The 44,753-nt window shown below is 69.8% G+C and carries 40 protein-coding genes, 1 tRNA gene and 1 pseudogene; 6 read left to right on the forward strand and 36 right to left on the reverse strand.

The annotated features are described in order from the left end of the window. Window positions 1–57: 57 nt before the first annotated feature. The 7 genes from G6048_RS21350 to clpS all read right to left on the reverse strand — a co-directional run bounded on the left by G6048_RS21350 (window position 58) and on the right by clpS (window position 4,874). Window positions 58–1,008, reverse strand: a complete 951-nt coding sequence (locus G6048_RS21350; RefSeq protein ID WP_165341181.1) for a PLP-dependent cysteine synthase family protein — start codon at window positions 1,006–1,008, stop codon at window positions 58–60. A gap of 17 nt (window positions 1,009–1,025) precedes the next feature. Beyond that, window positions 1,026–1,304 carry a MoaD/ThiS family protein gene (locus G6048_RS21355; RefSeq protein WP_165341182.1) on the reverse strand — a complete coding sequence of 93 codons (279 nt, stop codon included), beginning with the start codon at window positions 1,302–1,304 and terminating at the stop codon, window positions 1,026–1,028. 117 nt (window positions 1,305–1,421) lie between these two features. After that, window positions 1,422–1,517, reverse strand: a complete 96-nt coding sequence (locus tag G6048_RS51445) for a putative leader peptide (RefSeq protein WP_004000920.1) — start codon at window positions 1,515–1,517, stop codon at window positions 1,422–1,424. A 79-nt stretch (window positions 1,518–1,596) separates the two neighbouring features. After that, window positions 1,597–2,019, reverse strand: a complete 423-nt coding sequence (locus G6048_RS21360; RefSeq protein WP_165341183.1) for a Mov34/MPN/PAD-1 family protein — start codon at window positions 2,017–2,019, stop codon at window positions 1,597–1,599. Between the two features lie 113 nt (window positions 2,020–2,132). After that, a complete protein-coding gene (locus G6048_RS21365) occupies window positions 2,133–3,668 on the reverse strand; it encodes an alanine/glycine:cation symporter family protein (RefSeq protein ID WP_165341184.1) in 1,536 nt (511 codons plus the stop codon). Between the two features lie 270 nt (window positions 3,669–3,938). Then, window positions 3,939–4,544: a DUF2017 domain-containing protein gene (locus tag G6048_RS21370; protein WP_165341185.1), complete on the reverse strand. Its 606-nt coding sequence runs from the start codon at window positions 4,542–4,544 to the stop codon at window positions 3,939–3,941. A gap of 12 nt (window positions 4,545–4,556) precedes the next feature. After that, the gene (gene clpS / locus G6048_RS21375) at window positions 4,557–4,874 is read right to left on the reverse strand and encodes an ATP-dependent Clp protease adapter ClpS (protein WP_165341186.1); all 318 of its coding nucleotides are present in this window, start codon (window positions 4,872–4,874) and stop codon (window positions 4,557–4,559) included. 122 nt (window positions 4,875–4,996) lie between these two features. Between clpS and G6048_RS21380 the strand changes: the two genes are divergently transcribed. Then, window positions 4,997–6,325: a nicotinate phosphoribosyltransferase gene (locus G6048_RS21380; RefSeq protein WP_165341187.1), complete on the forward strand. Its 1,329-nt coding sequence runs from the start codon at window positions 4,997–4,999 to the stop codon at window positions 6,323–6,325. A 187-nt stretch (window positions 6,326–6,512) separates the two neighbouring features. After that, the gene (locus G6048_RS21385; protein ID WP_165341188.1) at window positions 6,513–7,097 is read left to right on the forward strand and encodes a nicotinamidase; all 585 of its coding nucleotides are present in this window, start codon (window positions 6,513–6,515) and stop codon (window positions 7,095–7,097) included. 67 nt (window positions 7,098–7,164) lie between these two features. On the opposite strand, the pseudogene G6048_RS21390 reads toward G6048_RS21385, so the two are convergent. Then, a pseudogene (locus tag G6048_RS21390) lies at window positions 7,165–7,500 on the reverse strand (hypothetical protein); the annotation flags it as partial. A gap of 493 nt (window positions 7,501–7,993) precedes the next feature. Between G6048_RS21390 and G6048_RS21395 the strand changes: the two are divergent. Next, window positions 7,994–8,251, forward strand: a complete 258-nt coding sequence (locus G6048_RS21395) for a hypothetical protein (RefSeq protein WP_165341189.1) — start codon at window positions 7,994–7,996, stop codon at window positions 8,249–8,251. A gap of 33 nt (window positions 8,252–8,284) precedes the next feature. On the opposite strand, the gene G6048_RS21400 is transcribed toward G6048_RS21395, so the two are convergent. From G6048_RS21400 to hppD, 4 genes are all read right to left on the reverse strand, one after another. After that, window positions 8,285–8,929, reverse strand: coding sequence for an RDD family protein (locus G6048_RS21400; protein ID WP_165341190.1), 645 nt, complete (start codon window positions 8,927–8,929; stop codon window positions 8,285–8,287). Between the two features lie 145 nt (window positions 8,930–9,074). Continuing rightward, window positions 9,075–10,685 carry an RDD family protein gene (locus tag G6048_RS21405; protein ID WP_165341191.1) on the reverse strand — a complete coding sequence of 537 codons (1,611 nt, stop codon included), beginning with the start codon at window positions 10,683–10,685 and terminating at the stop codon, window positions 9,075–9,077. A 171-nt stretch (window positions 10,686–10,856) separates the two neighbouring features. After that, complete coding sequence (locus tag G6048_RS21410; RefSeq protein WP_165341192.1) at window positions 10,857–12,263, reverse strand: FAD-binding oxidoreductase; 1,407 nt, start codon at window positions 12,261–12,263, stop codon at window positions 10,857–10,859. Between the two features lie 60 nt (window positions 12,264–12,323). Further along, window positions 12,324–13,469: a 4-hydroxyphenylpyruvate dioxygenase gene (gene hppD, locus G6048_RS21415; RefSeq protein WP_165341193.1), complete on the reverse strand. Its 1,146-nt coding sequence runs from the start codon at window positions 13,467–13,469 to the stop codon at window positions 12,324–12,326. A 123-nt stretch (window positions 13,470–13,592) separates the two neighbouring features. Between hppD and G6048_RS21420 the strand changes: the two genes are divergently transcribed. Then, window positions 13,593–14,066 carry an Lrp/AsnC family transcriptional regulator gene (locus G6048_RS21420; protein ID WP_165341194.1) on the forward strand — a complete coding sequence of 158 codons (474 nt, stop codon included), beginning with the start codon at window positions 13,593–13,595 and terminating at the stop codon, window positions 14,064–14,066. Between the two features lie 30 nt (window positions 14,067–14,096). Here G6048_RS21420 and G6048_RS21425 read toward each other — a convergent pair whose 3' ends face one another. The 6 genes from G6048_RS21425 to G6048_RS21450 form a co-directional block, all read right to left on the reverse strand. Further along, window positions 14,097–14,888 carry a S16 family serine protease gene (locus G6048_RS21425; protein WP_165341195.1) on the reverse strand — a complete coding sequence of 264 codons (792 nt, stop codon included), beginning with the start codon at window positions 14,886–14,888 and terminating at the stop codon, window positions 14,097–14,099. Between the two features lie 63 nt (window positions 14,889–14,951). Next, entirely contained in the window at window positions 14,952–15,599 is a 648-nt protein-coding gene (locus G6048_RS21430) for an IclR family transcriptional regulator (RefSeq protein ID WP_165341196.1), read from the reverse strand. Window positions 15,600–15,980: 381 nt separating this feature from the next. Further along, a complete protein-coding gene (locus G6048_RS21435; protein WP_165341197.1) occupies window positions 15,981–17,777 on the reverse strand; it encodes a DEAD/DEAH box helicase in 1,797 nt (598 codons plus the stop codon). A gap of 116 nt (window positions 17,778–17,893) precedes the next feature. Then, window positions 17,894–18,280, reverse strand: coding sequence for a type II toxin-antitoxin system death-on-curing family toxin (locus G6048_RS21440; RefSeq protein ID WP_165341198.1), 387 nt, complete (start codon window positions 18,278–18,280; stop codon window positions 17,894–17,896). Then, the gene (locus G6048_RS21445; protein WP_165341199.1) at window positions 18,277–18,477 is read right to left on the reverse strand and encodes a hypothetical protein; all 201 of its coding nucleotides are present in this window, start codon (window positions 18,475–18,477) and stop codon (window positions 18,277–18,279) included. The genes G6048_RS21440 and G6048_RS21445 overlap by 4 nt, the downstream gene beginning before the upstream one ends. A 22-nt stretch (window positions 18,478–18,499) precedes the next feature. Continuing rightward, the gene (locus tag G6048_RS21450; RefSeq protein WP_165341200.1) at window positions 18,500–20,008 is read right to left on the reverse strand and encodes an MFS transporter; all 1,509 of its coding nucleotides are present in this window, start codon (window positions 20,006–20,008) and stop codon (window positions 18,500–18,502) included. A gap of 227 nt (window positions 20,009–20,235) precedes the next feature. Here G6048_RS21450 and G6048_RS21455 point away from each other — a divergent pair. Beyond that, window positions 20,236–20,310 (forward strand) — tRNA-Cys (locus G6048_RS21455). Between the two features lie 6 nt (window positions 20,311–20,316). Here G6048_RS21455 and G6048_RS21460 read toward each other — a convergent pair. The 10 genes from G6048_RS21460 to G6048_RS21505 all read right to left on the reverse strand — a co-directional run bounded on the left by G6048_RS21460 (window position 20,317) and on the right by G6048_RS21505 (window position 32,448). Next, on the reverse strand, window positions 20,317–20,976 hold the full coding sequence (locus G6048_RS21460; protein ID WP_328826580.1) for an SUKH-4 family immunity protein: 660 nt from the start codon (window positions 20,974–20,976) through the stop codon (window positions 20,317–20,319). Window positions 20,977–21,178: 202 nt separating this feature from the next. After that, entirely contained in the window at window positions 21,179–23,491 is a 2,313-nt protein-coding gene (locus tag G6048_RS21465) for a xanthine dehydrogenase family protein molybdopterin-binding subunit (RefSeq protein WP_165341202.1), read from the reverse strand. Then, window positions 23,488–25,086, reverse strand: a complete 1,599-nt coding sequence (locus G6048_RS21470; RefSeq protein WP_165341203.1) for a 2Fe-2S iron-sulfur cluster-binding protein — start codon at window positions 25,084–25,086, stop codon at window positions 23,488–23,490. Before G6048_RS21470 ends, G6048_RS21465 begins: the two co-directional genes overlap by 4 nt. Then, on the reverse strand, window positions 25,083–25,976 hold the full coding sequence (locus tag G6048_RS21475; RefSeq protein ID WP_165341204.1) for an FAD binding domain-containing protein: 894 nt from the start codon (window positions 25,974–25,976) through the stop codon (window positions 25,083–25,085). The genes G6048_RS21470 and G6048_RS21475 overlap by 4 nt, the downstream gene beginning before the upstream one ends. Before the next feature lie 277 nt (window positions 25,977–26,253). Continuing rightward, window positions 26,254–28,029, reverse strand: a complete 1,776-nt coding sequence (locus tag G6048_RS21480) for a beta-N-acetylhexosaminidase (protein WP_165341205.1) — start codon at window positions 28,027–28,029, stop codon at window positions 26,254–26,256. A 1-nt stretch (window position 28,030) separates the two neighbouring features. Beyond that, entirely contained in the window at window positions 28,031–28,897 is an 867-nt protein-coding gene (locus G6048_RS21485) for a carbohydrate ABC transporter permease (protein WP_408056151.1), read from the reverse strand. Next, window positions 28,894–29,871, reverse strand: a complete 978-nt coding sequence (locus G6048_RS21490) for a carbohydrate ABC transporter permease (RefSeq protein ID WP_165341214.1) — start codon at window positions 29,869–29,871, stop codon at window positions 28,894–28,896. Before G6048_RS21490 ends, G6048_RS21485 begins: the two co-directional genes overlap by 4 nt. Window positions 29,872–29,957: 86 nt before the next feature. Next, window positions 29,958–31,298 carry an extracellular solute-binding protein gene (locus tag G6048_RS21495; RefSeq protein WP_165341207.1) on the reverse strand — a complete coding sequence of 447 codons (1,341 nt, stop codon included), beginning with the start codon at window positions 31,296–31,298 and terminating at the stop codon, window positions 29,958–29,960. Window positions 31,299–31,552: 254 nt separating this feature from the next. After that, window positions 31,553–31,846 (reverse strand): DUF3039 domain-containing protein, encoded by a 294-nt coding sequence (locus tag G6048_RS21500; protein WP_165263639.1) that lies wholly within the window; start codon window positions 31,844–31,846, stop codon window positions 31,553–31,555. Window positions 31,847–31,875: 29 nt separating this feature from the next. Continuing rightward, complete coding sequence (locus G6048_RS21505) at window positions 31,876–32,448, reverse strand: YqgE/AlgH family protein (protein WP_165341208.1); 573 nt, start codon at window positions 32,446–32,448, stop codon at window positions 31,876–31,878. 292 nt (window positions 32,449–32,740) lie between these two features. On the opposite strand from G6048_RS21505, the gene murA reads away from it, so the two are divergent. After that, window positions 32,741–34,087: a UDP-N-acetylglucosamine 1-carboxyvinyltransferase gene (gene murA, locus G6048_RS21510; RefSeq protein ID WP_165341209.1), complete on the forward strand. Its 1,347-nt coding sequence runs from the start codon at window positions 32,741–32,743 to the stop codon at window positions 34,085–34,087. Between the two features lie 96 nt (window positions 34,088–34,183). On the opposite strand, the gene G6048_RS21515 is transcribed toward murA, so the two are convergent. The 8 genes from G6048_RS21515 to G6048_RS21550 all read right to left on the reverse strand — a co-directional run bounded on the left by G6048_RS21515 (window position 34,184) and on the right by G6048_RS21550 (window position 44,589). Beyond that, the gene (locus tag G6048_RS21515) at window positions 34,184–34,465 is read right to left on the reverse strand and encodes an HU family DNA-binding protein (protein ID WP_054220032.1); all 282 of its coding nucleotides are present in this window, start codon (window positions 34,463–34,465) and stop codon (window positions 34,184–34,186) included. 396 nt (window positions 34,466–34,861) lie between these two features. Further along, window positions 34,862–36,295, reverse strand: coding sequence for an NAD-dependent malic enzyme (locus G6048_RS21520; RefSeq protein WP_165341210.1), 1,434 nt, complete (start codon window positions 36,293–36,295; stop codon window positions 34,862–34,864). 421 nt (window positions 36,296–36,716) lie between these two features. After that, window positions 36,717–39,245 (reverse strand): HelD family protein, encoded by a 2,529-nt coding sequence (locus tag G6048_RS21525; RefSeq protein WP_328826586.1) that lies wholly within the window; start codon window positions 39,243–39,245, stop codon window positions 36,717–36,719. Window positions 39,246–39,337: 92 nt separating this feature from the next. Next, window positions 39,338–40,117, reverse strand: coding sequence for an anti-sigma factor family protein (locus tag G6048_RS21530; RefSeq protein ID WP_235990134.1), 780 nt, complete (start codon window positions 40,115–40,117; stop codon window positions 39,338–39,340). Between the two features lie 38 nt (window positions 40,118–40,155). Then, a complete protein-coding gene (locus G6048_RS21535) occupies window positions 40,156–40,677 on the reverse strand; it encodes a sigma-70 family RNA polymerase sigma factor (protein WP_037675339.1) in 522 nt (173 codons plus the stop codon). A gap of 436 nt (window positions 40,678–41,113) precedes the next feature. After that, window positions 41,114–41,746, reverse strand: a complete 633-nt coding sequence (locus tag G6048_RS21540; RefSeq protein ID WP_165341216.1) for a CGNR zinc finger domain-containing protein — start codon at window positions 41,744–41,746, stop codon at window positions 41,114–41,116. Between the two features lie 165 nt (window positions 41,747–41,911). Next, window positions 41,912–43,072, reverse strand: a complete 1,161-nt coding sequence (locus tag G6048_RS21545; RefSeq protein WP_206341889.1) for a uroporphyrinogen-III synthase — start codon at window positions 43,070–43,072, stop codon at window positions 41,912–41,914. Window positions 43,073–43,206: 134 nt separating this feature from the next. Beyond that, window positions 43,207–44,589 carry a nitrate/nitrite transporter gene (locus G6048_RS21550; RefSeq protein WP_165341213.1) on the reverse strand — a complete coding sequence of 461 codons (1,383 nt, stop codon included), beginning with the start codon at window positions 44,587–44,589 and terminating at the stop codon, window positions 43,207–43,209. Window positions 44,590–44,753: the final 164 nt, after the last annotated feature.

The following is a 44,753-nucleotide window of genomic DNA, read 5'->3' on the forward strand; positions in this document are numbered from 1 at the left end:
GGGCGAACTCACCTGCGGCGTCACTGGTTCGGGGGCGAAACAACCCCCACCCACCCCCTACGCCCAAAGCTGTCCCTGCAGCCTCTCGATGGCCTCCTCCGTCGTCGTCGCCGTGTAGACGCCCGTCGACAGGTACTTCCAGCCGCCGTCGGCGACGACGAAGGCGATGTCGGCGGTCTCGCCGGCCTTCAGCGCCTTCTTGCCGACGCCGATCGCGGCGTGCAGCGCGGCCCCCGTGGAGACGCCCGCGAAGATCCCCTCCTGCTGCAGCAGCTCCCGCGTGCGCGTCACGGCGTCGGCGGAGCCGACCGAGAAGCGCGTGGTCAGGACGGAGGCGTCGTACAGCTCGGGGACGAAGCCTTCGTCGAGGTTTCGGAGGCCGTAGACGAGGTCGTCGTAGCGTGGCTCGGCTGCGACGATCTTGACGTCCGGCTTGTGTTCGCGGAGGTAGCGGCCGACGCCCATCAGGGTGCCCGTCGTGCCGAGGCCCGCGACGAAGTGGGTGACCGAGGGGAGGTCGGCGAGGATCTCGGGGCCGGTCGTGGCGTAGTGGGCGCCGGCGTTGTCGGGGTTGCCGTACTGGTAGAGCATCACCCAGTCGGGGTGCTCGGCCGACAGCTCCTTGGCCACGCGTACGGCGGTGTTGGAGCCCCCGGCCGCGGGGGACGGGATGATCTCGGCGCCCCACATGGCGAGCAGGTCCCGGCGCTCCTGCGAGGTGTTCTCGGGCATGACGCACACGATGCGGTAGCCCTTGAGTTTGGCGGCCATGGCCAGGGAGATGCCGGTGTTGCCGCTCGTCGGTTCGAGGATCGTGCAGCCGGGCGTGAGGCGGCCGTCCTTCTCCGCCTGCTCGATCATGTGCAGGGCGGGACGGTCCTTGACGGAACCCGTCGGGTTGCGGTCCTCCAGCTTCGCCCAGATGCGGACGTCGGCGGACGGCGAGAGCCGCGGCAGGCGCACCAGAGGGGTGTTGCCCACCGCGGCCAGCGGGGAGTCGTAGCGCATCAGGGATCAGAGCCCGGTCAGACCATGCCGCCGGCTACCGCCGGCAGAATCGTCACGTTGTCGCCGTCGGTCAGTTTGGTGTTGATGCCGTCGAGGAAGCGGACGTCCTCGTCGTTGAGGTAGACGTTGACGAAGCGGCGCAGTTCGCCGGCGTCCACGATGCGAGCCTGGATGCCCGAGTGGCGGGTCTCGAGGTCGGCGAACAGATCGGCGAGGGTGTCACCGGTGCCCTCCACCGCCTTCTGACCGTCGGTGTACTGGCGGAGGATGGTGGGGATGCGGACCTCGATGGCCATGGTTGCGGGCTCCTGTCGGAAGAAGTCAGGTCGGTGGGCGCGCGACAGCGCGGACGAGCAGGGTGGTACGCGATAAACCGCGCCGCGGCTCTCAAGGCCGTACGGCGGCAGGCGGCATCAACAGATGGCGCTGGCGAGCCTGCACAGGTCGACGTGCAGCCGCGCCACGAGCAGCATGCCCGGCGTCTTGTCGCTCACGTCGTGGGAAACCATGGGCTCATCGTATCGATTCCCGGTCCGGGTCCTGGAATGTGATCTCACATCGTGGATGATTTTTGCCCGCATCGCGGGATCAATAGGCGTCCACGACCTTGACCTCCTCCTCCGTCACCTCGCCCTCGACGATCCGGTACGAGCGGAACTGGAAGTCGCCGAGTCCGTCGGTGTCGGCGGTGGACACGAGCACGTAGTGGGCGCCGGGCTCGTTGGCGTACGAGATGTCGGTGCGGGACGGGTATGCCTCGGTGGCCGTGTGGGAGTGGTAGATGACGACGGGCTCTTCGTCGCGGTCGTCCATCTCGCGGTACAGCTTGAGGAGATCGCCGGAGTCGAACTCGTAGAACGTGGGCGACATGGCCGCGTTCAGCATGGGGATGAAGCGCTCGGGGCGGTCCGAGCCCGCCGGGCCCGCGATGACGCCGCAGGCCTCGTCGGGGTGGTCCTTGCGGGCGTGGGCGACGATCTGGTCGACGAGGGCCTGGGTGATGGTGAGCATGCTCGTCAGGATAAGCAGAGGGGCCGCCTCGTACCGAGTGGTGGTACGGGGCGGCCCACATGCTGAGCTCTATGGCCGCTGAGCTGCGGCGCGGCTCGGATCAGTCGAGCGAATCAGTCGAGCGACTTCGCGGGCTCAGCTTCCTCGGCCACGTCCGGCAGGCCCGCCTTGCGGCGCTTGACGAACTCCAGGAAGGAGTTGAGCTCGCGCTTGACGACGGGGGCGAGCAGGTAGAGGCCGATGATGTTGAACACCGACAGCGTGAAGAGCGCCGAGTCGGCCAGGCTGATCAGCGTGTCGAGGGAGAGCAGGGAGCCCGCCACGACGAACAGGCTCCACAGGGCCTTGAAGATGGTCTCGCTGGCCTTGCTCTTGCCGAAGAGGTACGACCACGCCTTGAGGCCGTAGTAGCCCCAGGTCAGGATCGTGGAGAAGGCGAAGAGCAGCACCGCGACGGTCAGCACGTCCGGGAACCAGGGCAGTACGGTCGCGAAGGCGTCGGAGGTGATGGTGACGCCGCCGACGCTGTCGGGGTTCTCGCGGGCCTCGGCCCAGCTGGGCGGGTTGGCGATGGCGATGGTCAGCGCGGTCATGGTGCAGATGATGACCGTGTCGATGAACGGCTCCAGCAGGGCGACCAGGCCCTCGCTCGCGGGGTGCTTGGTCTTGACCGCGGAGTGGGCGATCGGGGCGGAACCCAGACCGGCCTCGTTGGAGAAGGCGGCGCGCTGGAAGCCGACGATCAGGGCGCCGATCACACCGCCGGTGACGCCGTCGGCCTGGAACGCGCCGTCGATGATGCCCTGGATCGCGTCGGGCACCGCGCTGATGTTGCCCACGATGACGACAATGCAGGCCACGATGTACAGGCCCGCCATCGCCGGGACGAGCCTGCTGGTGACCGAGGCGATGGAGCGGATGCCGCCGAGCAGTACCAGGCCGACCAGCGAGGCGACCACCAGGCCGAAGAGGACGGCACCGGCGGAGGAGGCCATGAAGCCGTCCTCGCCGCCGAAGCTCGAGGCGACCTGCGCGTAGCTCTGGTTGGTCTGGAAGAGGTTGCCGCCGAACAGGCCGAAGAAGAGGATCATGATGGAGGCCAGGACGGCGAGCACCTTGCCGAACTTGGCGCCACCGCTGCCGAAGCGCTCGGCGAACCCCTTGGGCAGGTAGTGCATCGGACCGCCGGAGACGGTGCCGTCCTCGTGCTCCTCGCGGTACTTCACACCGAGGGTGACCTCGACGAACTTGGTGGCCATGCCGAGCAGGCCACACAGGATCATCCAGAAGGTGGCGCCGGGGCCGCCGATGGAGACGGCGACGGCGACACCGGCGATGTTGCCGAGGCCGACGGTGCCGGAGACGGCGGCGGTCAGCGCCTGGAAGTGGTTGACCTCACCGGCCGAGCCCTCCTCGTCGTACTTGCCGCGCACGACGTCGAAGGCGAGCTTGAACTTGCGTACCTGGATCAGCCCGAACCAGGTGGTGAAGATCAGGCCCGCGATCACGAGCCAGGCGACGATGAGCGGAAGCTCGGTGTCGCCGACGGGCACCGCGTAGAAGACGAAGTCGCCGACATGCTCGGCGACGGGTTCGAAGAAGTCGCTGACGGCGTCGTCGATGGAATTGGTGACGGACTCGAGTGACATGAGGTCTACCTCGGCAGAGCGGGGACGTGCTGGCGTGGCGCAGCAGTTGGGGGGACAGATAAGCAGCAGTGGGGGGTCAGGTAAAGGGACGGTGCGCGCAGGGCAAAGGCCGACCCACATTGGAGTGGGGAAGTCGTATCACGTTCCCCACCAGGCCCTGAGTGACTGAAGTCACACAAAAGCGCCCCTGGGGCACAAACTCCCAGGGGCGGTAACGCGATCGTTATCCGGATTTGAGCGTCTTCTGAGCGAACACAGAATCCCCGCACCTCAAGGCATGAGCGTTTCCACGAGCGTCTCCTGGAGGCCGCCCAGCCACAGATACGCCATCACCATCGGCTTGCGCGGGTCGTCGTCCGGCAGCCGGTAGAGGAGGTCGGTGTCCTCCTCGTCGACGACGTCGAGCCGGGAGCCGATCGCGAGCCGCAGGTCGTTGAGGGCGCCCAGCCACTGCTGGGACTCCTCCGTCGACAGCTTGAGCACGGCCCCGCCCTCGCCGGCCGAGGCGAGCGCGTCCAGGGAGCGGATCATGGCAAGGGCGTTGTCCCGCTTGCCCGCGCGCAGGTCGTTCTCGGTGAAGCGGCGGAACTCGGCGGAGTACTGGCGCTGTTCCTCGGCCTGCTCGGGCGAGGTGGCCTCGACGTCGGGCCCGCTGTAGGCGTCGGGGAAGAGGCGTTGCAGTACCGGGTCGGCGGGCGGCTCGCTGGGGCCCTCCGAGAACAGCTCGGCGAGCGGGTCCTCGGGGGCGTCCTCCGCGGGTCCGGGACCGATGAGCTCCAGGAGCTGAACCGCCAGGGAGCGGATGATGGAGATCTCGACCTCGTCGAGGGCGACGGCCGCGCCGCCGCCGGGGAGCGGTTCGAATTGTCCTGGCATGGAGTGAGTTCGCTACTTCCGGTCCTGCTGGAGGGTGGCCCACAGGCCGTAACCGTGCATGGCCTGCACGTCGCGCTCCATCTCCTCACGGCTCCCGCTGGAGACGACGGCACGGCCCTTGTGGTGGACGTCGAGCATGAGCTTGGTGGCCTTGTCCTTCGAGTAACCGAAGTACGACTGGAAAACGTACGTCACATAGCTCATGAGGTTGACCGGGTCGTTGTGGACGATGGTGACCCAGGGAACATCCGGCTCGGGTACGGCGAAGACCTCCTCCGCCGACTCGGTCTTTTCGATCTCTAGAGGTGCGGGAGCCGTCACATGGCCCATGCTGCCACCAGAGGGGGGTACGCGGCCAAATGGGCTCCACGGGAACGCCGTACGGAAGGCGCCGTGAACCTCACATCCCAGAAATCGTCAGAGTGACGAGATTGGCGGTATTATCTGTCGTCATGAACACTGCGGAGCTTGGGCTACCGGTGGACGTCCCATCGACAGCGCTCTTCACGGATCACTACGAGCTGACCATGCTGCAGGGCGCCCTCCAGGGCGGCACTGCCGAGCGTCGTTCGGTCTTCGAGGTCTTCACGCGGCGGCTGCCGGAGGGGCGGCGCTACGGGGTCGTCGCGGGCACCGGGCGGGTCCTTGACGCGGTCGAGAACTTCCGGTTCGACGCGGATGTCCTCGGCTTCCTGCGCGAGCGCCGCGTCGTGGACGAGCCGACGCTCGAGTGGCTGTCCTCGTACCGCTTCAGTGGCGATGTGTGGGGCTATCCCGAGGGCGAGGTCTACTTCCCCGGCTCGCCGATCCTGCGCGTGGAGGGCACGTTCGCGGAATGCGTGCTCCTGGAGACGGTGATCCTGTCGATCCTCAACCACGACTCGGCGATCGCCGCCGCCGCCTCCCGGATGGCCTCGGCGGCGGGCGAGCGGCCGCTGATCGAGATGGGCGCCCGGCGCACCCATGAGCTGGCCGCCGTTGCGGCCTCCCGCGCGGCGTACGTCGGCGGCTTCACGACCACCTCGGACCTGGCCGCCGGCTTCCGCTACGACATCCCCACCGTCGGCACCAGCGCCCACGCCTTCACGCTGCTGCACGACACCGAGCGGGACGCCTTCCAGGCCCAGGTGCACTCGCTGGGCCGGGGCACGACGCTGCTGGTGGACACGTACGACGTCGCCGAAGCCGTACGGACGGCCGTCGAGATCGCCGGGCCCGAGCTGGGCGCCGTGCGCATCGACTCCGGTGACCTGCTGCTCGTGGCGCACCGGGTGCGGCAGCAGCTCGACGAACTGGGCGCCGTCGACACGAAGATCACCGTGACCTCGGACCTGGACGAGTACGCGATCGCCTCGCTGGCCGCGGCGCCCGTGGACGCGTACGGAGTGGGCACCCAGTTGGTGACGGGATCCGGCCATCCGACGTGTTCGATGGTCTACAAGCTGGTCGCCCGTGCCGAGTCGGCGGATCCGCAGGCCCCGCTCGTGCCGGTGGCGAAGAAGTCGACGGGCGGCAAGACGTCCATCGGCGGCCGGAAGTGGGCCGCGCGGCGGCTGGACGAGGAGGGCGTCGCCGAGGCCGAGGTGATCGGCACGGGGGCCGTCCCAACCGAACTCAACGACCGTCAGCTCCTTGTCGAGCTGATAAAGGGCGGCGAGGTCGTCGCCCGCGAGCCTCTGGACGTCGTACGCGACCGGCATGCCGCGGCCCGCGCCAACCTGCCGCTGTCCGCGACCCAGCTGTCCCGGGGGGAAGCGGTGATCCCGACCGAATACGTCTGAGTACGCCCGCGTACGCCCGATGCGTGCGCCCGGGTACACCCGTTTACGTCCGCCGGGAGCGAAGCCGAGGACCGCGGGTACCCGGGAAACAGCTCCGGACAGGCTTGCCCCGAAGGGGCATGAATGAGCGGGGAGCGGGCAATGCAACCGCAACACCCGCGCCCCTCAAGGGGGAAGGACACCGACCATGCGCCGCGCCTTGATCGTCATCGACGTGCAGAACGACTTCTGCGAGGGAGGCAGCCTCGCCGTGCCCGGAGGGTCGGACGTGGCCGCCGCGATCACGGAGCTCATCGGGCAGGCGCCCGCCGGCTACCGCCATGTCGTGGCCACCCGCGACCACCACATAGCCCCCGGCGACCACTTCTCCGAGAACCCCGACTACGAGCACTCCTGGCCCCGGCACTGCGTGGCGGGCACGGAGGGCGTGGGCTTCCACCCGAACTTCGCGCCGGCGGTCGCCTCCGGCGCGATCGACGCGGTCTTCGACAAGGGCGCGTACGCCGCGGCGTACAGCGGCTTCGAGGGCGCCGACGAGAACGGCGTCACGCTGGCGGACTGGCTGCGTGCCCGCCAGATCACCGAGGTCGACGTGGTCGGCATCGCCACCGACCACTGCGTCCGCGCCACCGCTGTGGACGCGGCCCGCGAGGGCTTCCGTGCGAACGTGCTGCTCGACCTCACGGCCGGGGTGGCCGAGGAGACCACCGAACGGGCCCTGGAGGAGCTGCGCGAGGCGGGTGTGGAGCTCACCGGGAAGCCCATCGTCTAGCGGGTTCGGCGGGCTTGGCGGGCTTGGCGGGTTTGGCGGCCTTGGGAACAGCGGGCCTGGAAGCCTGGGCGCTAGGAGCCGTACGCCGCTTCAGGGCCCGGATCGGGCGCCACAGCTCCGTGGCGGTGGCGGTGGTGTCGCCGCCGGGGGGCGTGCGCCATATGAGGCCGTCGGGGTGGTGCAGGACCGCGGTGATCTCGTCGGGGGTCGGCGGCTCGGCGTTGCCGCGCAGATAGACCGCCCGCATGCCGAGGTTGCGTACCCGCGTCAGCGCGCGGGCCCGGTTCTGCGCGTGCACGAGAATGCGTACGCAGCCGGTGCCGCCCATGGCGGAGGGGGTGGGCAGGTTGAGCGCCACCACCACACTGCCGTTCGGCAGCTTGCAGAAACCTCCTACGGCCACATCACACCCCCGTGAGAAACAGTGTCAATAAGAGAGCCACAGCAGGCACCTAAACACGATCGGCCGCGACCCGCCAGAGGGTCCCGGACGATCATGCGCTGACCTGCCGGAACGTCGTTTATTTCGACTTGGTCAAGGCCTTTGCCGTGATCACCGAGACGTCACGGGGCCCCTTCGCGAGCGTGATTTTGATGCCGGTGTCAGTTAGCTGCCACGGAGCGCCACGTCGCTGGTTTACCGCTCAACCGGCGCGCCGGACCGTCCAGTTGGTGGACGCCATGACTCCGTGCGCCCCCTGTGCACCGGCACCGTGGGTTAGGTCACGCTTACCGCTCGTTCCACAAGGGCAGACAGCCGAATAGAGTCGGCTGGCGGCGCGCTGAGAACTCGGCGGATTGCCAAGCCGACACCCATGTCGGCACCCCTGACTCGTATCCGCAACCTCCCCCTTGGCGAGAGGCACGGGGGGAGACCCCCGACCCGAGGAATGCTCATGCCTCGTCCGACCGCCGCACAGCTCGCCTACGGCTCCTGCACCGTGATCTTCTCCACCCTCGCCATGCTGCTGCTGTCACAGACGAGTTCGGGCCCGGGAATCGCGGTGATCGCGCTCTCCGCCCTCGCCCTCGGCCTTCTCGTGGCCATGACGGTGCCCGTTCCGAAGAAACCGGCCGCACCGGTCGCCGCGCCCGTCGCCGCCCGGGAGCGTGTCGCCGAATCCGTTCCGGTGGCCAGCGGCAGCGAACGCTGACCGCGCCGCTCGGCTCGCACCGAACCGCCCGGCTCAGCCGGTGCTGACCACCACGGTCTTCGCCGGCTTGTCGTGCAGGCCCTGTTTGTAGGGCTTGTCGAAGAAGCTCCAGCCACCGGTGATCGCGGTCCAGACGCACGCGCAGCAGAACGCGAACGGCAGCCACAGGACCAGTGCGCGGGTCAGCGAGTTCTGCCAGGAGGGCGTCGAGCCGTCGTTGAGGTTCGCCACCCGCATGCGGAACAGCTTCTTGCCGAGGGTCTGCCCGTCCCTGGCGGTGAGGACGGTGTCGTACGCGACGTAGAGCACCGCGGCGATCACGGACTGGCCGAGGGACTCGCTGTACTGGACGGTCCCGTTGTCCGTGCCGTAGTCGGTGGCGCCGAACGCCCATGCCAGCAGCCACGACACGGCGCCCACCAGGATCATGTCGAGGATCCGCGCCAGTACGCGCTTGGGGCTGTCGCCGAGGGGCGGCATCCCGGCGAGGGGCTCGTTGCCGTACGGGCCGCCGCCGTAAGGGTCGCCCGCGTACGGCGGGGGTGTGGTGGCCCCGCCCTCCGAGCCCTCAGGTCCCTCTGACGGGGTGCCGTACGGAGAGCCGCCGCCCTCGCCCGGTGGCGGCTGACGCTTCTTGAACGGATCGTCTTCCGGTGGAGGCGGCGGCTCGGTCGTCATACCTCGAGTCGACCGCGAACCCTCCGGCGGCGCAATGGGCGGGGAGCCGTCCGGGGTAGCTGCGTCCCGGGGGCGGTCGGCAGGTGGTACGTGGGTCGGCTCGTGGGTCTACCTGCGGCTCAGCCGGACACCTCAGCCCATTGCGTCAGCCCGCTACGAACGTGTGCGCCGCCTTGTCGTGCCAGCACTGTCGCCACGGGCGGTCGAACAGGCCCCACAGGACACCCAGGACGCCGATGCCGAGGAGTCCGGGGACGCTGTAGACGAGCCAGCGGCGCAGGGCCGCGCCGAACGACGGGGGCTCGCCGCCCTCGATGTCGCGCACCTGGAGACCGCACAGCTTCTTGCCGAGCGTACGGCCCCACTTGGCGGTGGGCAGCGCCTCGTACAGGACACCGAAGAGCAGCAGGACGGCGAGGACGATGCCGAGGTACAGGCCCGTGGTGCCGTCCAGCAGCCAGACCGTGACGGTCTCGCCGGACAGCTTGGCGGCGTCGATCTTGTCATTGACGTGGTCGAGGGCCCTGAGGCCCAACGGCACGGCAGCCGCGCCCGTGACGGCGCCCAGGACGAGCGAGTCCACGAGCCGGGCGGCCAGCCGCTTGCCGAGCCCGGCGGGACGCGCGGACGCTTGCGCCCGCGCGGCGGCCTGGAACGGGTCCTCGGACACCGGCTTCCACGGAACGACGGGCGGCTCGCTCTCGGCCCCGGCGAGACGGTGCACCTGCTGGGCCCAGGACGGCTGTCCACCGCCGACGCCCGGGGCCATGGGGGTGGACTGCTCGGGCGTGGAAGGGCCGGAAGGGGCGGACGCGGCCGAGGGGCTGGCTTGAGGGGCTGGGGAGTCCGTGGACTGGGCGGGTACGGCGGGGCTCGGCGCACCGGCCGCCGAGGTGGAGGCGCCCGGGGAGAGACCCGCGCGGGCGGCGGAGGCCGGGCTTCCCGCGGCCGGGGCCTCTGTGGCTGGGCCTGTGCCGCCCGCGGTCGGGCCCGGGACCTGCGGATCGCGCAGCTGGCGCTGCCGAGGAGTGACGGCCCGGAACGCCATCGTGCCCTCGGAAGTGAGGGGGTTACGGGCCTTGGGGACGCCGGAGGCTCCGCCACCGGGCCGGGACGAGCCGGACCCGGGCGCGGCATCCTCGCGCGCTCCGGACGGCTTCTCCTCCGAGCCCGCCGCCGGTCGCACCCGCCCCGTGGGCCTGCGGAACACCACGGTGCCGCCGGACGCCGGCGGCTGCGCGCCCTGGGCGTCCCGTGCGTCCCGGGGCTGGTCCTCGATGCGGTCCTCGGACTTGGGCGCGCGGAACGTGACCGTACCGTCGGTGTGCTCGGACCTGCCCTCCGGCTGGGCCGGCTCGGACGGTACGCGCGGATCGGCGGGAGAACCCCAGGAGACCCGGCGGTCCTGCTCACCGCCGAAACCGGTCTGCCGGGAGCGGTCGGCGCCCCACGCGGCCGCGGGCTCGGGCCGGCTGCCGTGCTGGGCCTCTGCGGGCGAGGGGGCCGCGGCGGGCGGGTCCTCGTCGAAGAAGTGCGGCCCCGTCTCCTCCGTGGCGCCGGGGCCGGTGGCGGCGGCCGGGGCCGCGCGGCCGCCGGGTGGCGCCGGCAGGGACTCGCCGGCGGACGGCGCCGGTCGGCTGGTGCCGGGCACCCACGAGGCACCGTTCCAGTACCGGACGTATCCAGGAATGGACGGGTCCGGGTAATACCCTTCGCGGGGCCTGTCGTCGCCGGGGGCCGGGGTTGGGGCGCTCATGTCCGTCGTCCCGTATCTGCTCGGGGGTCGTATGGGGGATCCACATCTATCAGACCGGAGCAAGAGTCACGTCCGATCCGCCAGTACCTACCCCGTTCGGGCAAGGTTCCGCCACGCCTTCCCGAATACCGGACTGCTCATACACCGGACCGCTCAAAATCTGACGGTGAGTCAAAAGACCTTGCCGGGGTTGAGGATGCCCAGCGGGTCGAAGGCCGTCTTGATCGCGCGTTGCATTTCCACGCCCACCGGGCCGATTTCACGGGCCAGCCATTCCTTCTTCAGTACGCCCACGCCGTGTTCGCCGGTGATCGTGCCGCCGAGTTCCAGGCCGAGGGCCATGATCTCGTCGAAGGACTCGCGGGCTCGGCGGGACTCGTCGGGGTCGCCGGCGTCGAAGCAGACGGTGGGGTGGGTGTTGCCGTCGCCGGCGTGGGCGACGACGCCGATGGTCAGCTGGTGCTTCTCGGCGATCCGCTCGACGCCCTCGATCAGGTCGCCGAGCCTGGACCGGGGCACGCACACGTCGTCGATCATCGTCACGCCCCTGACCGCTTCCAGCGCGGTGAGCGACAACCGCCGCGCCTGGAGGAGGAGTTCGGACTCGGCGAGGTCGTCAGCCGGGACTACCTGGGTGGCGCCCGCGGCCTCGCACACGGCGCCGAGCGCGGCGAGGTCGGCGGCGGGGTCCGTGGTGTCGAAGCCGGCGAGCAGCAGGGCCTCGGTGGTCTCCGGCAGGCCCATGTTCGCCATGTCGTTGACGGCCTTCACCGTCGTACGGTCCATCAGTTCGAGGAGGGACGGCACATGCCCGCCCTCCATGATCCGGCACACGGCATCGCAGGCGGCGGACGCGGAGGCGAACTCGGCGGCCAGCACCAGCTGCTGCGGCGGTTGCGGCTTGAGCGCCAGTACGGCCCGTACGACGATGCCGAGCGACCCCTCCGAGCCCACGAACAGGCGGGTCAGGTCGTACCCGGCGACGCCCTTCGCCGTACGACGGCCGGTGGTCATGAGGCGGCCGTCGGCGAGGACGACGTCCAGGCCGAGCACGTACTCGGCGGTGACCCCGTACTTCACACAGCACAGTCCGCCGGAGGCCGTGCCGATGTTGCCGCCGATCGTGCACATCTCCCAGCTGGAGGGATCGGGAGGGTAGTACAGGCCGTGTTCGTTCACGGCGCGGGACAGGGCGGCGTTGATGACGCCGGGCTCGACGACGGCGATCCGGTCGACCGGGTTGATCTCGAGGATCCGGTCCATCTTGACCAGGGACAGCACGATGCAGCCGTCAGAGGCGTTGGCGCCGCCCGACAGTCCGGTGCGGGCACCCTGAGGGACGACCGGGACGCGCAGCTCGGTGGCGATGCGCATGACGTGCTGGACCTCTTCGACGGTCCGCGGCAGCACGACGACGGCGGGCGTCCCGGCCTCGCAGAAGCTGGCCATGTCGTTGGCGTACGAGACCGTGACGTCCGGGTCGGTCAGGACCGCCTCGGCCGGCAGCCCCGCGAGCAGACGGTCGAGAAGGTTCCCCGTCACTTCATCGCGAGGGGCTTCGATACGGCTCATGATCACAGCGTCGCATCCGGGGGCGACGGTGTGAACCCCACGAGGCGCTCCGCGGTAACCGGCCGGTCAGAGATTGCCCCGCTTCTCCTGCTCCCTCTCGATCGCCTCGAACAACGCCTTGAAGTTGCCCTTGCCGAAGCCCATCGAGCCGTGGCGTTCGATGATCTCGAAGAAGACGGTCGGACGGTCCTGGACCGGCTTGGTGAAGATCTGCAGCAGGTAGCCGTCCTCGTCGCGGTCGGCCAGGATCTTCAGCTCGCGCAGGGTCTCGATGGGGACGCGGGTGTCGCCGACCCACTCCCCCAGCGTGTCGTAGTACGAGTCGGGCGTGGCCAGGAACTGGACTCCGGCCGCCCGCATGGTGCGTACCGTCTCGACGATGTCGTTCGTGTTGAGCGCGATGTGCTGGACGCCGGCGCCGCCGTAGAACTCCAGGTACTCGTCGATCTGGGACTTCTTCTTGGCGATGGCCGGCTCGTTGATCGGGAACTTGACCTTGAGCGTGCCGTCCGCGACGACCTTCGACATCAGCGCGCTGTACTCGGTGGCGATGTCGTCGCCCACGAACTCCTTCATGTTCGTGAAGCCCATGACCTTGTTGTAGAAGCCGACCCACTCGTTCATCCGGCCGAGCTCGACATTGCCGACGCAGTGGTCGACGGCCTGGAAGGTGCGGTGGGCGGGCGGCTCGACGATCGGGGCTGCGGTCACGAAGCCGGGCAGATACGGGCCGTCGTATCCGGTCCGCTCGACGAGGGTGTGCCGGGTCTGCCCGTACGTGGCGATCGCCGCGAGGACGACGGTGCCGTGCTCGTCCTTCATCTCGTACGGCTCCTCGACCGAGCGGGCGCCGTGCTCGATCGCGTACGCGTACGCCCTGCGCGCGTCCGGGACCTCGACGGCGAGGTCGATCACGCCGTCGCCGTGCTCGGCCACATGCTCGGCGAGGAAGTGGCCCCAGGTGGTGGCGGGCTTGATGACGGAGGTGAGGACGAAGCGCGCCGAGCCGTTGGTCAGGACGTACGAGGCGGTCTCGCGGCTGCCGTTCTCCGGTCCGGAGTACGCGACGAGCTTCATGCCGAAGGCGGTGGAGTAGTAGTGCGCCGCCTGCTTGGCGTTGCCCACGGCGAAGACGACCGCGTCCATTCCCTTGACCGGGAACGGGTCTGCGTCGCGCGCGGTACCAGGGGTGTGGTGGATGGTCTCAGTCATGGCGATACGCTCCCTCCGTTTGGCAAGGTGCGCAATAGTTGGCGTATTTACTGGACAATGTGCGCAGCGACCGGCCCATACGACCAGAACTTCTGTACAGGATGACCACCACGGGAGGCCTCCATGGGGATCGATCAACTGGACGGCCGGCTTCTCGTGCTGCTGGCCGAGGAGCCGCGGATCGGGGTGCTGGAGGCGTCCCGGCGGCTCGGTGTCGCCCGCGGGACGGTCCAGGCCCGTCTGGACCGGCTGCAGTCGAACGGCGTCATCCGCGGATTCGGCCCCCAGGTGGACCCCGCGGCGCTCGGGTACCCCGTTACGGCGTTCGCGACCCTCCAGATCCGGCAGGGTCAAGGCACGGACGTACGCGTCCACTTGGCGACCGTCCCCGAGGTACTCGAACTGCACACGACGACGGGGAGCGGCGACATGCTGTGCCGTCTCGTCGCCCGCTCCAACGCCGATCTGCAACGGGTCATCGACCGGGTGGTCGGTTTCGACGGCATCGTGCGGGCCGCCACGGCGATCGTGATGGAGAACCCGGTGCCGCTGCGGATCATCCCGCTGGTGGAGCAGGCGGCGGAGGACCGGGAGTAGCGGTGTATCCGGAGTAGCTGAGCGAGGGGGTTAGCAGCTGGGGACGGAGCCGGTGCCCGTCTCCAGGGCTCGGAGGGATTCGACCGTGCTCTTCAGCGTCGTCACCGGGATCAGCCGCAGGCCCTTGGGCAGCTCCGACTCCGCGTCCGAGCACTCGGCCTTCGGTACGAGGAAGACGGTCGCGCCGTCGCGTTTGGCGGCCTGCGTCTTGAGGGCGACACCGCCGACGGCGCCTACCGTGCCGTCCGCGTCGATGGTGCCGGTGCCCGCGATCGTACGGCCGCCGGTCAGGTCGCCACCGCTGCCGTCACCGTCCAGCTTGTCGACAATGCCGAGCGAGAAGAGGAGCCCGGCACTGGGTCCGCCGACGTCGGCGAGCTTCAGGGTGACCTTGATGTCGCCGGAGTCCTCACCGAGGTAGTTCAACGCGGCCTCGGTGGCCGTGTTCTGGGACTTCCGCATCTCCTCGGCGTTGTGCTCCTCGATCTCCTTGACGGTGTCCCCGCTCGGATACACGGAGTCCTTCGGCATCACGGCCCGATCCGGGTCGAACCACCCGTCGACCACATCCGCCAGCCGCACATCAGCATCGGGCCCGGTAGCCACGATGGTCGTCATCCGCAACTGCCCACGTGTGCCGTGGGTCTCCGCACCGCTGATGGTGATCACCGGCTCCCCCCGGTTGTCCCCCAGCACATCCGCGGTCATCCCCGGCTGAGCCACAGCAAACGGCAACGGCACGAAGGCCGTCACGGCGAGCAGAGCCACGACGGGCAGAGCGCAGAGGGCGAGGGCCCGGGGACGAGATAGGCGAGAGAGCACGGGATCAATCTAACGCCGCGTACCTCCGGCGGTTGAGCGGGGCACCTAAGGGGGAGGCCGGCGCTAGCGCAAGGCCTCCGCAACCTCCTTGGCCGCGTCCACCACCCGCGCCCCCACCCTCTCCGGGACGGAATCCGCGAGCATGACCACCCCCACGCTCCCCTCCACCCCGGTCACCCCGAGCAGCGGCGCGGCCGCACCACTCGCACCGGCTTCCAGCTCGCCGTGCGTCAGCGTGTACCCGGGATCCGCCAACGTCCCGGCCGCGGCCCGCGCCGCAAGGATCGCCTTGCCCGCGGCCCCCCGGTCCAGCGGATGCCGAAACCCCGCCCGATAGGCCACGTGATAATCCGTCCACGTCGGCTCCACCACAGCGACGGCCAACGCTTCCGTCCCGTCGACCAGAGTGAGATGCGCGGTCGCCCCGATGTCCTCGGCCAACGACCGCAACGCGGGCAGCGCGGCCTCACGTACCAAGGGATGCACCTGCCGTCCCAACCGCAGCACCCCGAGCCCCACCCGGGCACGACCACCCAGATCACGGCGTACGAGCGCATGCTGCTCAAGCGTGGCGAGCAGGCGGTACACAACCGTCCGGTTCACCCCGAGCTTGCTGGACAGCTCGGTGACGGTCAGCCCGTGATCGGTGTCGGCGAGCAACTTGAGGACACGCAGTCCCCGGTCGAGCGTCTGAGAGGTCTCCGCAGTCACGACGCCCACTCCTTAGTGGTGATGAGAGTCGACGGCCCCCTCCGCGGCGGTTGCGTCACCGGTCCCAACGGCGACGCGCTTCAGAGGCCGCCGGTCGGCAAGCGTCCCGGGCACTACCCGGGCGGGCACCGGCTGCGCTCCGCGGCGGCGCTGCCACGGGGCGTGTGCGTAGCGGGACAGTAGCGACCCGGTTCGCTCAGCGGAAGACTCCGTCCAGAATCCGGTCAGTGTCCGGTGAGAGCGGTGTTGCGTTTGTCCTGGTACGCCCGGCGCACATCACTCCCTGTACACCACCCTCGCACAACGCGCACACACCAATGCGCCGGTCCCGTACGCAACGAGACCGGCGCCCTGACCCTCGTACTCCTGCATGCGCGTGTGTCACCGCATACGGGTCGCCCACTCCTGCACCTTGGCAATCCGCTGCCTCAACTGCCCCGCCGTCGCCTCCGCACTCGGCGGCCCGCCGCACACGCGCCGCAGCTCGGTGTGGATCACTCCGTGCGGTTTGCCGCTCTGGTGGACGTACGCCCCGACCATCGTGTTGAGCTGTTTCCTCAGCTCCAGCAGCTCCTTGTGCGAGACCACCGGCCGCCGCTCGGCGGGGAGTTCGAGGAGGTCGGCCTCGTCCGCGGGCTTCTTGCGGCTGTGCGCGATCTGCCGTGCCTGCCGCTTCTGGAGCAGCAGCTGCACCTGATCGGGTTCGAGAAGCCCCGGAATCCCGAGGTAGTCCTGCTCCTCTTCGCTCCCCGGGTGCGCCTGCATGCCGAACTCGGCGCCGTCGTACAGCACGCGGTCGAAGGTGGCTTCGGACTCCAGCGCCTCGAAGGCGAACTCCTCCTGTTCGCCGGTGTCCTCGTCCTGCTCCTTGTTCGCCTCCTCCATCTCCTTCTCGGATTCGGCGTACGGGTCCTCCTCGCCTTCCTTCTTCGGCTTGTCGAGGGCGTGGTCGCGCTCGACCTCCATCTCGTTGGCGAAGGTGAGGAGGTCGGGGACGGTCGGCAGGAAGACGGAGGCGGTCTCGCCGCGCCGCCGGGACCGTACGAAGCGGCCGACGGCCTGCGCGAAGAAGAGCGGCGTGGAGATGGTGGTCGCGTACACGCCCACGGCAAGGCGGGGCACGTCCACGCCTTCGGACACCATGCGGACGGCGACCATCCAGCGGTCGTCGCTGTGGCTGAACTCGTCGATCCGCTCGGACGCGCCGGTGTCGTCGGACAGGACGAGGGTCGCCTTGTCGCCCGTGATCTCGCGGATCAGCTTGGCGTACGCGCGTGCCGAGTCCTGGTCGGAGGCGATGACGAGGGCGCCCGCGTCCGGGATGCCCTTCCTGACCTCCGTGAGCCGCTGGTCGGCGGCGCGCAGCACGCTCGGCATCCACTCACCGCGCGGATCGAGGGCGGTGCGCCAGGCCTGGCTGACGGCGTCCTTGGTCATGGGCTCGCCGAGGCGGGCGGCGATCTCGTCCCCCGCCTTCGTACGCCACCGCATATTGCCGCTGTAGGAGAGGAAGATGACGGGCCGCACCACGCCGTCGCCGAGCGCGCTGCCGTACCCGTAGGTGTAGTCGGCGGCGGACCGCCGGATCCCGTCGTTGCCTTCCTCGTACGCCACGAAGGGGATGGGGTTGGTGTCGGAGCGGAACGGCGTACCCGTGAGCGCGAGGCGGCGGGTCGCCGGTTCGAACGCCTCGAGGCATGCCTCGCCCCAGGACTTCGAGTCGCCTGCGTGGTGGATCTCGTCGAGGATGACGAGCGTCTTGCGCTGCTCGACGCGGTTGCGGTGCAGCATGGGCCGTACGCCCACACCGGCGTACGTGACCGCGACCCCCTGGTACTCCTTACTGAGCGGCCCCGCGCTGTACTCCGGGTCCAGCCTGATCCCTATCCGCGCCGCCGCCTCGGCCCACTGCTTCTTCAGATGCTCGGTCGGCGCGACCACCGTCACCTGCTGCACGACATGGTGGTGCAGCAACCACGAGGCAAGCGTCAGCGCGAAGGTCGTCTTACCGGCACCGGGCGTGGCAACGGCAAGAAAGTCACGCGGCTGCTCCTGGAGATACTTCTCCATCGCCCCCTGCTGCCAGGCACGCAACTTGCTGGCGGTACCCCAGGGGGCACGACCGGGAAAGGCGGGCGACAGGTGGTGCGAGGAGGGGGTGTTGGCGGTGGTAGTCACGGTCTCCGTGGGGTGGTTGGGCGGCTCTGCTGCGTATGACAACCGGGCCACCCTACCGGCGGCCCGGTTGTGCCAACGCGCGGACTACACCGCGCCACCCGTGGATGGGATCCAGCTCACAGTCCCGTTCGCAGGGCGCGCAGTCGGCCCGCGATCACACCGATGTCGCTCTCTTCACCGGAGGCCACGTCGATGACCAGGTCGTACGCCACCTCCTGGTCGCATGTCGCGAGGTCCACGCCGTTGGCGGCGAGGAAGGTGGCCGCGGCCAGCCAGGCCGTGCGCTTGTTGCCGTCCACCAAGGGGTGGTTGGCGGCAAGGGCATGAAGGAGCGCGGCTGCCTGTTCGTACAGGTCCTGGTAGGCAGCCGTGCCGAACATGCGGGCTCGCGGCCGGTGCACGGCCGAAGCCAGCAGCCCCGGCTCCCGGGCCTCGGGAGAACGACCGCCGAAGGCGACCTCGGCGATATCGACGACCTCGGCGACGGTGAGATGGCGGGTCACTCCCCCAGCCTCCTCAGCAACTCGGCGTGCTCCTTGGCGATCCGCTCGGCGAGCGAGCGGACGAGCCTGCCCTCCGCGTGGAGATGATTGCGTACGGCCTCCTCTGCGATCTCTTCGGGCATGCGGCCTCGCGCGTCGGCGAGGTCGTCGAGCGCCTGCCGCAGGGCGGGGTCGAGGCGGAGAATCAGCTCTTTCATGAGGCGAGGGTAGGGTTCGCGATCACCTGGTTTCGACCGGTTTACGATCACGCTCCCGCAGCCGCGTAGTCACCCAAGCCCCCGCCAACGCCACCCCCGCCATCGGCAGAAACACGGCGGCGAACGCGGCCGGTGGTGCCCCGGCGCCGGAGGCCGACGTGGCGGCGTGCGTGACCGTGCCGCCGCCCAGGGCCGCGAACGCCGCGCCGCCCGCTGACAGCAGCAGAACGTTCGACAGGCCGTCGGATATCTGGAGCGCGGCGGAGTTGGCGCCGGCCTTCTCCGGGGCGGAGAGGTGGAGCAGGAGGACGCTGGTGGAAGAGATCACCAGCCCCATCCCGAAGCAGCCGAACGCCCAGGTCAAGGCCAGCGTCCACACCGGCACCGCATCGATCAGCACACTCGGCGCGGCGGCGATCGCCGCGGCGACCAGCACCATCCCCAGACCCATCAGCCGCTCCCGGTACGGCTCCACCCGCGCCCGGGACTGCACAAAGGAGCCCAGCGCCCAGGTCGCCCCGCCCGCCGCGAGCGAGAACCCGGCGAGCGTCGGCGACAGTCCCCGCTGCGTGACCAGCATCAGCGGCACGAAGGACTCCGCCGCGATGAACGAGCCGGCCGCGACCCCCCGCAACAGCACCACGGACGGCAGCCCACGCGCCGCCCGGTACGTCCCGCGCGGCAGCAGCCCCAGCACCGCCGGCACCAGTAACGCCGTCCCCGCCACGGCCGGGGCCGCCGACAGCCACCGCAGATCTTGCGCCGCGTACTGCAACAGCCCCGCGCCCAGCGAGATCCCCAGCGCCAGCCGGATCCGGCGCCGGTCGAAGGGCGCGGCGACGGCACCCTCCGTCGGGCCGGACGCCAGTCGCCGTATCTGCGGCAGGGCGAGCGCCAGCGGGAACACCACCAGGACCGGTATGCCGATGAACACCCAGCGCCAGCCGAGCTGTTCGGTCACCGAACCGGCGGCCAGCGGCCCCACCACGGACGGGATCACCCAGCTCGCCGCGAACGCCGCCATGATCGACGGCCGCAGGTGCTCCGGATACGCCCGCCCCACGACCACGTACAACGCCACGATCACCAGCCCGCCGCCGAACCCCTGCACCGCCCGGCCGAGGATGAACAGCCACATCACCCCCGCCGTCCCCGACAGCGCGAGCCCCACCGCGAACGCCCCGATCCCCGCGGTCAGCGACGCCAGCGGCCCGCGCCGGTCCGACCACTGCCCGGCCAGCACCATCCCGAACAGGCTCGTCGTGAAGTACGCCGAGAACGCGAACGCGTACAACGAGACCCCGTCGAGCTCCCGCGCCGCCACCGGCATCGCGGTCCCCACCGCCGTCGCCTCGAAGGCGATCAGCAGCACGACGGACACGATCCCGATGCTGAGCGCCCGGTAGGGGCGGCCGAGCACGCTGTCCTCGGCGTCAGCACGGGCAGGGGCGGTGGCGTTGAGTTCGGCCGGTGCGGCTGGTTCGGCCGCCGTGTCCGCGACGTCGGCGTCGCTCGGTTCCCGGGTGGTCATGGTCGCCAGGGTAAGGGGCACGGCGCCTGTTGGCCCCTGTCGCCAGGCGGTGATCGCCTAAGACCTTGGTCGTACACCCTCGCCCCCTTGATGAGTTGTGTGAACGCGGTATGGCAGTCCCATTGCAGCCCCCGTCGATCGCTTGAGCCTCCCCTCACCAGCGGCCTACGGTCGAGAACATCGAGTTCGGGACAGGCGGTTCGGAAGAAGCGCATTGCTCCCAACCCGGCCGTGTGCCCGAGTGGTTGAGGGGACCGCCTGCAAAGCGGTTTACACCGGTTCGAATCCGGTCACGGCCTCCAGGACCGTCATGCCCTCCGCTGCATCTCCGCGCGGTGCAGCAGCCAGAGCGTGAACGCAAGCGTGGATATGTCGGCGCTGAGCGGTCGCAGCCCGGCGTCCGAGGCGAACCACTCGTGGAGCTCCCCGGTGGTGCCGTCGACGAGGAGGTCGGTGTCCTCGACGACGAGACGGCCCGGGCGGTCGAGACGACCGAGACAACCGAGGCGGATCAACCGGTCGGCTCCGTCCGGGAGTTGGCTCTCCTGGACCTGAACTTGTCCCTGTCCCTCCTCCGTCCGCTCGACCGCGTAGCGCTCGGCGAGTGTCTGCAGCGGCACATCCATGTCCAGCTGGAACATGCCGCCGTCCTCCGGAAGACCCGTCTCCCGGAGGAAATGGCGGGTCGGCTCATGCGTGAGCGTGGCCGGGAAGTCGACGTCCTCGAAGCGCATGAGCGCGCCCGCACCGAACTCCTCGTCGAGCAGCCGGGCGGGCAGGTCGAGCAGGAGACCCGCGCACGGGTCGGCGATCCGGGTGAGGGCATGGACCAGCGCGGCCATGCGCCAGTACGCCGCCATCTCGCCCCGCGCAGTCGCCTCGGCCGCCACCTCCAGCCCGCACCCCGGGCCTCCGTAATCGGCGTCGGTCAGCTTGATCGCCTCCGTACCGGCGTCAATCGTCCTCATGGCTCCCCCGTGCATGTGATCGCATAGCGCGTCCCCAGCAGGGCACGGCCGCCGTCCCGGCGGCCGCTCCCCACTGATCGAAAACCATACGCCGCACCACTGACAACGCCCCAAAACCCAAGCGCCACAAGGCTTTCGGCGCCCAGTCGCGACACCAGCCGCAGGCCGTCAACAGCCTCAGACCATCAACAGCCGCCGACCGTCACTGCCCCGTCGTCACCACGGCCGCCTGAGGCCGGATCGGCAGCCGGTTCACCGGGCGCCCGGTTGCCGCCCGGACGGCGGAGGCGATGGCCGCCGGGGTGGTCACCACCGGTACCGCACTGGCCGACTTCGCTCCGAAGGGGGCGACCACGTCGCGTTCCTCGAGGAGTTTGACGATGCGGATGTCGGGGGTGTCGAGGGCGGTGGGCAGGGCGTAGCCGGTGAGGTCGGGGTGGCGGACCAGTCCGCGTGCGGTGCGCAGGTTCTCGGTGAGAGCGGCGCCCACACCCTGGGTGACGCCGGCTTCGATACGGGCCCTGAGCTGAGCGGGATTCAGGATCCGCCCGACGTCCTGGGCGAGCGCCAGTTCGACGACACGTACCGAGCCCAACTCGATGTCGACGTCGACAACCGCGCGGATCGCGCAGAAGGCCATGCCCACGAAGGCGTCCCCCTGGCCGGCTTCGTCCAGTGGCTCGGTGGGATGCGGGCGGCACTGGGCGGTGGCCCACAGTTCCTTGCCCTCCAGTGCCTCCGTGACAGTGGTCGACAGCACGCCGTCGTACGAGGTGATCTTGCCGTCGGTGATCTGGAGCAGCTCCGTGGACATCCCGAACTTGTGCGCAAGGGGCTGCAGCAGCTGCGTACGGACCATCTTGGCGGCCCGTTCGACCGCGCCGCCGGACACCCAGGTGTGGCGGCCCCGGCAGCCCGGACCCGCCGGAGGCTGATCGGTGTCCACGGAGGCGACGTGCACCTCTTCGATGCCGAGCGTCTCCTGGACGATCTGCCTGGCCAGCATGGTGAAGCCCTGGCCGGTCTCCACGGCCGCGCAGAGCACCGTGGCGACGCCGTCGTGGACCTTCACGGTGGCTGTCGAGACCTCGTCCGCGCCCTCGGCGCCGAGCATGTGGACCATGCCGAGGCCGTAGCCGACACCGCGCCGCACCGCGCCCGGTTCGCCCGCGCCCTCGGGGCCTCCCGGCAGCAGCCAGTCCTCCTCGGGGGTGTCCTTGGGGAGGGCGGGCAGCGGGAAGTCCCGTACGGCCTGGAGGAGTTCGGCCACGGGGGCAGGACAGGTCACCGACTGGCCGGTGGGAAGCACGTCCCCTGTAGACATCACATTGCGCAGGCGCAGCTCCGCCGGGTCGATGCCCAGCTTCTTGGCCAGCTTGTCCATCTGCGCCTCGTAGGCGGCGCAGACCTGCATGGCGCCCTCGCCGCGGACATGACCGGAGGGCGGGTTGTTGGTGCGTACGGCCCAGCCCTCGATGAAGGCGTTCGGGACGATGTACGGGCCGCAGGCGAAGGAGACCGCGGCGGCCAGCGCCTGGGACGACGTGTCCGCGTACGGGCCCGCGTCGAGCAGGATCTGCGCCTCGACCTTCACCAGCCTGCCCTCGGCGTCCGCGTGGTGGCGGTAGCGCAGGAGGGTGGGGTGGCGGTGGACGTGTCCGAGGAAGGATTCTTCGCGCGTCGCCGCGAGTTTGACCGGACATCCGGTCTTCAGGGCGAGCAGTCCCAGGGGGAGCTGGAAGCCTTGGTCCTCGCGGTCGGCGGTGGCGCCGGGCACGCCGGTGACGACGACCTTCACGCGCTCCGGTTCCAGGCCGAAGCAGGAGGCGGCGGTGTCGCGGTCGGCATGCGGGTCCGTGGACGCCAGGTAGAGCTCGACGCCGCCGTCGGGGCGGGGCACGGCGAGGCCGGCCTCCGCGCCGATCGGGGCCGGGTCCTGGCGGCCGATGCGGTACAGGCCCTCGACGACGATCTCGCCCGCGGCCTCGGAGTCGCCGTGCCGCAGCGGGATGTGGCGGATCAGGTTGCCGTCGGGGTGCAGGGGTTCGGCTTCGAAGGCCTGCTCCGGGTCGGTCACCGGGTCGAGTACTTCGTACTCGACGATGACGGCGGCGGCGGCCATCCGCGCGGTGTCGGGGTGGTCGGCGGCGACGGCCGCGATGGGCTCCCCGTGGTGGCGTACGACCTCGGAGGCGAACACCGGGCGGTCGACCGTGCCGCGGCCGTACAGCGCGCTGCCCGGTACGTCCTCGTGTGTGACGACGGCCCGTACGCCGACCATCTGGAGCGCGTGGGAGGTGTCGATGGAGACGATGCGCGCGTGCGGGTGCGGTGAGCGCAGCACGGCGGCCCACAGCAGGCCCTCGGCCCACAAATCGGCCGCGTACGGGAACGTGCCCTCCGTCTTGGCGCAGGCTTCCACGGACAGCAGGGACGCGCCCAGGCCGTGCTGCGGCGCGGGGTCCTGAGCGGGAGCGGCCTCCACGGTGGTCGTGGTGGCGGTTTCGTTGCTCACGCCTGGCCTCCGTCCTGACCGTAGGGCTGCACACGCGGCGCTGACGCCTCGTACGCGGATGGGTCGACGCTACCCCCGCCGGGGCCCGCCTGGTGCGGGATACGGGCCTCCTCGGCGTCCTGGGCGGCTTCGGCGGACGCGTGCGACTCGCGTTCGGCGACGACTTCCCGCACGGCGTCGAGAACGCCGCGGTAGCCGGAGCAGCGGCACAGGTTGCCGCACAGCGCCTTACGGGTCTCCAGTTCGCTGGGCGCCGGGTTGCCCTCCAGGAGGTCGTGCACGGTCATCGCCATCCCAGGGATGCAGAAACCGCACTGCACGGCGCCGCACTTGGCGAGGGCCCGCTGTACGTCCGAGCGCTGCCCGTCGGCGGCCAGGCCCTCGACGGTGCGCACCTCGCTGCCCGCGGTGGTCACGGCGGGCACCAGGCAGGACGCCACGAGCCGTCCGTCGACCTGCACGTTGCAGGCCCCGCACTCGCCCTGCGAGCAGCCGTCCTTGGCGCCGGCGAGTCCGAGCCGCTCACGCAGCACGTAGAGGAGCGATTCACCGATCCAGGCGGACGTCACGGGCCGGTCGACGCCGTTCACCCGCAGAACGTACGAGGACAGGGGGTGCATCTCGTCGTGCGGAAGCGCACTCGGGGAGTCACCGTCCTCGGACTCCTCGGCGCTGTCCTCAGGGGTGCCCGCGCCGTCAGCGGACTCCGGAGCCTCCTCGCGCGCCTCCTGGGGCACGGCTTCGGCCTCAGCGCCCGGTTCGTCGGCGTACTCCTGAGAACCGTGCTCCGGAGAATCGTGCTCTGGAGTGCCGCCGTGCCCCTGAGTGCCGTACCCGGGCGACTCCTCCACCGGCTCTTCGCGCTCTACGGAGACGCTCTCCGCGGAGGCCCTCTCCTGCGAACGGCCCTCTACGGAGACGGCGATTTCGTCGGCGTGCTGTCCGGAGACGTCGATGATCTCGGCGGCCTCGTCGGCGCGGGAAGCCGCGGAACTCTCGGCGTGGCGGGCGTCCTCGTCCGATGCGAAGAGGTGCTCGGCGGCCTGCTGCTGCTCAGACAGGCGCTGCTCGGGCTGCGCCCAGGACTCCTGCGCCCAGGGCGCCGCCGCACCGCCGGGCAACGTTGCCGGAGGGCCCCCGCCCCACTGCTCGACCAGGGCCGAGGTGGAGTACTCGCCGGACTCGTCGGGCAGATCACCGTCGGCGACGGGGATGGACCACTGTCCGGTCACGTCGTGTCCGGGAGCGTCCGGGCTGTCCTGTGCGGGCGCTGCGGGCTCCTCGAAGGTCCACTGGCCGGTGGCCCCCGGGTGGTACGAGAAGCCGTCGTGAGCGGGCTGCTGCGGCTGCTCGTCGCGCTGCGCGTTCGGGTCCGGCCACCGCACCTCCTGCGGCTGCCCCTCCTCGGACTCGATGTGCGGCGGTACGTAGCCGTGGCCGGGTGCGGCGAGCGGGGAGTCCGACCGGAGCGCGTCGATGGCCCCTTCGGGGAGCTGGACGAAGGCGGTGGCGCCGTCGTCGTAGTCGCCCTGAGGCAGCGGATCCCAGCGGCTGCCCGGCCGGGGCGTGCTCTCTCCGTGCTGGTCGTCGGTCACGAAAGTGCCCTCCCCAGTGCTCGTCGGGCCAGCGCGGCGACGGTGCGCCGCAGGTGCAGTACAGCGGGCGGCAGTTGCTCCACGGAGCCGTCCTCCGCGGGGACCGGGTCGGGGATGCAGGCCGCCGCGACGTACTCCCCGAAGGCGTCCCGCGCTTCCGGCACGATCGCGCGGTTGTTGTCCCAGTCGATCAGCGAGGCGACCCACTGCTCGGCCTCCAGAGGCCGCAGCGGCATCGGCGCTATGGCGCCGACGGCGCACCGCACTCCACGCCGGGCGGGGTCGAGGACGAGCGCCACGGACGCCAGGGCGCGTCCGGGGCCGGTCCGTCCGGTCGCCTTCAGGAAGACCTGCGGGGCGTGCAGCAACGGCACGCGCACGTACCCGATGAGTTCACCGGCGCGCAGCATCTCCACGCCGGCGAGCAGATGCGAGACGGGGATCTCACGGCGGGCGCCGCCCTGGCCCGCGATGATCAACGTGGCCTCCAGGGCGGCCAGTACCGGAAGCGCGTCTCCCGTAGGGGCGGCCGAGGCGATGTTGCCGCCCAGGGTGCCCGCGTTACGGATCTGCGGGGGGCCGGCGGCTCTCGCGGCGGCCGCGAGGGCGGGGATGAGGGCCGCGAAGTCGGGGCGGCCCATGCGGGCGTGGGTGAGGCCCGCGCCGAGCAGCGCGTGGCCGTCCTGGTACTGCCAGCCGCGGATCTCGCTGATCCGGCCGAGGCCGACGAGCGCGGCGGGCCGCATATGCCCGGAGTTGACGGAGGTCATGAGGTCGGTGCCGCCGGCCACCGGAACGGCCGCCGGCATGGCGGCGAGCGCCGCCACGGCCTCGTCCAGAGACGCGGGCAGCGTCACGGTCTGCGCCGCCTGCGGTGCGTGCGTGGTCAAACCGGCTGCCCCTTCCCGCTGTCCCACCTGGTCCCACCTTGTGTTGCCGTACGGTACGTGCTGACAGGGCGGACGTGGCAACTCTGGCACATCTTCCTCACTGCACGGTGCGGGGGTCCGCTAGGAGGCTTTCGCACCCGCAACTGGCGGGTTGGTCCGATTTCGCACGACATCACCGGTCAGGGCTAATTCGCACTCTTCACAGACCCTTGTGCGTCTTTCGCCCGGTGCCACCGTTCCAGGGCGGCCGGTTCGCGGCAGCCCCTTGGGAGTCGGCTCACACGTTTGGGGGCGCCCCCTCGATCGGGCGTCCGAGCACCCCCGGTCGCCGCTGCCAGGGCAGAGGGCCCGTAGGCGGGCGATAGGCCACTCCCAGGGCGTCAAGTCGCCTGTAGTGGGCGGTCATCCGCTGCTCGAACCCCGCGAAGTCGCGTTCCGCTGGGGCGGGCAGCGCACTCCACGCGACCTCGGCGAAGGCCGCGAGCCGAGGGAACGTCTGATAGTCCACGCGCGCGTGGTCCTCCATCACCTCGGTCCACACATTGGCCTGCGTACCGAGGACATGCCGTGCCTGATCAGGGGTCAACTGCGGGGGTACGGGCTCGAAGCCGTAGACGTCCTCCAGGGTGCGTACGTAGCCGATGGGCACCGGTTCGTCGGCGCCGCCGTCCTGACGGTGGTCCAAGTACACCTGCTGCTCCGGGCACATGACGACGTCGTGGCCCGCCTGGGCGGCCGTAATGCCGCCTTGGTAGCCGCGCCATGACGAAACGGCAGCCCCAGGCGCAAGGCCCAATTTTGTCGTCTCGCCTCCGGGCGCTCTGATCCCCTGTCGACTCCCCCAGCCTCCGGCCGGGGGTGCCCCCACCTCGTCGAGCGGTCGCTTCGCTCCCTCCTCCTCGTCGCTTTCGACAGGGGCGCGCACTTCGGCTCGACTCCCGCCTTCGAGGATCTCGTCCCAGCCGATCAGCCGACGCCCGCGCGCGGTCAGCCAGTTGTCGAAGTGCCGGATGAACCACGACTGCAACGCGTCCTCGTCCGCGAGCCCCAAGTCCCTGATTCGCGCCTGCACCGTCGGCGACTGCCTCCACTGCTCCTTGGCGCACTCGTCGCCGCCGACGTGGATGAACTCCGAGGGGAACAGCTCCAGGACCTCCTCGAAGACCTCCTCGTAGAACCGGAGGGTGTTGTCAGTGGGGGCGAGTACGTTGAGGGAGATGCCCCAGTTGTCCCAGACGGAGAGGGAGGTCGTGTCGATGACGTCGGTGTTGCCGAGTTCCGGATACGCGGCGATGGCGGCCTGCGAGTGGCCAGGGATGTCGATCTCGGGGACGACGGAGATATGCCGCTCGGCGGCGTACGCGACGATCTCGCGGATGTCGTCCTGGGTGTAGTAGCCGCCGTGCGGCTTCTCCTCCCAGAAGGGCGAGGCACGATGGCCGAATTTCGTACGCGCCCGCCAGGAACCGACCTCCGTGAGCTTCGGGTGACGCTTGATCTCGATGCGCCAGCCCTGGTCGTCGGTGAGGTGGAAGTGGAAGACGTTCAGCTTGTGCGCGGCCATCAGGTCGAGATAGCGCAGCACGCCGTCCTTGGGCATGAAGTGGCGTGAGACGTCGAGCATGAGACCGCGCCAGCGGAAGCGGGGCGCGTCCTCGATCGTGACGTACGGCACGGCCCAGGCGCGGTCGCGCCTGAGCGGTGCCCTGCGGTACGCCTCGGGGCCGAGGAGTTGCCGCAGTGACTGGGCGCCCCAGAACACACCGGCCGCGCTGCCGCCCTCGATGAGGACGCCGGATTCGTCGCTGACGAGGCGGTACTCCTCGGGGCCGAGTTCGGAGTCGAGTTGGAGCCCGATGCCGTCGCCGTAGCTGTCGTCGAGTTCCCGCCCTTCGTGCAGGGGCAGGCCGGTGGCCTCCCGGAGGACGGTGCGCAGCCAGTGGCCGACGCCCTCCGTCGCGGTGCCGGCGTAGAGCTGGGAGTGCGCCGTCAGCCGCACCTCGCCGCCCGAACCGGCAACGAGGCTGTGGGGCGCGGGGATCAGTTCACTCACGTCAGTCCTTTACCGCGCCGCCCAGTCCGGAGACCAGCCGTCGCTGTACGAGTACGAAGAAGACCAGCACCGGAATCGTCATCACCGTGGACGCCGCCATGACGCCGCCCCAGTCCGGCTCTTCCGGCTTGTAGAAGACGAGGAGAGCCATCGGCAGAGTCGACTGCGAAGTGTCGCTGATGATGAAGGACTTGGCGAACAGGAAGTCGTTCCAGGTCGAGATGAACGAGAACACACTGGTGGCGACGAGCCCGGGAAAGACCAGAGGGAAAAGGATCTGCCACAGGAATCGCGCCCGGCTCGCTCCGTCGATGTACGCGGCCTCCTCCAGGGCCTCCGGGACCGCCTTCACAAAGCCCCGCAGCATCCAGATGGCGAACGGCAGGGAGAACGCGATGTGCGGCAGGACCAGCGAACCCAGCGTGTTCAGCTGACCGAAGTCCCGCATCAGAAAGAAGAGGGGGATCGTCAGCGCCTCGATGGGCACCATCTGCGCGATGAGGAACATGATCAGCAAGGTCGTGCGGAAGCGGAATCGGAATCGTGTCACCGCGGTCGCCGCGAGGAACGCGATGAGTGCGGAGACGACGACCACGGCGACCGCGACGGTAAGGCTGTTGAGGAAGTAACGGCCGAATTCCTGCTGCCCGAAGACGCGTCGGAAGGAATCCAGGGACGGGGTGAGCGTCCAGGGACGGGGCTCGGTCGACTCGATCTCGCCGGCCGGTTTGAAGGCGCTCAGCACCATCCAGTAGAGAGGGAACGCGACCACGGCGGCGATCAGCAGAGCCGACGCCTCCGCGGCCAGCCGCCAGGGCCGGCGCACCCGGAACCGTACGGGAAAACGCGACGAACTCAAGGAACTCACAGTTCCTCCCCCTGCCTGCGCAGCAGCCGCAGATAGACGAGTGTGACCGCCAGCAGAATCAGCAGCATCACCACTCCGATCGCCGAGCCGAGGCTGTACTGCGAGGAGGCGAACGCCTTCTGATACGCGTACACGTTCAGCACGAGGTTCTGTCCGGCGATGCCTCCGCCGTTCGTCATGACGTAGATCTGGGTGAAGACCTTGAAGTCCCAGATGACCGACTGGATGGTGACGACCACGAGGATCGGCCGGAGCATCGGCGCGAGCACCGAGCGCCAGATGCGCCACTGCGAGGCGCCGTCCAGGGCGGCCGCCTCCAGCACCTCTTCCGGGACGGCGCGGATGCCCGCGTACACCGTGACCATCACGAACGGGAAGGAGCACCAGACGACTTCGAGGAGTACGAGGCCGAAGGCGCTGTAGCGGTCGTACGTCCACGAGTGGTCGCCGAGACCCAGCATGCGGTTGACCGGCCCGAAGTCGGGGTCGAACAGGAGCAGCCACACGGTCGAGCCGGTGACCGCGGGCGTGGCCCAGGCGCCGAGCGCGGCCAGCATCAGGGCGAGCCGCGGCACGGCCCGTACGCGCGTCAGCAGCACGGCGAGCGCGCAGCCGACGGCGAGCGTCGACACGACGCAGCCCGCCGCGAACACCATGGTCGCGAGCAGCACTTGCCAGAACTGATCGTCCGCGAAGAGCGTCGCGTAGTTCCCGAACCCCTGGAAGGTCGTCGGTTCCCCACCGCTGACCTGGGCCTGCGTGTACTCGAGGAACGAGATCAGCCCGAGCTGGTAGACGGGGTAGACCATCAGCCCGCCGAGAACGACGAGGGCGGGCGCGAGATAGAGCCACGGCGTCCAGCCACCGCTCCCGCGCCGCCACGTGCGCCCCGGCCGGCCACCACCGCGCGCCGGGCTGCCCGCCACCCGCCGGGCCGGGACCGAAGCCCCGCCGACCGGAGACTTGCGGGCCATCCCCACGCCACCGCGCGCCGCACTCCCCGCCGCTGAGCCGTGGCCCGGCGGCGGAGGGCCCGGGAGCGGGTCTTTCGTCATGCGCTTCACCCCGCGGAGCTGAACGCGTCGTTCATCTTCTTCGTCGCGTCCTCAGAAGCCGCCGCCACGTCCTTCTTGCCGCTGATGACCTCCTGGAACATCGTCGGCAGGACGAGCGAGGCGTCGATCTGCGCCCAGGCCGGCGAGGCGGGTACGAACTTGGTGCCGGCGCCGAGCGTCTTCACGAAGGGCTCGACGAACGGCTCCTTCTTCGCGACGTCCGCGCGCACGTCCGAGTACGTCGGCAGGAAGCCCATGGCGTCGAAGAGTTCGCCCTGCGTCTTCTTCGAGGCGAGCTGCTGCATGAGGTCGACGGCGAGCGTGCGGTGCGAAGTGCTCTTCAGTACGCCGATGTTGTTGCCGCCCGCGAAGGCCGGCGCGACCTCGCCCGTCTTCAGACCCGGCAGCGGTACGACGGCGTACTTGCCCTTGACCTTCCCGGCCTCGACCGCCTGGTGGTTGAAGTCACCGGCGATCGCCATGCCCGCCTTGCCCGAGGCGAAGGCTGTGACCGTGTCGTTGCCGCTCATGCCCGCGCACTTGGCGGCCGGGCAGTTGTCGTCACCGAAGAGCGAGGTGTACGCCTCGATGCCCTTCTGGGCGCCCTTGCTGTCCATCGTCGCGGCGTACGAACCGCCCTTGTCCTCGGCGATCTCACCGCCGTTGGACCAGATGAACGGCATCGCGGCGTACGTGGACGCGCCGCCGACCACGAGCCCGTACAGCTCGGGCCTCGTCTGCCGGATCTCCTTGGCGGCGGCGATCAACTCGCTCTGCGTCCTGGGAACTTGGAGGCCCAGTTCCTTGAAGATGTCGGTGCGGTAGTACAGGGCGCGGACGCCGACGAAGAACGGGGCGCCGTAGATCTTCCCGTCGACGGTCACGGACTGCTTGGCCGTCGGGTCGGTGTCCTTGGCCTCGCTCCAGTCCCCGAACTCCTCGGTGATGTCGGCGAGTCCACCGTCCTTGACGTATCCGGCGGTGTCGGTGTTGCCGTACTCCATGAGGTCCGGCGCGCTCTTGGGATCGTTGAAGGCGGCCTTGATCCGCTGGGCGCGGGTCTCGACCGGTATGTACTCGACGTCGACCTTCGTGCCCTCGTGGGCCTTCTCGAAGGCGTCCACGGTGGCGTCGACGACCTTCTGCTTCGGCCCGGTGTTGACCTCCTGGAAGAGCCACACGCGCAGCGTCCCGCTCTTCTCGTCCTTGCCGCCGGAACTGTCGGAGGACTCAGGGGCACACGCGGTCGCGGTGAGGGCCGCGACGACAAGTACGGCCACCGGGGCGGCAGTTCGGGCAGAGTGCCGGGCCGAGAGGCGGGCAGGGAATCTGACGGGGAACTTCATCGGGCTTCCTCCGAGGGTGCGTTGCAACATGCGCAATGGCTGTTTCGCTCTGCACAACACCACGGAGGCTAGGAGTTCACGAGCACACGAACAAGGCCCTCCCAAAGGTCTCTACCACTCTGTGACCGCCGAAAGCGCCCTGTGCAACGGCCCTGGACATACGACGAGGCCGCGGCACCCCGCATCGGGGTGCCGCGGCCTCGTTGGGCATGCCGCACTACACGACGTACACGCCTGCCTAAGGGAAAGCGGCGTTACTTGTCGCCGCCCTTGCCCTGGTCTCCGCCGGAGCCCATGGACTCGTAGATCTCCTTGCACATGGGACACACGGGATACTTCTTCGGATCGCGGCCCGGGACCCACACCTTGCCGCAGAGCGCGACAACAGGCGTGCCGTCCAGCGCGCTCGCCATGATCTTGTCCTTCTGGACGTAATGGGCGAAGCGCTCGTGGTCACCGTCACCGTGCGAGGTCTGCGGCGCCGGCTCGACCAGGGTCCCCGTACCAGTCCCGCGCTGAGGCTGGGTCTCAGGCTCAAGAGTGCTCATGACTGCAAGGGTACTGAAGCTCACAGGCATCAGTTGAGCGAAGGGTCATCCGGGTACGTGGCCACCATCGCCAGCTCGTTGCGCTGCCGGCGGAGCACCTCGCGCCACAGCCGTTCCGGAACCGGGGAGGAGACGTCGCCGGGCTCGGACTCGACGACGTACCAGGCGCCCTCGGTCAGTTCGTCCTCCAGCTGGCCCGGGCCCCAGCCGGCGTACCCGGCGAAGATCCGCAGGCTGCCGACGGCCGAGGCGAGCAGTTCCGGCGGGGCCTCCAGGTCCACGAGCCCGATCGCGCCGTGCACCCGGCGCCAGCCGAGCGGCGCGCGCTCCCCCAGGGAGCCGCCGGGGATGACCGCGACACCGAGCGCCGAGTCGAGCGAGACCGGACCGCCCTGGAACACGACGCCGGGCTCTCCGGCGAGGTCCGCCCAGCCCTCGAGGATGTCGCCGACGTCCACCGGGGTGGGGCGGTTGAGGACGACACCCAGGGAACCCTCCTCGTCGTGGTCGAGGAGCAGCACCACAGCGCGGTCGAAGTTCGGGTCCGCCAGGGCGGGAGTGGCCACGAGCAGCCGCCCTGTGAGCGAGGACACCTCGGTCATGCCTGACATGATCTCGCATCTTCCCCCTGGGAGGGGAGGCATTGCCAAGGGAGCGGTGAATGCAGCTCAGGGCGTAAAGGAGCAGGCGGAGCGCACGGCCGCGCCAGTGACCCCGCGTACCCGCCGGAGAACCGTTCGTGTTGTGGCAAAGCTATGACGGAGCTGAGCCGTACTTGGGCTACCGATACCGGGGTAGGCGGCCATTACGCTTGCTTCTCCGGTTCACCGGCCGCCCCAGCGAACCTGCCCCGTGAACCTGCCCCCTGTCCAACTTCATCGGAACGCGAGATACATGACCGTCAACGGTTCAGACGACGTCCTGCTTGTCCACGGCGGAACCCCGCTGGAGGGTGAGATCCGTGTCCGTGGTGCGAAGAACCTCGTACCGAAGGCGATGGTCGCCGCCCTGCTCGGCAGCGCTCCGAGCCGGCTGCGCAATGTGCCCGACATCCGTGACGTACGTGTCGTACGCGGGCTGCTGCAGCTGCACGGGGTGACGGTCCGGCCGGGAGAGGAGCCGGGCGAGCTGGTCCTGGACCCCTCGCACGTGGAGAGCGCGAACGTCGCGGACATCGACGCGCACGCGGGCTCCTCGCGCATCCCGATCCTGTTCTGCGGACCGCTGCTGCACCGGCTCGGCCACGCGTTCATCCCGGGCCTGGGCGGCTGTGACATCGGCGGCCGGCCGATCGACTTCCACTTCGAGGTGCTGCGGCAGTTCGGCGCGACGATCGAGAAGCGGGTGGACGGCCAGTACTTGGAGGCCCCGCAGCGGCTGCGCGGCACGAAGATCACGCTGCCGTACCCGTCCGTGGGCGCGACCGAGCAGGTGCTGCTGACGGCGGTCCTCGCGGAGGGTGTGACGGAGCTCTCGAACGCGGCCGTGGAGCCGGAGATCGAGGACCTGATCTGCGTCCTGCAGAAAATGGGCGCGATCATCGCGATGGACACCGACCGCACCATCCGCGTCACGGGCGTGGACAAGCTCGGCGGCTACACCCACGCGGCCCTCCCGGACCGCCTGGAGGCCGCCTCCTGGGCTTCCGCGGCGCTCGCGACCGAAGGCAACATCTACGTCCGCGGCGCCCAGCAGCGCTCGATGATGTCGTTCCTGAACACCTACCGGAAGGTGGGCGGCGCCTTTGAGATCGACGACGAGGGCATCCGCTTCTGGCACCCCGGCGGCCAGCTGAAGTCCATCGCGCTGGAGACGGACGTGGCCCCCGGCTTCCAGACCGACTGGCAGCAGCCGCTCGTCGTCGCCCTGACGCAGGCGACGGGCCTGTCGATCGTCCACGAGACGGTGTACGAGTCCCGGCTCGGCTTCACCTCCGCCCTGAACCAGATGGGCGCGCACATCCAGCTCTACCGCGAGTGCCTCGGCGGCTCCAACTGCCGCTTCGGTCAGCGCAACTTCCTGCACTCCGCGGTCGTCTCGGGCCCGACCAAGCTCCAGGGCGCCGACCTGGTCATCCCCGACCTCCGCGGCGGCTTCTCGTACCTCATCGCCGCACTGGCGGCCCAGGGCACGTCCCGGGTCCACGGCATCGACCTGATCAACCGCGGCTACGAGAACTTCATGGAGAAGCTCGGGAATCTGGGCGCGAAGGTGGAACTGCCGGGCAAGGCGCTGGGCTAGCAGTTCCCGAAGTCCCGTACGTACGACAGTGGGGCGGCCACCCGGTCCGGGTGGCCGCCCCACTTGTTTGTGTCGTATCCGCGACTCTGACTGGTCCTACTGGCCCTTCGCGGCTTCCTTGAGCTTGGAGCCCGCGGAGACCTTCACGCTGTAGCCGGCGGGGATCTGGATCGGGTCGCCGGTCTGCGGGTTGCGCGCGGTGCGAGCGGCACGGTGGGTGCGCTCGAAGGTCAGGAAGCCGGGGATGGTGACCTTCTCGTCGCCCTTGGCGACGATCTCGCCGACGGTCTCGGCGAACGCGGCCAGAACGGCGTCGGCGTCCTTGCGGGTCACCTCGGCGCGGTCGGCCAGCGCGGCCACCAGCTCACTGCGGTTCATGTTGTTACTCCCGTGTTCTTCTTGCCGTTGAGGCGTGCCACGCGGCGGAGCCGCATGATGAGCACCAGCGGAGCCGATGCTGCCAGGGTCCTCGGTCGGTCCCCGGACCCGGGTCCATAGCCAGACCCTCGCGCCCAGAGACGCATCCTGCCCCCACCTGCGGCGGGAAAGCCAATCCGGCACCCCTGGGAGTCACACGAAAAGCGCCACAGCCTCGAAACGGTGACGCTCCGTCCGCTCCCGGCGGCAGATCGCAGGGCCTGCAAGGCCTGAGCCTGGCCGCCACCCTAGGGGCGGCCAGGGACACCATGTCCCACGACGCGCCGTATCCGGTCCGCCGTGGCGACCATCACAGCGTACGACGCGGCCTGTCGAGCCGTGCCGGCCGGGGCGGCGTCAGGCCGGCGCGCTGCCCGTGGCCGCCACGCCCGCCGCCTTCGCCGCGTTGCGCACCGCTCCCGCGACCGCGCCCGCGACCTTGTCGTTGAAGACGCTCGGGATGATGTAGTTCGCGTTCAGCTCGTCCTCGGTCACCACGTCCGCGAGGGCGGTCGCGGCGGCCAGCATCATCTCCGTGTTGACCGTGCGGGACTGGGCGTCCAGGAGGCCGCGGAAGACGCCGGGGAAGACCAGCACGTTGTTGATCTGGTTCGGGAAGTCGGAGCGGCCCGTGGCCACGACGGCCGCCGTCTGGCGGGCGATCGCCGGGTCGACCTCGGGATCAGGGTTCGCGAGCGCGAACACGATCGCATTCTCGGCCATCGCCGCCACGTCGTCGCCGTCCAGCACATTGGGCGCCGAGACGCCGATGAACACGTCGGATCCGCGCACGGCTTCCTTCAACGTGCCCGTGACGCCCTCGGGGTTGGTGTTGTCGGCGATCCATCGCAGCGGCGAATCGGGCGCGGCCTGCCTCAGGTCCTCACGGCCTGCGTGTACGACTCCGTGGATGTCGGCGACGACGGCGTGCTTGACGCCCGCCGCGATCAGCAGCTTGAGGATGGCCGTACCGGCCGCGCCCGCGCCGGACATGACGACGCGGATGTCGCCGATCGCCTTGCCGGCGACGCGCAGCGCGTTCGTCAGGGCGGCGAGTACGACGATGGCGGTGCCGTGCTGGTCGTCGTGGAAGACGGGGATGTCGAGGGCCTCGCGCAGGCGGGCCTCGATCTCGAAGCAGCGCGGAGCGGAGATGTCCTCGAGGTTGATGCCCGCGAAGCCCGGTGCGATGGCCTTGACGATCTCGACGATCGCGTCCGTGTCCTGGGTGTCCAGGCACAGCGGCCAGGCGTCGATGCCGGCGAAGCGCTTGAAGAGGGCCGCCTTGCCCTCCATGACGGGCAGGGCCGCCTTGGGCCCGATGTTCCCGAGGCCGAGCACCGCGGATCCGTCCGTCACGACCGCGACTGAGTTGCGCTTGATGGTCAGGCGGCGGGCGTCCTCGGGGTTCTCGGCGATCGCCATGCAGACGCGGGCCACACCCGGCGTGTAGATCATCGAGAGGTCGTCACGGTTGCGGATCGGGTGCTTGGACTGCATCTCGATCTTGCCGCCGAGGTGCATCAGGAACGTACGGTCGGAGACCTTGCCGAGCGTGATGCCCTCGATGCCGCGCAGCTTCTCGACGATCTCGTCGGCGTGCGAGGTCGACGTGGCCGCGATGGTGACGTCGATACGGAGCTTCTCGTGGCCGGACGCCGTGACGTCGAGGCCGGTCACCGAGCCTCCGGAGGACTCTACGGCCGAGGTGAGGTGCGAGACGGCGGTTCCGCTCGCGGGCACCTCGAGCCGGACCGTCATCGAGTAGGAGACGCTGGGCGCCGTTGCCATGGCCGACTTCCTCTGCTTTCACCGTGTTCGCTGTGTCGCGTGTATGCCGTCCGATCGTCGCACCTACCGCGGAGTACACGGTAGCCACCCTGGGTTGCGAACGTTTTGTTCGCGCAGGTGGCACGGGGTGCCAGGGAGATTCCGGCGCACTTGGGACAGAGAGAAGGGGTCCACGTCACCAGGTGACGTGGACCCCTCTCGGACAAACAATGGCACCGACCCGCCATGCTCGCCTCGCGGCAAGTGGTCGCTCGAAGCGACGAAGGTTGGGCCCGGGGGCTTGGATCGGGTCGGTGCCTCATCCAAGGTAACAAAGGATCCCCTCAAGGCAATTCCCGTCCCGCGAGTTGATTTCCGGGCCGAGAGTTCATCGCCCGGGGCGCAGGAAGGGCCACGGGGTCGGACCCGCATCGCCACGGCGTCAGTCGCGCAAGAGGTCGGGTACTCCGTTCGCGTCGGGCTCGTCGCGGTCCTGGGAGACGACGGTGAGCTGCTGGGTGGCCCGGGTCAGGGCGACGTACAGCACGCGCAGTCCGGCCGGCGACTCGTCGGCGATCTCCGCGGGCGAGACGACGACGGTCGCGTCGTACTCGAGGCCCTTGGCCTCCAGGCTCCCGAGGGCCACGACGCGGTCGCCGAGCCCGGCGAGCCACCGGGCGGCCTCCGCGCGCCGGTTCATGGCGACGACGACGCCGACCGTGCCGTCGACCCGGTCGAGCAGCCGCGCGGCCTCCTCGCGGACGGTCCGCGCGAGCCCGTCCCGTACGACACTGAAGCGGGGCTCCACGCCCGTCGAGCGAACCGCCGACGGGGACGTCGAGCCGGGCATGGCCAACGCCAGTACGCGGGCGGCCAGTTCGGCGATCTCGGCGGGGTTGCGGTAGTTGACCGTGAGCTCGAAGCGGCGGCGTGGGCGGGTGCCGAGCGCCTCGTCGCGGGCTTCGGCGGCCTCGTCCGGGTCCGACCACGAGGACTGGGCGGGGTCGCCGACGACCGTCCAGGTGGCATGCCGGCCACGGCGGCCGATCATGCGCCACTGCATGGGGGTGAGGTCCTGTGCCTCGTCGACGATGACGTGCGCGTACTCGGTACGTTCCTGAGCCAGCCGTTCGGCGCGCTCGCGCTGTGACTCCTCGCGGACCGGCATCAGCTCCTCCAGGCCGGTGAGCTGGTCCAGCGGGTCCGCCTCGCGCTTCCTGCGGGGGCGGGCCGGGGTGCCGAGGATCGCCTGGAGTTCGTCGAGCATCGCCACGTCGTGCACGGAGAGGCCGTCACGCCCCAGGGAGCGGGCGACGCGGCGCACCTCGCCGGGGTTGAGGATCCGCCGGGCCCAGCGCCCGAGCCGCCTCTCGTCGGCCATCGCGGCCAGTACGGCACGCGGGGTCAGCTCGGGCCACCAGGCGTCCAGGAACGCGATGAAGTCGTCCTCGGAGCTGATGTCCTCGTCGAACGACGACCGCAGTTCGGCGGCCAGCTCCGGGTCGGTGTGCCGGGATCCGGCGCCGGAGCGCTCCCACAGGGCGTCGAGCAGCAGCTTGCGGGCGCGGGGCCGCAGCAGGTTCACGGGCGCGGTGCCGGACAGGGCGGTACGCCGGATGCGGTCGAGCTCGTCGGCCTCCAGCTCGAGGCGGCGCCCGAAGGCGACGACGCGGAGGCGGGTCGTGGAGACGGCGGGGGCTTGCGGCCCGTCGTCGCCGAAGTCGCGATCGCCGAGATCGCCATCGCCGGAGTCGCGATCGCCGGAGTCGTCGCCGAAGGCAAGCTGCTCCGCTCGCCCGTGGCCGCGTGCCCGCGATGCTGCGCCGCTGTCACCGTTGCCGTTCCGCGCGGAGCGCGAGGACGCGTCGCCGCGCCGACCGCCCGCGCGCCCGGCACTGCCCCCCTCATCCGCCGCCTCCAGTGCCCCCCGCGCCGCCTTCCGCAGCACCTTCAGCATCCGGTACGAGCCCTTGGCGCGGGCCACCGCCGGGGAGTCGTACAGCGTGGCCTCCGCGCCGTCGACGAGGGAACCGACCGCGCGGATGGCGACCTGCCCCTCCTCGCCGAGGGACGGCAGAACGCCCTCGGTGTACGCGACGAGCAGCGGGGTCGGCGAGACGATCAGGATGCCGCCCGCGTACCGCCGCCGGTCCTGGTACAGCAGATACGCGGCCCGGTGCAGCGCGACGGCCGTCTTGCCGGTGCCGGGACCGCCCTCCACGTACGTCACCGACGCGGCGGGCGCCCGGATGACCTGGTCCTGCTCGGCCTGGATGGAGGCGACGATGTCCCGCATGGTGTGGCTGCGGGCCTGGCCGAGCGCGGCCATCAGCGCGCCGTCGCCGACGACGGGCAGCTCGTGCCCGTCGAGGGAGGCGGTCAGCTCGGGCCGCATCAGGTCGTCCTCGACACCGAGTACGCGACGGCCCTTGGAGCGGATGACCCGGCGGCGTACGACCCGGCCCGGATCGACCGGTGTCGAGCGGTAGAAGGGGGCGGCGGCGGGTGCCCGCCAGTCAATGACCAGCGGGGAGTAGTCCGCGTCGAGAACGCCGATCCGCCCGATGTGCAGCGTTTCCGCGACGTCGGCGGTGTTGTCGGACCGTATGGCGCCCTCGGCGGGCTCGACCGCCGTGTACGCGCCGTCCGGACCCTTCTTGCCGTCCTTGCCGGCCAGCAGGTCGATCCGCCCGAAGAGGAAGTCCTCGAACTCGTTGTTCAGGCGGTTCAGGTGGATCCCCGCCCGGAACACCTGCGCGTCACGCTCGGCCAGCGCGCCCGGCGTGCCCACCTGACCGCGCTTGGCCGCGTCGTTCATCAGGAACTCCGCCTCGTGGATCTTCTCCTCGAGGCGCCGGTAGACCCGGTCCAGGTGTTCCTGCTCGACGCCGATCTCTCGATCCCGTACGGAATCGCGGGCGGACGACTCGACCGAGCGCAGCGCGGCTTCCTGCTGAACCTGAGCGGCCACCGGGCCCCCTTCTGACGTGCATGGCAGCCGTCAACCGTACGCGAAGGGGGACCCCGGAGGCTACGTGTGCGCTCGTGGTTCGCTGAGTTCTGTCACGCGTCGACCTGGACGAGACGCGTGCCCTCGAACGTGACGACCTCGAAATGGTCGATCTCGTTCGGTGACATGGCCGCGCCGCCATGGACGTACAGCGGGTTCTTCGCCTTCTCGTTGGTGCTGTTCTCGATGCCGTAACCCCACTTGGGCACGGACCAGGAACTCACCGTCTCGCGGTCGCCGTTCTTGCCGACGGCGACGAGGGAGCACTTCTCCGGGCCCTTGAGGTTCTTGAGCTCCAGCACCGCGTGGGTGCCCCAGCCCTTGGACTGCATGCCGACCGTGGCGCTGACCTTGGTGGTCGGGTCGGTGGCGGAGACCTTGTCCTTCATGTCGTTGAAGAAGGCGTCCTCGGCGGGGCTCGTGGAGTGCGGGGCCGCCGTCACGTTGTTGTTGCTGTCGCCGTCGCCGGTGACCCCGATCGCGGTGACCGGGCCGCCGATGATCAAGGCGGCTGCCGCCGCGACCATGTACATACCGCGCCGCCGCTTCTGGGCACGGCGCTCGGCGACCTCGTCGACCAGCCGGTTGACCAGGCGCGGGCTCGGCTTGGCGGACAGCGATTCGCCGATGGCCGGGGTTCCCTGGGAACCCGGCAGATCCGCGAGGGCGGCCAGCATCGGCTCCATGCCGGCGAGCTCGTCCAGTTGCTGCGCGCACCAGTCGCAGGTCGCGAGGTGCGCCTCGAAGGCGGTCGCCTCGGCGTCGTCAAGGATGCCGAGGGCGTACGCACCCACGGTCTCGTGCACATCACCCTGACCCTGCGAACTTTGCATAGGTCCAGGAGTACCCGTTCCGTATCCCCCGTATGTACTCATGCCGTCACCCCACGCTCTTCCAGCGCCAGCTTCATCGAACGCAAGGCATAGAACACCCGGGAGCGCACGGTGCCGCTGGGTATGCCCAGCGTCTGGGCCGCCTCATTGACGGTACGTCCCTTGAAGTACGTCTCGACCAGGACCTCCCGGTGAGCAGGGGTCAGGTCGTCCAGCGCGTCCGACAGTGTCATCAGCCACAACGCCTTGTCGATCTCGTCCTCCGCGGGGATGACCTCCAGCGGCGACGGGTCCACCTCCTGAGGCCGGGCCTGCCGGCTGCGGTGGCCGTCGATGACGATGCGCCGGGCAACCGTCACCAGCCAGGGGCGTACCGAACCGGTAGCTCGGTTGAGCTGACCGGCGTTCTTCCAGGCGCGGATGAGCGTCTCCTGCACCACGTCCTCCGCGCGCTGCCGGTCGCCCGCGACCAGCCGCAGCACATAGGCGAGCAGGGGCCCCGCGTGTTCCCTGTACAGCGCACGCATCAGCTCCTCGTCGGGCTCCGAGGGCTGGGACATGCGATGTCGGGCCCTCGGCGGTCGTTCATCGGCCACGGCGGAATCCTTGCGCACGCCTACCTCCGGTGTCCGGGGGTTCCCCCGAGTCAGTCGCTCTCCACCGGGTACGCAGACGGGCGCCACCCTGTTCAAGATGTGACCCAAGTTTCTTCAACGCCCCCAGACCAGCCGGACATCGCAGCACATTCCCGTCACTAGGGCTTTACATTCCCGCCACGCTGGCAAGATCGCGTCGCTGCCCCGAGGGCGACAGGAGGAAACACGTTGTTGCCAATGTCACTCCAAGTCGAGGAGAACAAAAGGAACTTAAGGGGCGGTGCAGATCTGCGCTCCGTTCAGGGGGCGCCCTTAGTGGGCGCCTGGGGGCGCAGCCCCCTCACGCGGCGGAGTCGCACATTGATCCAGCCGGGAAGGGGCGGGGCTGGGGAAAAAACCGTCACGCCCGAGCCAGCGCGGCCCGCCGCCGATGCCGAGCAACCCGCTCCCGGTTCCCACACGTCTCACTGGAACACCACCGACGCCGCCGCCCCCGCGACGTATCGAGGTAAACGATGGGACAGTTGTCCCCCTCGCACTCCCGGATGCTCGCCCGGGCAACGGGGTCGGTGAGCAGCTCCACGGCATCGCGAGCCACAGCAGCAAGGAGCGCGGCACACGACGGGTCGCCATCGAGGGCCCGTACGAGAGACCCCCCGTCGTCCCACACCGCACGCGGAGCCGGCGTCGGCGCGGCGCAGGCCAGCTCATTGACGCGGGCCAGAGCGATACCGAAGGGCCGGGATTCTCGCGAGGGCTCCCCACGCACCAACTGCCCGATATGCCCACGCAGTTCCCGAAACCCCACGAGCCACGACGCATCGACCGCCCCCATCGCCGTACCCGCCGGAACAAGCCCCGATCCGCCGATCCAGGCCCGCAACGGCTCGACCGCGTCAAGCCGTTCCTCGGGATGCGTGGTCGCCAGCAGGTCCAGACAGATCCGCCCGGAGTCGAACCGCAGCTCGTATGAGGACGAGGCCGAGGACGGAGCCGAGTACGAGGACGAGCCGGTGGCCGTGCCCGCGGCCATACCCAATGCCATGTTCCTGTCACCGCCTTGGGGTAACGCCATAAGGGGTCGGTGAGGGTCGTACCCCTACAGTGCCCGCCCACGGCCGCAGCCGGAACCCCCAGGAGGAACCCGACGCGGCAGCGTCAGCTCCGACGCGGCGGCGTCAGCCCTGACGCAGCAGCATCAGACGTCCGCGTACTTCGAGTCCGCCGCCGGATCCAGCGCAAGCCGATACCCCCGCTTGACCACCGTCTGGATCAGCTTCGGCGCCCCCAGCGCCGTACGCAGCCGAGCCATCGCCGTCTCGACGGCATGCTCGTCCCGCCCCGCGCCAGGCAACGCCCGCAGCAGTTCGGCCCGGGACACAACCCACCCCGGCCGCCGCGACAACGCCCGCAGCAGAGACATCCCGGCCGGCGGTACGGGCCGCAGCTCACCGTCCACCAGCACGGCGTGCCCACGGATCTCCACCCGATGCCCCGAGATCGGCAACGTACGGGCCCGCGAAGGCAGTTCCTGACACAGCAGCTGTACGAGGGGGCCGAGCCGGAAGCGTTCCGGCTGAACCGTGTCGATGCCCCGAGCCTGCAACGGCAGCGCGGTCACCGGCCCGACGCAGGCCGCGAGTACGTCATGGTTGAGGGCGGCGAGGAGCTCCGGCAGCAGCCCACGCTCCTCCGCGCGGCCCAGCAGCGAGGCTGCGGCCGGCGCACTGGTGAAGGTCAGCGCGTCCAGGCCGCGACTGACCGTGGCGTCGAGCAGCCGGTCCACGGGCGCGATGTCCTCCGGCGGCATCCACCGGTAGACGGGCACACCGACGACCTCCGCACCCGAGTCCCGCAGCGCCTCGACGAAGCCGGGCAGCGGCTCGCCGTGCAGCTGGATCGCGATCCGCCGCCCGTCGACCCCTTCCTCCAGCAGCCGGTCGAGCACCTCGGCCATGGACTCGGAGGACGGGGACCACTCCTCGGTGAGCCCCTGGGCCCGTACCGCCCCTTTGACCTTGGGCCCGCGGGCGAGCAGTTCGACCCCGCGCAGCCGGTCGAGCAGCGCCTCGCCGAGCCCCCAGCCGTCGGCGGCCTCGACCCACCCCCGGAACCCGATCGCGGTGGTGGCGACCACGACGTCCGGCGCCTGGTCGATGAGTTCCTTGGTGGCGGCGAGCAGTTCGCTGTCGTCGGAGAGGGGCACGATGCGCAGGGCCGGGGCGTGCAGAACGGCGGCACCGCGCCGCTGGAGCAGGGCACCGAGTTCGTCGGCACGGCGGGCCGCCGTCACGCCGACGGTGAATCCCGCGAGGGGCCCGTGTTCGTGTCGGTCTGGTCGCTGCAGTTCGTCGTGCATCAGCTCTCGTCCCGATGTCGATTCATCCCGCACCGGTCTGTCGTCCCGGTCGTACCCGCCGTACATCAGCGGTCGACCGAGCCTGTCAACGGCTCGTGACAGGCTCGGTTCCGCTAGATGTCGGCGGTGTTACGTCACACCTTCGCGTAGCTGAGCTGCGGCTTTGCCTCGGTGGCTGCGGTGGCCTCGCTCTGGGCACTCGCCGGGTGGCGAAGGTATACGGCCCAGGTGACCACGAAGCAGACCGCGTAGAAGGCGAGGAAGGCGACGAAGGCGCCGGTTCCGGTGCCCGCGGACAGGAAGGACTGGCGGAAGGCGAGGTTGATGCCGAGCCCACCGAGCGCGCCCACGGCCCCGATGAGACCCATGGAGGCACCGGACAGGCGGCGCCCGTACGCGGCGGCCGCCTCACCATCCAGCCCCATGGCGACAGCCTTGGTCTGGAAGATGCCGGGGATCATCTTGTACGTCGAGCCGTTGCCGAGCCCGGTCAGGACGAACAGCGCGATGAACGCCACGCTGAACAGCGGCAGCGACTCCGCCACGGAGGCCGCGACGATCGCGCCGGTGGCCACCATCATGGCCGCGAAGTTCCAGAGGGTGATCTTCGCGCCGCCGAAACGGTCGGCGAGCCAGCCGCCGAGGGGCCGGATCAGCGAGCCCAGCAGCGGGCCGATGAAGGTGATCGAGGCCGCCTGCAGAGGCGTACGGCCGAACTGCGTCTGCAGCACGAGGCCGAACGCGAAGCTGTAGCCGATGAAGGAGCCGAAGGTGCCGATGTAGAGGAAGGACATGATCCAGGTGTGCGCGTCCTTGACGGCATCCTTGGCCGCGCCGGTGTCGTTCTTCACCGACGAGATGTTGTTCATGAAGACGGCGGCGCAGACGGCGGAGATGATGATGAACGGGATGTAGAGGCCCAGCAGCAGTCGCGGCCCGCCGCTCGCCCCGATGACCGCGAGCCCGACCAGCTGCACCACCGGTACGCCGATGTTGCCGCCGCCCGCGTTGAGACCGAGCGCCCAGCCCTTCTTCCGCAGCGGGAAGAAGCTGTTGATGTTGGTCATGGAGGAGGCGAAGTTGCCACCGCCGATGCCCGCGAGCACCGCGCAGGCCATGAACGTGGAGTACGAGGTGCCCGGCTCCATCACGATGTACGCGGCGATGGTCGGGGCGAGCAGCGCACTCGCCGAGAAGATCGTCCAGTTGCGGCCACCGAAGCGGGCGACGGCGAAGGTGTACGGCACGCGCACGATCGAGCCGACCAGGGTCCCCATGGCGACGAGGAAGAACTTGTCGGCGGGGGTGAGCCCGTACTCGGGGCCCATGAAGAGCACCATCACCGACCAGAGGGTCCAGATCGAGAACCCGATGTGTTCCGAGAGCACGGAGAACCAAAGGTTCCGCCGGGCGACCTTCTCGCCGGTCTCTTTCCAGAAGGTCTCGTTCTCCGGATCCCAGTGCTCGATCCAGCGGCCTCCCTTGCTCGATGCGGGCGCTGTACTAGGGGCTGTCATGACGCCTCCACGGTTCTCCGGTGCTCAGGTGTCGTACGTGGGGTCCGTACTTGGGGTGATGAGTCCCGAAGGTAGGGATGGCGCGTTTCCGGTCTGTGCCTGTGAGTGACCGCCGGGGAACGTTGCTCTCACGAGGGGGCGGGGGCGGCGGTGAGGTCGAGAGG

This window comes from Streptomyces ureilyticus (genome assembly GCF_011045025.1).
GTDB lineage: Bacteria > Actinomycetota > Actinomycetes > Streptomycetales > Streptomycetaceae > Streptomyces > Streptomyces ureilyticus.

Excerpts from the sequence above, each read along its gene's own strand:
- G6048_RS21350 (WP_165341181.1), bottom strand. The coding sequence starts at position 1,008 with ATGCGCTACGACTCCCCGCTGGCCGCGGTGGGCAACACCCCTCTGGTG.
- G6048_RS21355 (WP_165341182.1), bottom strand. The coding sequence starts at position 1,304 with ATGGCCATCGAGGTCCGCATCCCCACCATCCTCCGCCAGTACACCGAC.
- G6048_RS51445 (WP_004000920.1), bottom strand. The coding sequence starts at position 1,517 with ATGGTTTCCCACGACGTGAGCGACAAGACGCCGGGCATGCTGCTCGTG.
- G6048_RS21360 (WP_165341183.1), bottom strand. The coding sequence starts at position 2,019 with ATGCTCACCATCACCCAGGCCCTCGTCGACCAGATCGTCGCCCACGCC.
- G6048_RS21365 (WP_165341184.1), bottom strand. The coding sequence starts at position 3,668 with ATGTCACTCGAGTCCGTCACCAATTCCATCGACGACGCCGTCAGCGAC.
- G6048_RS21370 (WP_165341185.1), bottom strand. The coding sequence starts at position 4,544 with ATGCCAGGACAATTCGAACCGCTCCCCGGCGGCGGCGCGGCCGTCGCC.
- clpS (WP_165341186.1), bottom strand. The coding sequence starts at position 4,874 with ATGGGCCATGTGACGGCTCCCGCACCTCTAGAGATCGAAAAGACCGAG.
- G6048_RS21380 (WP_165341187.1), top strand. The coding sequence starts at position 4,997 with ATGAACACTGCGGAGCTTGGGCTACCGGTGGACGTCCCATCGACAGCG.
- G6048_RS21385 (WP_165341188.1), top strand. The coding sequence starts at position 6,513 with ATGCGCCGCGCCTTGATCGTCATCGACGTGCAGAACGACTTCTGCGAG.
- G6048_RS21395 (WP_165341189.1), top strand. The coding sequence starts at position 7,994 with ATGCCTCGTCCGACCGCCGCACAGCTCGCCTACGGCTCCTGCACCGTG.
- G6048_RS21400 (WP_165341190.1), bottom strand. The coding sequence starts at position 8,929 with ATGACGACCGAGCCGCCGCCTCCACCGGAAGACGATCCGTTCAAGAAG.
- G6048_RS21405 (WP_165341191.1), bottom strand. The coding sequence starts at position 10,685 with ATGAGCGCCCCAACCCCGGCCCCCGGCGACGACAGGCCCCGCGAAGGG.
- hppD (WP_165341193.1), bottom strand. The coding sequence starts at position 13,469 with ATGACTGAGACCATCCACCACACCCCTGGTACCGCGCGCGACGCAGAC.
- G6048_RS21420 (WP_165341194.1), top strand. The coding sequence starts at position 13,593 with ATGGGGATCGATCAACTGGACGGCCGGCTTCTCGTGCTGCTGGCCGAG.
- G6048_RS21445 (WP_165341199.1), bottom strand. The coding sequence starts at position 18,477 with ATGAAAGAGCTGATTCTCCGCCTCGACCCCGCCCTGCGGCAGGCGCTC.
- G6048_RS21450 (WP_165341200.1), bottom strand. The coding sequence starts at position 20,008 with ATGACCACCCGGGAACCGAGCGACGCCGACGTCGCGGACACGGCGGCC.
- G6048_RS21460 (WP_328826580.1), bottom strand. The coding sequence starts at position 20,976 with ATGAGGACGATTGACGCCGGTACGGAGGCGATCAAGCTGACCGACGCC.
- G6048_RS21490 (WP_165341214.1), bottom strand. The coding sequence starts at position 29,871 with ATGGCCCGCAAGTCTCCGGTCGGCGGGGCTTCGGTCCCGGCCCGGCGG.
- G6048_RS21495 (WP_165341207.1), bottom strand. The coding sequence starts at position 31,298 with ATGAAGTTCCCCGTCAGATTCCCTGCCCGCCTCTCGGCCCGGCACTCT.
- G6048_RS21500 (WP_165263639.1), bottom strand. The coding sequence starts at position 31,846 with ATGAGCACTCTTGAGCCTGAGACCCAGCCTCAGCGCGGGACTGGTACG.
- G6048_RS21505 (WP_165341208.1), bottom strand. The coding sequence starts at position 32,448 with ATGACCGAGGTGTCCTCGCTCACAGGGCGGCTGCTCGTGGCCACTCCC.
- murA (WP_165341209.1), top strand. The coding sequence starts at position 32,741 with ATGACCGTCAACGGTTCAGACGACGTCCTGCTTGTCCACGGCGGAACC.
- G6048_RS21515 (WP_054220032.1), bottom strand. The coding sequence starts at position 34,465 with ATGAACCGCAGTGAGCTGGTGGCCGCGCTGGCCGACCGCGCCGAGGTG.
- G6048_RS21520 (WP_165341210.1), bottom strand. The coding sequence starts at position 36,295 with ATGGCAACGGCGCCCAGCGTCTCCTACTCGATGACGGTCCGGCTCGAG.
- G6048_RS21530 (WP_235990134.1), bottom strand. The coding sequence starts at position 40,117 with ATGCAAAGTTCGCAGGGTCAGGGTGATGTGCACGAGACCGTGGGTGCG.
- G6048_RS21535 (WP_037675339.1), bottom strand. The coding sequence starts at position 40,677 with ATGTCCCAGCCCTCGGAGCCCGACGAGGAGCTGATGCGTGCGCTGTAC.
- G6048_RS21540 (WP_165341216.1), bottom strand. The coding sequence starts at position 41,746 with ATGGCCGCGGGCACGGCCACCGGCTCGTCCTCGTACTCGGCTCCGTCC.
- G6048_RS21545 (WP_206341889.1), bottom strand. The coding sequence starts at position 43,072 with ATGCACGACGAACTGCAGCGACCAGACCGACACGAACACGGGCCCCTC.
- G6048_RS21550 (WP_165341213.1), bottom strand. The coding sequence starts at position 44,589 with ATGACAGCCCCTAGTACAGCGCCCGCATCGAGCAAGGGAGGCCGCTGG.